Source organism: Levilactobacillus cerevisiae (assembly GCF_003946245.1).
In the GTDB taxonomy this organism is placed as follows: Bacteria; Bacillota; Bacilli; order Lactobacillales; family Lactobacillaceae; genus Levilactobacillus; species Levilactobacillus cerevisiae.
Genome location: NZ_RHNN01000011.1, coordinates 1 through 57671 on the forward strand (window position 1 = coordinate 1; position 57671 = coordinate 57671).

The window sequence follows — 57671 nt, forward strand, 5'->3', positions numbered from 1 at the left end:
GAAAGCGTTACCCGAATGTAAATTACATTCGGGTAACGCTTTAAATAGTTTTGGGTATTTTTTCAGCAGTCCCGCCTTTTGTCGCACGTTTCAACAATATAGCATCGGAGATACAGCGTGAGTCTGGGGGGTATCCCAGACTATGTGAATTGGCAAGGTCGCAAATGTTTCATGTGAAACACTGGCAAAAATTCCCCTTGCATTGCGCCTGCGTTTTGCGCTAAACTAGTCACTAACTTAATAAACGATCGGAAGACTTAACAGTTAGATAAGGTGCTCGCGGAGCATCGGAGGGTTGCGGCCAGATAAGATGATTCAGTGATCTTATCTGGCCTTTTTTGTCTTTCGGGAAGGAAGTGCACATGCAAAAAACGTATTGGACACGTAACTTTATTCTGATTTTACTGGGGAACGCGCTGTTATTCATGGTGTACAACATGCAGGTGCCCGTGCTACCGCTATATGGCAAGCATTTGGGCCTGTCACCGGCGCAAATCGGCATCTTTGTGGGCGCCATCATGTTTGCCTCACTGGTGACCCGGCTGTTTATTCCCTGGTTCTCTGCCAAATTCAGTAAGCGTGGCCTGTTAATCGGCGGTATTCTCCTGTATCTGGTGGCGTCGGTCGGCTACCCGCTGCTGAGTGGCTTCGGGTTGTTGGTCCTGTTGCGGCTGTTTAACGGTCTGGGGCACGGCTTGACGACGACCTACTTCGCCACCTCGGCCGCCGCGGAACTCCCGATGGGTAAAATTGGCGAGGGGATGGGCTACTTCGGTATCGGGACGATGGTGACGGCTTCCTTGGCGCCACTGCTGGCCCTGGGTGTGGTTCACCGTTATGGATTTACGGCCTTTTTCCTGACCTGCGTCCTGACGCTCTTTGCGGCCATGTTGACGATTGTAGGGACGCGCCGGGTGACCGCGCCCACGCCCAAATCGCCAACGAGCGCGCCGGTCTTTGACGCCCAATTCTTACCACAGTGTGGATTGGTCTTTGTCCTCGGCATCCTGATGAGTGGCGTCATGACCTTCACGCCAATCTACGCGCAGCTCCGGCACCTGACCGGCATCTCCGGTTTCTTCTTCGTGGCGGCGATTGCTGGCGTGGTGATTCGACCCATCGTTGGCCGGACGTTTGACCGCCGGGGTCCTCGGCTACTCCTGCTGGTGAGCACGGTGCTCCTGACGATTGGGATGGTGCTGATTGCTCTGGTCGACCGCAACTGGGTCCTACTGACGGCGGGCGTCTTCTATGGGGTGGCCGATGGGGCCATTTACCCGACGCTAGAGGCTTGGATCTTCAAGGTAACGACGCTGGCCAACCGCGATACGGCGACGGGGATGTTTCTAAACGCCTATGACCTGGGCATGGGGCTCGGCGCCGTCATCCTCGGCTGGGTCGTGGAAGCCGTGGCCTACCAGGGGATGTTCTGGGTGTTAACGGCAGTTTCCATCGTATACATTGGCGTGGCACTGGCGTTGAGCCGGGGCACGCGGTCGTTAGGCGTTGATTAAGAATAAGAAATGACAGACAGTCGACCCACTATTTGGGGGGTCGGCTGTTTTTTGATTCAAGCGATAAGGGTTCGTTTGAAAAGTTTCCGAATAAAATGGTATTTCGCTAAAATAAAAAGTATAATGAAACCAGACAGAGGCCCAAATTAGTAACACTAGGAATTACTAATGCGGGCTCAGCACATTGTCAGTGCGGTTACCCGGGCGACTAGGCGTAGGGACGCGGCGTGTGCGTAGTTTTTGATTGGACGAAAGCAACGACCAACGGGCCCAAAATAGGTTACGCTGTTAACGGGATTCTAAGTAAAGAACCCGTAAATTTCGCCAGGTCGGGGAACCAGCCAGCAAGTGGTCGATACCTAACAGACTTTCAGTCAAGCACAGTTAAATGGACCAGAATCCAGTTACCCAGAGCCATATTTTTGTGCTGGGGCAACCGGTAAATCAAGGGAGACGATGGGATGACGCGTCAAAAATTTAGTCGACTACTCGTTATGGTTTTGATGTTGTTCGTCACGGTGGAGATTTATATTGGAAATCAGCGGTCAACGGTGGTTGCGCAGGCCGCAACGCCCAGCGCGGATATCGTCAATGTTTTTGGCATCAATCTGAGTACTGGCTTTACCCTGCAGCCACAGGATGAGTACACGTACGTGGGCAACACGAAGACGCTGACGGCTAGCGTTGGGCATGATGTGTTGACTGCATATAATATCCTCTATCAGGATTCCTATCAGTGGTATCAATCCAGTGACGGGGGGACCACCTGGAAATCCGTGAGCAACGCAACTGCGTCCGCGACCACGACTGGTATCACGGGAGCCACGACAGCCGCGTTAAAGATTACGCCGGCTACTGCGGGTACCGTTTATTACCAGTTGTGTGACCAGTATGGACTGAGTCTCCTCCTTAGCCCACAATACTACACCCGTGTTGCCGCCGTCACGACTGTCGCCTCGGCCATCAATGCCACTAGCCTAAAGGTTTCGACGGACGATAACTACTTATATAGTAATCAAACGAACGCGACCACTACGTTTGTTCACGGCACGCCGGCGCCGGCTGACGCAACGGGTGATGTGACTTGGACCAGCAGCGACACTAGCCTGGCCACGGTCGATAAGACCACCGGGCAAGTCACAGCCAACACCGCTAGCAAATCGGGGACCGTGACCATTACCGGGACGCTGACCAACGCTGACGGCTCGACCGAGGTTGGGACCGTCGACATTAAAGTCGGTGGCGGACTGGATGATCAAACGGTAAATAGCGGCAAGACGGCAACATTTACCGTGCAAGGAACTGCCGATCAGACGCCGACGTCGGTGGTCTGGCACAAGGTGACGACCAGCGGCACGGATAGCGTGGTGAATTCCGGCACCAGCCTGAACTACACCACGGCGGACACGACCGCGGCTGACGACGGCTCGAAATACTATGCGGTCGTCACGATGACGGTGGACGGGCAAACGGAAATGCTGACCACGAATAAGGCGACCCTCAACGTCAACGTTGACCACACCCCCGCCGTCAGTATCACCAGCAAAATCGTTGACCTTACCGACAACACGGGCAACACCGACACCTCGCTGAATAACGTGGTGAACGGCGACAACGCTGAGATCACGGGAACAATCACGGACGCCAATCCGGATTCGAGTCTGAAGTCCGGGACGTTCCTGATTAAACTGCCCAGCAATGCCCAGAACACGTCCGTGACGATTGACGGTGCAAGTGCTAATTACATGCCAACGACCGTTGGTAGTGACATCTACCTAGTTGTTCAGTCGCGCATCAGTTTTAGCAGTTTGCAAACGCACTCGTTTAAGGTCGATTTTCAATCAACTGAAACGACTAACCTGTCCCTGACGACGAACGCCGAGCTCCGGGGCTACGATGCCGCGACCAGTGATAACTTGATTGACACCTATGCGGGGCCAGACCTCACCATCAACGCGACGGACGGTGGCGTGAGCGCGAAGGCTGGGGATGTCACGTTTGGCTCGCTTTCCTACGCCAACGTCGACGAAGAAATCGCTGGTCAAGTCAGTGGTGGCGGTGATTTGTTGGCAGTGACCGACAATCGGCGGACCAAGACGGGCACGACCGTTTCGCTGCGGCAGGCCACGCCATTTACCGACGGCACCCACACGTTGGACGCCACGCTGAGCTACAATAATGGCAGTACGTTGACCGCTTTAACCAGCACCAACCAAGCGGTCTTGTACGCGGGTCCGGGAATGACGCTCGCATCATTGAACGCCAACCAGGGTCAGCAGTTAGAGCTGAAACTAGCCACCCAGGCCATTTATCCGGGCAGCTACACGTCCACGCTGGACTGGACGATCACCACGGCACCGTCATAAGGATGGGCACCGAGCGAAACTGATAAATAGGATAGTTAAACAGGGCGCAGACAATTTCTTTTCCAAATTGTCTGCGCCTTTTCTGAACCGTTTGGCACCGCCAAACGAGCTGACAGATTGTCACGCCAGCTCAAGCCGCCGGCGTCCGACCCACTGCGCTCCAACTTAAAGCGACCGCACAGCCAGCCAAGCACCACGACTCCCGATTGACCGGTAGACTTGTCAACCAGGCCGTATCCCAGTCAGGTTACTGGCCAAACGGCGTACGATGGCCCCGAACATGGTGCAACCTTGGGAGGCAATGACATGGGAAAATTTGAAGACGATATTGTTAACACACAGTTTCCGGATACGATTGGGAAATGGTTCACGGCTTACCTGGCGAGTGACGCCTGGCAGAAGCGCGCCAGAGACGTTGCGGCGCCGCAGTTAAGGGAGGCCTTGAGCTGGCTGGCCTTTTACGGCGACAGCGAGTTCGGTCAAGCGCCAACGGACTGGACGGCGGAAGCGCTCGAGACGCTGTTGACGGACACCTTGGTGGCACGCGCGAATTTTACCGCCATGGACTACTGGCATATCGTGCCGGCACTGTATGATTTCTTCACGTTCGTGGGGGAACAAAAGTGGTTGCCGGTCGAGCGGGTCAAGCTTTACCAACAGACGATTATCGCTGCGGCACCAACGATGGTCACGCGGGCCGACGATCCTGATAACTTCGCGGCGGATAAATTTCTGACGGCGCACTTGATTGCGGCAGACGTGGATCCCGACAATGAAGGTGCCGTCGCCATGTTTGTGGTGAAATCAGAACTGGCGATTTTAAATAAGATCTTTCCAGACGATGCCCCAGCCGATGACGCGGTAACCCCCAAGGCAGAGGGCGTGAAACAGACCGCGGCGATTCTTGATGATCCCGCCATGGCGCCCGAACTCCTGATGCTGTTTGATCCGGACCGGGATGAAGCCTTCTTGCGGGCGAACCACCGGCAAACGCTAGGCGCACAGACTTGGCAACGCCAGACAGCTCGGCTGGTGCACCACCGCGCCGTGATTACCGGTGTACGGCTCTGGCTCACGCGCGACGCGTACCCGGTGGCGTCGTGGGCCTCATCACAAGAGGTCTACGAGGCCGTCATCTTGGTGATGGACTCACTGTACCAGCAACGGTTAGAAACGCCAGAGATGTGGACGGCCGCGTCCTGGCGGCTGTGGGGCAGTTTCTGTCGCCAAACGGAACTGATAGACGGCCAGGCCGCGTTAGTGACGGACGTCAGCCTGCTGGACATGCTGGCGGATCAAGGTGTCGTGACGCCAGAGCAGGCGGCGACGTTTGCTGCGGCGTTCCGGGAAGGTTAAATGACTAGCAACATAAAACGGGCAGTGACCCACGACTGCCCGTTTTGTGTTGTCACGAGTTGCTCAGGGCTGTACAGCCAGCGTCTGATGTTTAAGTACCAATAACTAATAACTAAGAATCAACTATTGAGCGCAGCTATTATTAATAACAGCTTGTTCAATTACAATTATTAATATCAGTTAAAGCTTAATTTTAAAAACAGCCACCAACGTTTTCCCAAACGACCGTTACCACCGCACTTAATTTCAGCAACCAGCGTTACCAGGTGCATTCTCCCGGCGGTTACGGTAAGATTGGCTTAAAGACTTTTGACAAGAGTGGGACAAGCGACGGTAAAGCCTCACCGACAGTTAAAAAAGGAGTAATCACTTATGAAACACATCGTAGCGGGAATTGTTGCCCACGTTGATGCCGGCAAGACCACGCTATCGGAAGCGTTGTTGTACCAGTCCGGCGCGATGCGGCAACTGGGCAGAGTCGACAACGGAGACGCCTTCTTGGACCCCGACGACCTCGAAAAACAACGCGGCATCACCATTTTCTCTCACCAGGCCAGCCTGACACACGACGACCTGCACCTCACCCTGCTGGACACCCCGGGGCACGTGGACTTCGCCTCACAAACGGAACAGGTACTCAGCGTTCTGGACTACGCCATCCTGGTGGTCTCGGCGACTGACGGCATTCAGGGCTACACGCGCACCCTGTGGCGGCTACTCGACCACTACCACGTGCCGACGTTTATCTTCATTAATAAAATGGATGCCGTGACCGCCGACCGGGAGCGGGTGTTGACCCAATTGCAGGAGACCTTATCCGCGGGTTGCGTGGCGTTTGCGGGTACCAGTTTGCCAGCGGCCGCGACCGAAGACGTGGCCATGCAAGACGACGCGGTCTTAGCGGACTATCTCGACAGCGGCACGCTCAGCGATGACGCAGTCCGGACCATGATTCAGCGGCGGCAGGTCTTCCCATGTTTCTTCGGGGCGGCTTTAAAATTAGACGGGGTGGCCGACTTCTTGGCGGGCCTGGCCTATTGGACGCAGGCCACCACCTATCCCGCTGATTTCGGCGCGCAGGTCTTCAAGATTTCTCATGACCAGGACGAACGCCTGACTTGGGTCCGGGTGACCGGGGGCGTGCTGGCGAACAAGGCTGTCATTTTAGATGAGCAGAAGGTCAATCAGTTGCGGGTCTACAACGGCGCCAAGTTTAAAATTGTGCCGTCCGTGGCCGCCGGTGAGGTCTGTGCCATTCCCAACCTGACGGGGACGCACCCCGGGCAGGGCTTGGGTCAACAGGTGGCCGGGCGCGCACCGGAAATCCAGCCGGTGTTGACGTACACGGTCGATCCGCGGGACAACGACGTCCATCACTGTCTGACGGTGCTCCAAGAACTCGAGGACGAGGACCCGCAACTCCACGTGACGTGGTCCAGCCACCTGCAGGAGATTCGCGTGCAGATCATGGGTAACGTCCAGCTGGAAATCTTGCAGCAGATGTTGCACGACCGCTTCCAGTTGGATTTGGGATTTGGTGAGGGCAGCATCCTCTATAAGGAAACGATTCAACAGCCAGTCGAGGGTGTTGGCCATTTCGAGCCGCTCCGGCACTACGCGGAGGTCCACTTGCTCTTGGAACCGGCACCGCGGGGGAGCGGCCTGACGTTTGCGGCCGATTGCGCCCTGGAGATCCTGGGGAAAAATTGGCAACACCAAGTCCTGACGAACCTGCAGGCCAAGGAACAGTTGGGCGTGCTCACCGGTTCACCACTAACGGATGTCAAAATCACGTTGGTGATCGGCCGCGCTAGCATCGTCCACTCGGTCGGCGGCGATTTCCGGGAAGCAACCGGGCGCGCCGTCCGCCAAGGCCTGATGATGTTGCGCGAACAGGACGCCTGCCAGTTACTGGAGCCCTGGTACCAGTTCCGGTTAGAAATTGGCCAGGACCAGGTCGGCCGCGCCATGAACGATATCCAGCGCATGCACGGCAGTTTTGAAACGCCTGACGGGACCACGAGTGCCAGTGGGATGGTCGTTTTGACCGGGACCGCGCCCGTGGCCGAGATGCAGGACTATTCGCAGGAGGTTCAGGCCTACACCCACGGTCAGGGTCAGCTGGAATGTCTGGTCGATGGCTACCGGCCGTGTCACAACGCAGCGGAAGTCGTGGCGGCGCAGGATTACGCGCCGGTCGCGGATTTACCCAACACGCCGGATTCCGTGTTCTGTGCCCATGGTGCCGGCTATCCCGTCCCGTGGGATGCGGTGCCGGGGATGGCGCACGTGGATTACGCCTACTCGGCCGCGGATTTAGCCACGCTGGAAAGCTCACTTAACCAGTGATTGACGGTTAGTGGCCGCCGGTGGTAAGCTGAGCACAACTAAAAATATCGGAGGAATTGCCAGATGTCAGTCGTTCAATAGGCGTTACGCAGGTTGCTAAAAAAGTGGTTAAATACCGCTGTCTTTAGTGTGCCCGTAACGGTTTGAACGGCAAAACTGACATCTGCGCCTCCTCATGAATGAACCAGGGGTGCAGTGGAGACTGCGCCTTTTTTGGTCGCCAAGAGTCGTGTCAGTTCGTTCAAGCCTTGGGGGTGCCGTCACCAACGAAAGGAATTGGCAGAATTGAAAATTGATTTAAAAACGTACGGCCTGACTGACCAAATTGACCAGCTCGCCGCAACCCAGCCGGAACTGACACTGGCCCGGGTCACCGGTAAATTGCGGCACGACCTCAGCGTGGAAACGGACTTCCCGGCGGTAGGCGACTGGGTCTTAACGACGCTGGCTCCCGACCACCAACTGGCACTGATCCAAACGGTGCTTCCCCGCCAAAGTGTGCTGGAACGTGCGGCCGTGGGCAAGACGGGCGCTGGCCAGATTATCGCGGCTAACGTGGATACCATCTTCATTTGCATGTCGCTCAACGCCAATTTTAACCCGCACCGCATCGAGCGTTACCTAACCATGGCCTGGGACAGTGGCGCCGTGCCGGTCGTGGTCCTGACTAAAGCGGACCTGTGTGCCGACGTCCCCGCCAAGCTGGCAGCATTGGCGGACGTCACGCTGGGCGTGGACGTGTTGACGTGCTCCGCGCAAACGGGGGACGGCCTTGCCGCCCTGAAGGATTACGTGACGGGGAACCAGACCGTTTCGTTCATTGGGTCATCTGGCGTGGGTAAGTCCACGCTGATCAATGGCTTGTTGGGACACGCTGCCCTGGTCACCAAGGAAATCAGAGCGGACGACGATAAGGGCCGCCACACCACGACGAGCCGTGAACTCTTGCGTTTGCCGGCAGGCGGCGTGGTGATTGACACCCCGGGGATGCGCGAGCTCCAGGTTCAGGGTGGCGACCTCACCAAGGCCTTCGCCGATGTGACGGCGCTGGCCGTGCATTGTAAATTTCGCAACTGTACCCACCACACGGAACCGGGTTGTGCGGTCCAGGCGGCGATTGTGGCGGGAACCTTGGCGGCGGAACGTCTGACCAGCTACCGAAAACTCCAGGTCGAACTGAGTTACAGCGACATGAATGCCCGGGAGCGCGAGGACGCCAAGATTCAACGCTTCTTCGGCAGTAAGAAGAAAATGAAGCAGGCCAGAAGTCACATGCAACAGATTCGCCGGCGTTAATGTTCCACGTGGAACAGTGGGTGATGCGTGATTGTGATCGAATTTTAGAGATACAAAAACCGCTCTACAATAGGATGTAGAACGGTTTTTTGTGTTGGTTAAGCGGGAGGTTGGTTGAGACAGGTCAATGGGGATACTGCCAGTTGCAATGGTACTTTTAATAAAGATGTGGAAGGCCTCATCTGGGGTTAACCCGATGCGGGTAAGGACAGCCTCGAAGGCCTTCTTCTCTTTGGTGGCTATTCTGAAATGGACTTCGCTAGTCATAGCAATCACCTCAGCCATTACGGGACCACGTGGGACCATAATGGACAAGCGTTTAGCAAAGGTTGGCATTGGTCTAATGGCTCTCTCGCACTGGTATCCGCCAATTGCCTATTTTAAGCGATTGACGAGGGATTGTAGGGACTCTTACGGTATCCGTGACTTATTTGCGGAATCAGCTGTATCAAATCGAATGAGGAATGAAAAATCAGCAAGGATGTAGACTAGATTTTTGTGTCGGATAGTTCGTCCCAGCCCAACGATCACCCCTCAGCGCGCCGGATCACATCGCGGCAAGCCCGCACCAACGCCTCGCCGTCTGGCATTGGCTGATGGAACAGCAAGTCCTTGCCCGGGTCGCGGGGCTTCACCTGGTTGACGCCGTATGCCACGCTATTGGCGGGAACGTCCTTGGTGATGATTGCGCCGGCTCCGATGACGGTGTTCTCGCCGATAATGATGGGACCCAGCACCTTGGCACCGTCCGCAATCTTCACGTTGGCGCCAATCACGGGATTGCCCAGGTGCTCCCAGGCCTGCGTCCGGCGGTTAAAGGCCATGTTCGAGCCAATCGTCACGTTTTGAAAGATAATCACGTTGGCGCCGAGCTTGGATGCAATCACCGTACAGCCGCGGGCGTGGTGGGCGAAGCGGACACTGGGGTCGATTTCAACACAATTGATTTCGCAGTTGTAGCGGGCCTCCAATTCTGTCGCGGCGGTTTGGCGTTCGGCGGCAGTGGGGGCAAAACAATTTTGGTGGTACAGGGTTTCGAATGCTGACATGGCAGTCAGTCCTTTCTTAGTCAAATGTGACCAGCACGCGGCCGCGACTGTGGTGGTCGCACGCGTAGTGTTGGGCGGCGATGGTGTCACGAACGGCAAAGGTCCGGTCAATGGGGGCATGGAGGTCGCCGGTAGCCAGGTCGCCGATAAATTGGCGGTAGTCCGCGGGGGTAAAGCTTTCGTGAACAAATTTGAGCGGCAACGTGGCCTGGGTCAGGGCAATTGAGACGATTTCATAATCAGTCAGGTGAGCGGTCAGCGTGTTCAGGAGGGGCTCGCTCCCGGCAATGTCGATGACTAACGTGTCAGTCGTGAGTGGCGGGAGGTCGGCCGCCGTGACGGCCGGGTAGTCGGGGCACTGGGCCTGAAAATACGCCTGACTCGCCGGGGAGACAATGGGCCAAATGTGCTTGTCCTGGGGCTGTAACAGTTGCAGCAGGTAGAGGCCGATGACCGAATTGGCACCGGTCACGACCACGTTGGTGGCGGTGCTGGCAGTAATTTCTCGTTGGAGAACGTGGGCCGTTCCGGGTCCTGCGGTCAGGGCGGCGGCACTGGTGTCAGTAACGGCCGCGGGCAGTGGGAAGATGAAGTCGGGGTTCTCGGATAGCAGGTAGGCGCTGTAGGAGCCGCTGGGCTGCATGACCAGTACGCGCTGGTGTAGTAACGCGGGATTCCGGTTAGCGCCAACCGCAACGACCTGGCCGGTACCACCGACGCCGATGATGCGGGGGAGCTGGGCGGCTTGTTCAGCCGTGGCGTGCGGATTGGCTTCCCGTTTCCAATCGGTTGGGACGACGGGTAGCACGTGCATTTTGATGAGCACCCCGTTGGGCGTCAGGGCGGGAACGGGGATGTCGGCAGTGGTGAGCGCGTCGATCCCGTTGAAACTAGTTTGCATGATTGCGAGCATTGAAAATCTCCTTTTGTGGTTGTTATGTTTCTATGGAAACAATCATAGCACGTTTTGTTTCCTTGTCAACAAAAAAGACGGATTACGTCGTTATGGGCGCATCTGTCTAAAGATTTGTTATTTGGTTAAGCCCAAGAACGACTAAGGCGGACAGCCAGGTTACCAGTACTTGGCACGTGTGAACACTACGATTCGATGGTCTTATCCCGCGAAATTTGCTGATCCAAAAACTGATTGTACGCGTTCAGAAAGGCCAACGTCTGTTGGAGCTGTTCGGGGTCTGCCTGCTCAAAGACGGGGGCGTCACGCTGGTTGAACTGCTGGTGGAGACGAGCGTGGGTGGCGCGAACGGCCTCGCCCTTTGACGTTAAGCGGAAGTAAACTTCCTTTTGATTGTCCGGATTTTGGTAGCGGCTAATCAGGTCGCGAGTGATGAGGCGCCGGGTCATCTTGCTAACAGCGCCCCGAGTCACGTACAGGCCGTTCGCAATCGCCGTGACGTTGGCGTCTTGGTGGCCGCCAATAAAGGCAATCGTGTGGACCTCTGCGGGTTTGAAATCGGCCAATTGTTCGGCTAAGACCGCATGATCCAGCCAGTTGATTTTGTCCAAGAGGGTGCTGAGACTGTCGAGAAATGCTTGTTGCTGTTCCATAGGGACCTCCACGTGTTTTTTCTTAGCTTAGCAGATAATTGTTTCTGCTTCAACAATCTGTCACGATTTCAAATAAGGTAGGAGGTTGGCCAACACGATTTGGAAACCGGCCGGCAACAGGTGGGCGCCATCAAAGGTCAATTCCGCCCGTAAGTCGCCGTGGTCGTCTGTCAGGCCGGCGTTCGCGTTAATGTAAGCTTCACCGTGTTTGGCGGCGAGGGCTTGAACCTGGGTATCGGCCGCAACCAGGGCAGCGTTGGACCGGTAGCGGTAGAGCTGGGTGTGCTCGCCTTTTTCCTCGCCAAAGTCAGCGGTCGTGTTCAGGGGATAGTACGCCATCAGGTAGACGGTGGTGGCGGGCAGTTGCGCGTGAATCTGCGTTAAAATTTGATCGTAGTTAGCCAGAAAGGTTGCGGTCGGCACGTTGAAGCCGATGTCGTTGGAGCCAATGTTGATGAAAATCTTGCTGGGCTGCAGGTCGAAAACGAGTGGGTCCATGTGGGCCAGCAGGTCGGCCGTGGTGGTGGCTCGCACGCCGCGGTTGTAAATGTGCTTGCTGAGGCCGAGGTCCTGTTCGGCCTGGAACTTTTCGATGGGGAAGATTTCCATCAGAGAGGAGCCGACAAAGAGAATTTGGCCGGGCGTGACGGTGCGATTCTGCTGGTCGTAGCTGGCCCGTAACTGGTCTTGAAAGTCGCGAATCCGGGGGTCTAAGTTGGTGAGTTGTTTTGTTTGGTCAGTCATGGTGAACGTCTCCTTTTACCGTATAGTTAGATTATCTAACAGTTAGGGAGTCTACACCTGAGGTAAAAAATTGTCAATCAGTTAGGTAAACTAACTGTATTTTCACCTAACACTTTGGTAAACTAAGACCGAGGTGATTCAAATGACAACGACTAACGGTAGCGCCATCAGTACCCTGATTCGCGAAATTTTTGTGGCGGAACAGGCCCAGATTGCGGCGGGCCTGCACCGGCAGGAACCCGTCACTCCCCAGCAAGCGGTTGTGTTGCAGCTGATTGATCAGCGGCCAGGGTTGATTCAAAAGGATATCGTCGCGCTCATGCAGCGGCGGGCGGCCACGGTGTCGACCTTTTTGAAAAAGTTAGAGACGGCCGGTTACATTACCCGGCAGATTCCCGAGGACAATACGCGCAACAAGCAATTATTCTTAACGAACCGGGGACAGGCGGTGGTGGCCGCGTTTCAGACGACCCGCACTGACGTGTACCAGCGACTCGCGGCGAATTTGAGTGCGACCCAACAGGCGGAATTGGTGACGCTATTGACGACGGCGAAGGCCGGATTGGAGGACTAGCATGACTGTTCAAGAAGGCTTTATGCCATTTGGCAAGTATCAAACGTACTACCGGGTCGTGGGCGACCTAACTTCCGGGCAAACGCCGCTGCTCCTGCTGCACGGCGGGCCGGGTTCCACGCACAACTACTTTGAAGCTTTTGACGAGTTGACGGCACGGACCGGACGTCCCGTGGTGATGTACGACCAATTGGGCTGTGGCCGGTCATCCATGCCGACCGATCCCAGTTTGTGGCGGGCGGAAACGTGGGTGGCGGAGCTCAAGGCTCTGCGTAACTATTTGGGATTGACGCGCGTACACTTGCTGGGGCAATCCTGGGGTGGCATGCTGGCCATCATTTACCTGTGTGACCACCAACCGGCAGGAATCCAGAGTGTCATTTTGGCCAGCACACTGTCGTCCGCGAAACTTTGGCAACAGGAACAGGCGCGCATGATTCGCTTCATGGCACCCGCAGATCAGGCGGCGATTGCTCAGGCGGAGGCAAGTGGTGACTTCACGGCGCCGGCCTATTTGGCAGCCAATGACCGCTACATGTTGGCGCACGCGGCGGGGCCCGTGACAGCGGACTCCCCGAAGTTCTTGCGACGTGCCAAACGGCAGGGAACGGCGGCCTACAACGTGGCCTGGGGGCCGAACGAATATTTTCCCACGGGAACCCTCCAGGATTACGATTACACGGAAAAATTGGCGCGAATCACGGCACCGACGTTAGTGACTAGCGGGACCAATGATTTGAGCACGCCGCTGGTGGCGAAGACGATGGTCGACCACTTGCCCCATGCAGCGTGGACGCTGTTCGCCCACAGCCGACACATGGCGTTTATTGAGGAACCGGAAGCCTATTTGGACCGGTTGACGCAGTGGCTGGCGGCGCAGGATTAGGGAACACTAGGTACTTTAGGCGCCGAAGCTCTTGACTTCCCCAGTAAGCAAACCGCTTGGGCAATGAGCTGAAGCTGAACTTTTCGCAAACCCTAACGGATGCGATTGCTGCGAAGAAATTACCCAAAAATGCACGCTGAACAAGGCATAATAAAGGCCCAGAAACGATGTGAAATCACCGTTTCTGGGCTTATCTGTGTCATTATTTTTAATTAGTTTTCGTTTACTTGACCCATCTTGCGCAGGCTTGGAATCGTCAACATGACCGTGAAACTGATAATGTAGAGCACGGACAGGAAGCCCATGACCACGGTCAACGTGTAGTGGTCCATCAAGAAGCCAATTACGACGGAGGAGAAGCCCCCGACAGCGCGACCGACGTTCACAATCACGTTGTTGGCTGTCGAGCGAATTTCAGTGGGGTAGAGGCGACTGATCACGGCGCCGTAGCCCCCAAACATCCCATTGGAGAAGAACCCAATGATGGCACCGGCGAGAATCAACGTGACCTGGTTGAACGCGAGCGTGATACTGAAAACGGCCAGGGCGGAGGCTAAGAGGAAGATACCAAATGCCCGCCGGGGACCGAAGTAGTCGAGGATGGAGCCAAACGTCATCATCCCAATACTCATGCCGACGATGGTCGCAATCATCCAAACGGAAGAGCCGGAAACCGTCAAGCCAAGCTTTTGTTGCATGATGGCTGGCAGCCAGTTCATTAAACCAAAGTAGCCGGCGATTTGTACGATGACCATGACCATTAAGGCAACGGTTTGGTAAGCCAAGCGGGGTGTCTTGAAGAGGGCCCGAATTTGGACCGGCTTCTGTTGATCCTTTGGTTCTTGCTTGGCGGCTAAGAATTCATCACTCTCACGTAAATGCCGCCGAATGAAGTAGGTTAATGCCACGGGAACGAGGCCCAGGACGAAGAGTGCTTTCCAGCCCAGCGTGGGGATAATGAAGGCCGCTGCGACTGCGGCAAGGATGGCGCCCATTTGACCGCCAATTGCCGCAATCGAGGTCATTTTGCCAATTTTGTTACGGTTGAAGCTCTCGGCAATCAGCGTGATGCCGACGCCATACTCCCCGCCGGCCCCAATCCCAGCGAGAAAGCGGAAGAAATAAATCCAGTAAATGTTACTGGCGAAACCCATGGCAGCGGTCGCGAAGGCGAAGATGAAGATGGTGTGGGAGAAGACCCGCACCCGGCCGAAGCGGTCCGCTAAAATGCCAAATAAAATCCCACCCGCGAGCATCCCGAGATTGGTGATCGATGAAATCAAGCCAGCTTGTGCACCGCTGATATGTAGATCGGCAATGATTGATGAAAGCGCAAAGGATAAAAACATAACATCCATGTTCTCCAAGGCGAATCCGGCTGAAGTTGAAGCAATCGTCCACTTCTGGTTGTTACTGAGCGCGTGGTTCTGCGTCGTGGTTTCCATATATTCAGTTCCTCCAAAATGAATGTTCACTGACATTCGTTATTTTTTCCGGTTACCCGGACGTTGGCAATAGTATGACATGTTCAAAAGGAAAAAGCAACCGTTAATCCGGATATTAAATTAATTATACGGATTCTACAATTATCGTCATATATGGAAGAAGAATGAGACGGTCGCGAAACTTGGTCAAAATTTATTTTGCCAGGTAAACCGTCTAACCTAAAATTTAGGGTTGACGGTCGGCTAGTTATCCGCTAAACTCATTACAAATAAGCTTTAACTTAGCCCTGTGAGACTAAAAAGGTGAACGGTTCGTCCCCCTAGCAAACGCTGGCAGTGGACGCAAATCCGGCTAGCCCAACACAGGTGCTAGCCGGATTTTTTTCTGGAGAAAGGAACACCCCATGCGACCAGTTATTGTGGCGTTAGACTTTGAAAATCAAACGGTAGTCGAACATTTTTTGGACCAATTTCCGGCAACGGACCAGCTGACGGTGAAGGTCGGTATGGAATTGTTTTACGCAACCGGACCCAGCATTTTACGAACATTGCGAGATCGAGGCCTGCGGATTTTTCTTGACTTGAAGCTGTACGATATTCCCCACACGGTCGAACAGGCCATGCGCCAACTGGGACGCCAGGGCGTGGCCATGGTTACGGTGCACGCGGCCGGTGGTGCCGCCATGTTAGCGGCGGCGCGACGTGGCTTGGACCAGGGTAGTCGTGAGGCGGGAGTTGCCCCGGCTAAGTTGCTGGCCATCACGCAACTGACCTCGACAACGGAAGCGCAAATGCAGGCCGAACAGCTAGTATCAGCCGATTTACCGGCAACCGTGGCCCATTTGGCCCAACTGGCTCAGGCAAACGGGGCGGACGGCGTGATTTCCTCGGCGTTAGAAGATCCGGCAATTCACGCGGCGACGTCTGCGGATTTTCTCTGTATCAATCCGGGCATTCGCTTGGCCACTGATGCGGTGGATGACCAGAAGCGGGTGGTGACCCCAGCTCGGGCCGCGGCCCTCGGTAGTAACGGCTTAGTTGTCGGCCGGTCAATTACCCGAGCGACGGATCCAGTAGCGGCGTATCAGACAGTCTTAACGGAATGGGAGCGCGGAAAATGATGACAATCACGGATAAAATAGCGGCGGACCTTTTACATATTGGGGCAGTTACCCTAGCACCCAACGACCCCTTTCTCTGGGCGAGCGGCATGCAGGCCCCCATTTACACGGATAATCGGCAGACGATTGCTTATCCAGAGGTCCGGGCGTCGATTGCGGATGGTTTAGCGGCGCTGATTCAGGACAAATACCCCACGGCGACCGTGATTGGCGGCGTGGCAACGGCGGGAATTCCGCATGCGGCGTTGGTGGCTGACCGGCTGGCATTACCCATGAACTATGTGCGCGCCAAGCCCAAGGACCACGGTCGGGGCAAGCAAATTGAGGGGCAGATCTCGCCGGACGACCAAGTTGTGTTGATTGATGATTTAATCTCAACCGGTGGAAGCGTACTGGCCGCAGCTAAAGCGGTCCAGGCGACTGGCGCCACAGTTCTAGGCGTCGTGGCCATTTTCTCCTATGAGTTGCCAGACAGTATGGTCAACTTCCGTGAAGCTGGATTGACACTGACGCCACTGACGACTTACAGTGCCTTGATTGCGGTGGCCCGTGAAGAGGGCGACATGACAGCCGCCGAGTTCGCGTCCTTGCAGCAATGGCGTGAGGATCCGTGGGCGTGGCCGGAAGCGTAATGTTTCATGTGAAACAAGTAAAATGAGTGTAAGCGAAAAGCGATTTGCCAGTTAACCGGCAAATCGCTTTTTTCGTACCTACTTAGTCAGCGGCTTTAATCAACTTCAACGGATCCTGCCACGAATGGGCGCTGGGGTTCTGCCAATCATTTTGCGCGGTGACCCAGCTCTTCTGGTTGGTAACGCCCAGGTGCAGATGACCGCTGGCCTGAGTCGCAATGACCTGCCCAACTTTAACGGTTTCACCGACTTTGACGGTATGGGTCTGTTTGCCCATCGCAAATTCTTGGTAAACAATCTGGTCGCCATCCGCGGTCTCGGTGACCACGACGTCTTTGCCCAGTCCCAGTGGATAGGCATCGGTCACGCCACGTTTCATCGGGTTGCCGACAAAGATGACCTTCCCCGCGTGAACGGCGTGAATTTTACTACCCACGCCCGCGTTGAAGTCGACCCCGTCGTGCCAAGGAGAGTCGGCGAGGTCGCGCTTACCAAATGTTGACGTGACGTACTGGCCACCGGTGTACGGCCAGCCCCATTCGGCTGGTTCGTCGGCCTTAGCTGAAGCATTGGCCGTCGTTGGCTTGAGTGCTGTCTTGGCGGCCTTCACCGCGGTACTTGCCGATTCAACGTGAAAGTATTGATACACGCGCTTGGGCTGGCTGGTTGCCTGTTCCGTCGGAGTATTGGCAATGGTGAGCGTTTCCGCTTCGGCCGTCTTGCCGATAAACAAAGGAAAACTAGAGATGACGCCCAGCAGTAAGAGGACGGGTAGTGTTCCGAGGAGTAGTTGGCGTTTTAGCCGGTTATTTAAATGACTTAATTGGTTGAAAGTGTGTTTCAGAGGCAACATCGTTTTGGGGTCCACCTTTTCACAGTAATAGAAAGATTGTACCAGTGTTTTGCGGGTAATGACATTAAAATTGTGTGACGATTTTGGGTTGGGCGGGATTTTGTAGATTTTAGGTCCGTCAGTTTGGCTGCGGATTTCGGCTAAATTGGGTGGCGGTGTGCCACTAGTAAACCGAGCTGTCGACGAACGCTAATTCTAATTAAAGACGATTTAATGTGATTTATGTTAACCAATCAATTCAATACAACAGTAAATACGATTTTAATCACGTTTTTTTGTGTTCTTCTATTAGATTTGCTAAAATGGCATTAACCGGGAAAGGTGGTTATGACAATGCTAATTGACTTCTCAATGACGAACTTTAAGTCCTTTAAAGATGAAACGACACTTTCAGCAGAAACGGGCGAACGATTGAGTCGGCTCAAGCAGACCAATACCCTGAATGAAAATGGCTATGGTCTTCTTAAGAATCTGCTTATCTTTGGGCCCAACGGTTCGGGGAAATCTAACTTACTGCTGGGTTTAAGAACAATGAAGCAAATGGTCTTGACGAACCCCACGAAGGTGACCACACAATTACCCGCACAGCCATTCGTATTAGATGAAGTGAGCGTGCATCAGCCGCTTTACTTTGCGGTGACCTTTAATTATCAGCGGACAACCTATCATTATGAATTCTCATATACCAAGTCTGCCATCGTCTCTGAGAAATTAAGTATCAAAGAGACCCGCGGAATGCGCACCTACTTTGAACGTCACCAACAAGAATTTTTGGTTTTGCCGGCCAATTTGGTGTCATTGCAAACGACGACCAAACCCAATACACTCCTCCTCTTTAACGCACAACAAGCGAATGATCACCATGCAGCAGGCGTCATGGCCTGGTTTCAGTCCGATTTATTATTTGTGGATGATGCACATTTGTCGGAGCAACTAGTGGCCATGCTTGACCAACCAATTGTGAAGGAAGAGTTCTTACAATTCTTGCACTTTGCCGACTTCAATATTGTTGATATTCAAACGCGGCAGGTTGCGACACCCCGGATACCAGATCAGTTGTTGCAACTACTCCAAGGAGGCGACGGAGAAGTCCAATTGCCTGAAACGATGCCGCAGATATTTGCGATTCATCAGAAATACAATGCGGCTGGCGAGGTTGTTGGTCAAGAGGAATTGCCATTAGCGAGCGAGTCGCAGGGGACGCAAAAGATATTTGTTATTGGCCTGTCGATTATCAATGCTCAGTTAAATGGTAACGGCAAGACACTCTTATTCGATGAATTTGATGACTCGCTACACTTTGAACTCACGAAGGCGTTGATTAAGATTTTTAATTCTAAGGCCAATAAGAATCAATTTATCCTGACCACTCAGGAACTGCAACTGTTGGATTCTGACTTGAGAACTGACCAGATTTACTTGGTGGAAAAGAATTTTCAAGGGGTAAGTGAACTAAACGCTATTTTTGATTTTAGTGATACCCGGATGACCGCTCGCCGTGACGTGAGCTTTTTGAAACGGTATATTGAAGGTCGCTTCGGTGCCATGCCAACGGTCAACGCGGATGAGATGTTACTAGCGTTAGAGGAGCTTAGTGCTGACGGTGATCGTGAATGAGCCGAAAATCACGGCAACTTAACCAGAAGAAAGTAACGGTTATTTATTGTGAAGGTGAGTCTGAAAAGGCTTATTTTGAAATGTTGTCAGCAAAATATCGTAGTGGCGCGAATGTTCATACTGAAAAGGTGCAAATCGAAACCATTGCGCAATCGCGGGGCGCGGACTTGATTGAAAAGGCAGCTCGTAAAATGGCACGGCTACCACGAAACAAACAGGTAGACCAAGCGTACGTTGTGTTTGACCGAGATAACTTAACACAATCTGATCTTGAACATTGTGGTAGGGTCGCCCGTGAGCACCAAATCAAGATTATTTTTTCCAGTATCAATTTCGAAGTTTGGATTCTCATGCACTTTGAGACAGTGTCCAAAGCATATACGGGGTCACAACTTAATCAAAGGCTATCAGGTTCTCAATATTTCAATCAAGATTATTCGAAATTTAAAGGAAGACGCTACGATCACTTTTTGTTTGATCGGGTTAACTTTGCAGTTGTTCATGGTCAAATCCTCACGAATCGCCAGGATAATTTCTGGTTAAAAAGTGATCCTTACACAAATGTGCACGAGGTATTAACAGATATCTACGGCGTCACCCAATTCTAGCCAAGAGGTCCAGCAACCGCGCCACAGTTGATGGGCCTTTTTTGAGCCGTTGAGCCCCTCAAAATCACCTCCCCACCAAACCTTACAGTTCCGGAAAGTTTGTTAAGCTTCCCTCAAGCCCTAACGTATTTTAAGTTTCAGGCGGTATAACCAAGGTAAGCAACTTTTGTTGATTAAGTAAGGGAGGACTTTCTAATGACAAATACCAAACGAAACATCACCATCGCTTTAGCAGGAACCGCCGTTGTGGGTGGCCTGATTGCGGCCCCACAGCTGTTAAACGCCAGTCAGCCAACGCCGCCGACTCAGGCCATGGCGAAGACGAAACCGAGTGGCACCAAGCCAAGTGGAACTAGTGCGCCGGGACAAACCAGCAGTAGCAGCGCGAAACTTTCTGGACAGAAGACGATTTCCAGTAGTAAAACGCTGAGCAAACAGACGATTAAATCCAGCACCGCCAACCGTTCTGCCGTCTACGTCAAGAGTGGCGGCAAGCTGACCCTCACCAACAGCAAATTGACCAAGACCGGCAGTACGACCAGCACCGACAGCAGTAATTTCTTCGGCCAAAATGCCGGCCTGTTAGTCACCAAGGGTGGTCAAGCCACCGTTTCCGGTCTGACGGAAAATACGGCCGCTACCGGGGCCAACGGGATCTTTGCGACCGGTAAAAACGCCAAAGTGACGGTCAAAAACAGTCAAATCAACACGACCAAGAGCTCGTCACGGGGCCTTGACGCCACCTATAAAGGAAAGATCACGGCAACCAACACCAACATCACGACGACCGGCAGTCACTCTGCCGCGTTGGCAACCGACCGGGGTGGCGGTACCGTCAGCCTGACTAAGGGGACACTGAAGACTGCCGGTGACGGCTCGCCCGTCATTTACTCCACGGGGAACATTTCCGCGCAGAACGTGACTGGGACCGCCACGGGTGCTGAAGCGGCCGATATTGAAGGGTCGAACAGTATTACCGTTAAAAATAGTCAGTTGACCGGTAAAAAGAATAACGGGGTGATGCTCTACCAGAGTATGTCCGGTGATTCCGAGGTCGGCACGTCCGTCTTCTCCATGACGAACGGCAGTCTGACGTCGACGGTGAAGAGCGGTTCTAAAGGGACCACCAACCACACCGGGGCGCTCTTCTACGTCACCAACACAACGGCCAAGATTAATCTGACCAACGTAAAATTGAGCAACGCCTCGAACACCCTGATCCGTTTGGCCAGCGACCGCTGGGGAACCAGTGGCAGCAATGGTGGCAAGCTGACGTTTACCGCTAAGAACCAAACGCTGAAGGGCAACATTCTGGTGGCCAAGGGCAGTACGCTGAAACTGAATCTGACCTCCGGGAGTACGTTTACCGGGGCCATCAACAGCGCCAACACCACCGGCAAGACGACGGTCACACTGAAGGGCAACAACACCTGGAACGTGACCAAGAATTCGTACGTCACGTCACTGGTCAGCACCAAGAGCGGCATTAAGCACATCAAATCAAACGGCCACAACGTATATTACGATAAGAGTAGTAGCGCTAACAAATGGCTTAACGGCAAGACGTACAGCCTGAGTGGCGGCGGAAAGTTGATTGCCAAATAGACTGATTGATTGGCGTGAGTGGCTTCAGTCAGGTTTAAAATGATTGTTGTGTGACGACGCCACCGCCAGCTTTCTTTATCGAATTGAATACCAGTGAGCTTAAGCTTTTCAACCAATGACACAAAAACACTGACCATACACCTCAGCAACGAGGGGAATGGTCAGTGTTTTTGTACGGGAAAATTATAAGCTGAGAGGACGTTTACCAAAATCAATGTAAACCGGAATCTCGGCCAGTCACAGGGCGACCAGAGAACAATGCCAAAGTGCTACCGTAACACCGAAGGCATTGGTCTGGTCGCTGTAGGCGTGAGTGAACCAAATTTAGGCTCAGCCGTGGGATTTTCCAAGTGGGGTGCTTGGAAAATGGCGACTTTGAAACGCGGGCTTGGCGGTTCAAAGCGAGGTCAAAGACCGCTCTTTGGCTTTGGCCGTCCTGCCCACAGCGTTCCAGCCTAAATTTGGCGAACGGTAAGCCGGCAGGCAAGCACCAGACCAGTACCTAAACCTCTGGGATGTCCATGGCGTTGATGCGGCCGTGCCGGCGAGCGTAGAACAGCATCGCCATCGCCGAGAATGCCAAAGCAATCCCGAAGAGCACGCCCATTTCAGGCAAGGCCGAGTTGCCAATCATCAAGGTCTCGCGGAAGCCATCGACGGCGTAACTCATGGGTAACCAGGGATGAATGGCCTTGAAGAACCCATTTGTCAGTTGCAGCGGGTAGGTCCCCGCGGAGCCGCCAAGTTGGAGCACCAGCAGGACCATTCCGAAGAAGGCCCCCGGCTTGCCCAGCACCAGGTTCAGCCAGTAGACAATGCTCATGAAGGCGCCCCCAGTTAAGAGGAGCATCATGAACGTCGCCCACGGATGAATCGGTGCGAGCCCGTCGATGCTGGCGAGCAGGCCGGTCATAAATGTGGCTTCGCCGAGGACAAAGGCACTCATGATGGACGCCTTGCCCAGCCACCAGCTCCAACCAGTCCGGGGGTATTTCCGCGGCGTGTACATGTCAAACATCAGGTTGAAGACCAGTGCCCCCACGAAGAGGGAGACGGACATCATGTACGGCGCCATCCCGGTCCCATTGTCCGGCGCATCATCGTGGTCGGTGTGGGTCGTGGTTGTCGGTTGGGCAAATTGGCGGTAGGTCAGCTGTGACGGGTGACCTACCGCCGCTTTCTTGCTGGCGGCGTTCAATGAAGTGGCCAGCTTGGCGTTGCCGGTCTGAACCGTTGCGGCGCCCGTCGTTGCTTGCCTGGCACCGGTTGCCAGTTGCTTTGCGCCACTCGTGACTTGCGTCGTGCCGTTCGTGGCCGTCTGCATGGCGGCGGTCAGCTGCGGCCCACTGGTGGCCAGGGTGGTGAGGCCGCTGGTCAGGGTCGTGGCCCCGTCAGCCAGCTTGGTAATGCCACTCTTGAGCTGGGGCGTCTTGCCGTTAAGCGTGGTCAAACCACTAGCCAGCGTGGTTGCGCCGCTGTTGAGGCTGGCATTTTTCGCGGTCAACTGTTGGGTCCCACTTGCTAGTTGCGATGTGCCACTGACGAGTTGTTGCGTCCCGGTGGTCAGTTGGGTGCCCTTAGTGCTGAGCTGCTGCGTGCCGGCGGCCAATTGCGTGGCGCCGGTCGTGAGTTGACTGACGCCGCTGGTGAGGCTGGGCGTCTTGGACGACAGCGTCTGCAGGCCCGTGTTCAGGGTGCCCAGCGCGGTATTGGCCGTTTGCAGGCTACTGGTCAAGGTCTGCGCGTTCGTGGTCAACGTGTCGACACCACTGGCCAGCTGATCTTGGGCGCTGGCCGCCGCGGTCAGGCCACTTTGGAGATCGGTCAAGGCGCTGGCACTGCTGTCGAGATCACTCAGGTCACTGCTGAGTTGCTTGGCGGCGCTCTGAACCGTGGTGAGGGCGCTACTGTCATCGGTGTCACTGACGGCTTTGAGCATGGCGGCCTTTTGGGTGGCCGTCAAATTTTGGGTGTCGGCCGCCGCGGCCACCTTGGTCTTGAGGGCCGCACTGTCGTCAGCGCTCGCCAGTGCTGTGAGCGCCGTTTGTAAAGCCGCGGCGTCACTCTTAACGGCACTGGTACTCTGCGCGCTGGTGGCCAGCTTGGCCGCGGCAGTTTTCAAAGCGGTCTGTTGCGTTTTAGACGAACTGAGGCCGGATTGAAGTTGCTTGAGGCCACTGGTCAAGGCTGCGCTCCCGGTGGCGAGTTTGGTGTAGTTGGTGGTCAGTTCCTGGCTGCCACTCGCCAGTTTGGTAACGCTGCTACCGAGTTGTTGGGTGCTGGCACCGAGCGTGCTGAGATTACTGCTGAGCTTTTGCGCACCGGTATTGGCGCTGGCCACACCGCTCACGTATTGCTGGGTGCCGGACTGGACGGTCCGACTCCCCGTGGCGACTTTGCCGGCGGCCGTATTGAGTTTGCTGGTGCCGGCGGTGTAGGCGGAAACGCCGCTGCGGAGTTGTTGGCTCCCGGTTGCGAGCTGCTGGATGCCACTGATGAGTTGATTGGATTGACTGAGTAGCTGATCAAGGCCGGTGGTGAGCTGTTGACTGCCGGCCTGGGCTTGCTTGACGCCGGTGACGTACTGGCTGAGCTTGCTGGTAATCGTGCGTTCGCCGTTGGTCAGCTTGACCGAACTGCTAGCCAGCGTGTTCAGGCCGGTCGCAATTTTTTTGTCGGCGGCGGTTAATTTTTGGCTCCCAGTGGCGAGCTTCTGACTGCCCTTGCCGGCGGTGCCGAGGCCGCTCCCCAGCTGTTTGATGCTGGTAAACATGGTCTTGGCGTAGGTCTGGGTCACTTGCGCACCAACGGATTGGGCGGCGGACTTCGCGGCCGTGGCCGTCATCTTGGACGCCGTAAAGTTATGGCCGGCGCTGGTCTGGTAGTGGAGCACCATTTTCTGCGGGTGGGTGGCCATCAGGGTCGTCGCGTCGTGGGAAAAATTGTGCGGAATTGTGATGACCATGTAGTATTTGCCGTTGGTCAAGCCTTGTTCAGCCTGGGCTTTGGTCGTGACCGGTATAAATTTCATCGCCGTGGATTTTTTTAAATTGGTGGTGAGACTCTTGCCGGCGGTCAGGCGTTTACCCTGGTAGGACACGGGTTGATCCTGATTGACGACGGCCACGGGGAGGTCGGCGAGCCTGCCGTAGGGGTCCCACATGGACTTGAGAAACGTGACGGCGTAGATTGATGGAATAAACATGATGACCACCAAGACTGCCAAAAGTAATTTATGTTTGATTAAATATCGCCATTCTGCGCGAATCATCGGCGAATCCCCCCTGTTCTGTGGTATCCTGTGAGTAAAATATGCCTCACATGTGGCTAAATAATACGCAGAAGTGTTAATCACGTCCACCACACAATGAGTTACTATGTGGATTAAGCCACACTTTCGCCACATCTGGGGTCTAACGGGAGGGATTCGATGACGGATAGACGAGTCGTCCGAACGAATCAGGCGCTGCGAGCGGCCTTTAGAAAACTGGCCCAGCAGTATCGGTTTCGCGAAATCACCGTGGCACAGTTAACCGCGGAGGCCAATATCAATCGGAAGACATTTTACTTACATTTTGACTCGATTGATGATTTGGCGGATAGTTTCACCGCGGAGATTGCGGATCAATTATTAGAATTGTTATTGCGGGAGCCGGCCAACCACGCGCCGCTGAATCATCCGGGCGTCTGGTTTGACCGGTTGAGTGCCTTCTTCGAGGAGGCGCCAACGTTCTATACGTTTATCCTGACGTCAGACGACTACAGCTTTCTCTCACGTCGGGTGAAATACCGCGTGGCAGCGGGGTTAGCGGCGGATTTTCAAAAGGACTATCAGCTGAGCGCCCTGGACGCCGAGATTGGCGTGAACTTCCTGATCGACAGCACGTTGACGCTGTTTCGGCTCTACATTACCAAGCAGCTGGGCGACCTGTCGTCAGCAGAATTTCGCCAGCGCATGGTGACGCTGAATTTGGCGGGGATGCGCGGGTTTTTGAAGTTGGCTGGAGGGAAGTAAGAGTAGGACAACAGCCAGCTGCCTGTTGTCGCACGTTTCGGCAGTAGAAATGTGGGGACACCAAAAGAGCCTGAGAAATGATTTCCGCCCAGACTTATTTTTAAAACTGGCTAAATGATTTTACGCGCTTAATGGAAAAATGCTTAAACTTTCAGTGAATTAAATGAAATAATGTGATTCTGATAAATATCATTAACGTTAGGCGGGTGAACGCGTCGGCCAGACGAGCAGCCCAAAGGCACCGTCGCTTTAAGCCCTCTTCAGCCGTACGCGCTGTTTAGCACCAAACGCCCAAAAATCTAAAAATCATCAACCACCTTATCACAGGGAAGTTGATGATTTTTGCGTCTACTTTTGATAAATAAAAACCAACTGCGTCGCCGTCGATCGGTCCGCTGCAAATGCCCAGTCGGGGTGGTCAAAGGCGGTCGCGTCGGCTGCCGTCAGTGCTTGGTGTTCGGCCAAAAAGCGGACCATTTCGCCACGGGCCATTTTGGCGAGAGTGGCCTTGGTGACCAGTTTGCCGTTGACCAGGCTGGCGAACACGATGGTGATTAGTTGGTCCGGGTTCTGCAGGTAGGGCGTGATGGCCTTTGCGTACTCCTGTGAGGCCAGATTAATGATCGGTTCCGCGCCGTCAACCAAAGCCTGGTAGAGGCGGTCGCCCCAGAAATCATACAGATTGCGAGCACCGGCGACCGGCAACTTCGCCTGCATTTCCAAGCGGTAGGGGACGATGCCGTCAAATGGCCGCAGGATCCCGTAGAAGCCCGAGAGAATCCGCAGATTGTTACGGACGTAATCCAGGGCCGGGGCGGTAAACAGGTCCGGCGCCATGTACTGGTACTGAATCCCAGAGTAGGCCAGGAGTGCGGGCGTCAACTGGCGCTGCAGGTCGAGTTGCTGGAGCCAATTGTAATTGGGTCGCGCAAGCTTGTCGCTGCAGTGCCACAACGTCTTCGCCGCGGCATAGTCCAGTTGTCGGAGCCGGGCCAGGATGGCTTGCGTCTGGTCAAGGTATTGGGGTAGGCCATCAACGCCAAAGGTATCGGTATCGACGACCATTTTCTTGGCCGGTGCGATGATGATTTTCATGGGGAACCTTCTTTCGAGTTAAGGGGTGCTTGGCGCCAAAGTGCTAGTTCCATTGTACCGACAATCGCCGGCATTACGACAGTTATTTTACCCAATTTCCCTAAAAATCGGTACAAAAAAAGCAGCCTCGCGTTCTACTCGAGACTGCATGTGGTGAGGTGCGGCGACCTTCTGAATGCTTGCGCACCGATCGCGTACCCCCACCGTGGTTTGGCACCACGAGTAGTATCGCACGTGGCTGGTGGTGAGTCAAGGAAAAATTGCTGTGGCAGATTCACGTGGTCGTTGTCCAGGCGGTAACTGACCACGTGAGCCCGCTAAATGTTTCATGTGGAACATTTGGTCAGCTTAGGCCTTGCCAATGACCTTCAGACCTGAACTCGTACCCAAGCGGGAAGCCCCGGCATCAATCATGGCTTCGGCCTCATCCTTGGAGTGCACACCGCCAGACGCCTTGACTTTGATGCGGTCGCCAACGGCCTTCTTCATCAGGACCACGTCTTTAATGCTAGCGCCACGGGTCGAGAAGCCAGTGGAGGTCTTAACGAATTCGGCGCCAGCGTCGGCCACAAGCTTGGACGCCTGCATGATTTCTTCGTCGCTCAACAGGGCCGTTTCGATGATGACCTTGGCCAACTTGTGGTTGTCGTGGGCCGCATTGATGACGGCGGTCAGGTCGGCGGTCACGGTTGCCAAATGGCCACTCTTGAATTCGCCAATGTTCATGACCACGTCAATTTCATCCACGCCGTCTTTCACGGCCTGCAAGACTTCGGCGACCTTGATGGCCGTGGTGTTCGCGCCCAGAGGAAAGCCAATCACGGTGTCGGTATTGACATCGGTATCTGCCAATTGTTGGTGCGCGTAGGCCACCCAGTACGGGTTGATCATCACGGAGCGGAAGTGGTTTTCCTTAGCCTCGGCAACGATACGGTCAATGTCGGCTTGCGTGGCCTCCGGAGCGAGTAGGGTATGGTCGATGGTACGGTTTAAATCAGTCATGTTCATGTCCTCTTTTCTGTTAGGTTCAAATCTACCCTCTTAATCTACCACGCTTTCTTACAAATGTAAAATAGAAAATATATCAAATGTAAAGTGTGGTAAAATAGGGCTATCAGTAAATTTGAGATGGAGGAAATCGCATGGCACTGTCTAAAAAACAAATTGAACGGATTTTGGCGATCAGTCGTTACTACTATCAAGACGACCTCAGCCAGCAGGAAATCGCCCAGAAGATGAACCTGTCCCGGCCGACGGTGTCCAAGTCGCTCCAACTGGCGCGGGAAAATAATATCGTCACCATCACCATTCAGGACCCCTTTGAAAATACGGCGGTCATTCGCCAGCAGCTACAGGAGAAGTATCACCTCAAGGACGTGGTGATTGCAGAGCAGGCGAACTACGATGAGCAGGGCATTTTGGAACAGTTGGGGGCCGTCACAGCAAATTACCTGGATCAAATTGTGACGGACGGCGTGACCATCGGCATCAACTGGGGCCGGACCATGGCGGCCGTGGCCAACCACCTGCATCCCAGTCACAGCCAAAACGTGCGGCTGGTGCAGCTCAAGGGGAGCGTGACCAACTCGGGCGAGGACAATTTCTCAGCAGCGATTACCCAGAAATTTAACCAGGCCTTTCACACGCAGGCGAGCCTCTTACCCTTGCCGATTATTTTCGGGGATGCCAAGGTCAAGCAGCTGGCCATGCGCGACCAGTTCATTCACCAGGTCGTTTCCCAGGGCAATGCGGCCGATATCGCGCTGTACACGGTCGGAACGACGCGACCAACCGCCATGCTCTTTCAGTCGGGCTACCTCGACGATGCGCAAATTCACCAGCTCCAGACGACGGCGGTGGGCGACGTGCTCTCCCACTACATCACGGCCGCCGGGGAGTTAGCCGTGCCGGAATTGGACCAACGAACGGTCGCCATCCCTCTGCCCCAGCTGGCGAAGAAACGCTATGCCATTTTGATTGCCGGGGGTCAGGCCAAACTCCAGCCGATTCACGCGGCATTGGTCGGCGGGCACGCCAACGTGTTGATCGTGGACCAGGCCGTCGCCAAGGCGTTGGTTGCGCTGTAGCGGCGGGCATTTGACGACCAGAAACTCTGACAATTGACGGGAGGTAGCCACATGGATCTGGCAACGACGATTTGGACGGCAGAGACGTATCAGACATTTCTAACGGAACTCGAACAGGCCGGGGGCGCCACGCTGCGGGAGCACATGGCGCGGCTGGTGCCGACCGACTATCCCATCTGGGGCCTGAAAATGCCGCAGTTGCGCGCGTTGGGGACCACGATTAGTCGCGGGGATCCGGTCGGCTTCTTGCAGGTCGCGGGCGCGGAATCCTACGAGGCGGTCATCGTGCAGGGCTTTGTGCTGAGTCGCATGAAAATCGGCTGCGCGGCCTTCACCCGGTATTGTGACGCCTATTTGACGCGGGTGGATTGCTGGGCGATGTGTGACCTGGTCGTCCACTGCCAGCAGGTGCCCAAGTTCAAGCCGGCCTTTCTCCCCACGATTCAGCGCTACCTGCAGGCGACCAACCCGTGGATCCAGCGCACGGGACTCGTTTTCCTGCTGAAATTTTATCTCACCCCAACGGACACGGCGCAGACGCTACGGTTGGCCGCGAGTGTGGACAGTGACGACTATTACGTGCAAATGGGCCAGGCGTGGCTGTTGAAGGCGGCCTTCCCTAAGAATCAAGCGGCCGTTTACCAGCTGTTGCGGGCAGTTTTACCCCTGCCAGTGGTCCAGAAAACGGTGGCGAAGATTAAAGGTTTGCGGCACACGAGCCTAACTGAGCAGGCTGAGTTGCAGGCGATTCTGGCGGAACGGCGGTTGGCTCAAAAGCGGGGATGATTGCCAGAAATGACTGACAAATTTCGTGAATCAGCTTGGAGAAAACTCTTTAACAGATCAAGTCAATTCGGTATACTAAAGAAAAAATAGTGGGGTGAGTTGCATGGCATTTCCGATTGCAATGGAAATTAAGGTTGAGTTGCAAGATCGCAAACCCAGTACGTGGCGTAAACTAGTGGTCCCAATCGGTCTGCGGTATGACCAATTGCACGTGCTGATTCAATTGTCGTTTGGTTGGCAAAATATGCATTTATATCAATTTTATACAGAAAAAGATCAGGATAGCCTGATTGTTCAGGAATTTGATCCCGAGCTGGCCGACAATCCGTTTCATCAGGTCTCGCAAAGAATTGCGGCGGAGAGCTACGTTTATCCGGACCTGGATGCGGGCCCCGTGGTCTACGAGTATGATTTTGGGGAGGACTGGCTCCACAAAATCAGTTTGGAAAAAGTGTTGACGGCCGAGGAATTGGTCCATGATGAAGTTGCGCTGCCCAGCTGTGTGCGGGGGGCGGGCCCGATTCGGCGGGAAGATTCCGGCAGTGAAAACGAAGGCAATGGTGAACGCAGGGCTGGCTACTCCAAGAAAACCATCAACGCGCAGTTAGACCGCTGGTCCGGTGCTGGCGAGCAAATGATTCTGGCGGATGACTTGGGACTTAGACCGGAGTTTTAGGAGCGGCCGCGGACTTGGCCATTGCTAAATTTATTTCCGAAAAAAACGTCCGGTCAGGAGACCAGGCGAATTGAAAAAGCAGACGTGGCGTGAGATGGCCAGGTCTGCTTTTGGTGTCTATTAAATCAGTTCATTAGGTGTTAAGAATTGCTCAGGCTACTTCACCTGGAAGCGGATCATGTTCCAAGACAGCGGCGCCAGCGTCACACTGGCCTGATGGCCCTGCGCGTTGACGGGCAACGGCCGCAGCTGCATTTTACCGTCACGGTTGTCGGCCTTCACGTCTTAGCCGGCGAACTGGGTGGCCTCGATGACGTGGTCGACCGTGAAGTCGGTCAGGTCGAGGTCAAAGTCGAGCGTGTCCGTTTGATGCTTGTTCTCGGCGAAGACCGTCATGGTGTGGCTGGCCGCGTCGTAGGTCGTGACCGTGTCGAGGTACGGAATGTCCTTGAACTCACGGGAGTTGTAGGTGGCGGACTGGCTGTGATCGACCAGCACCTCGCCTTGGCCGTGGTTGGCGACCTGCATGAACGGGTAGAAAATGGACTGCTTCCACACGCCGCCGTCCGTGTCCGTCATGATGGGCGCAATCACGTTGACCAGCTGCGCCAGGCAGGCAATCTTGACCCGGTCGGCGTTGCGCAACAGCGTCATCAATAGGCTACCCACCAAGAGGGCGTCTTCAAAGTTGTAGACGTCTTCCAGCAAATGTGGCCCCACCTGCCATGGCGTTACTTTGGTATCGGCATCGTTGGAGTGGTACCAGACGTTCCATTCGTCAAAGGACAGATTGATGGTCTTGGTCGACCGCTTGCGGGCCTTGACCGCGTCACACATGGCAACGACCCCCTTGATAAACGCATCCAGGTCGAGGTTCTTGCCCAAGAAATTGTCGAGTTCGGTCGGGTCATCGTCGTTGTAGTAGCCGTAGTAGCGGTGCAGCGACAGGTAGTCAACGTTGTCGTAACACTCATCCAGAACGGTTTCTTCCCACTCGCCAAAGGTCGGATTGTCCATGGACGAACTCCCACAGGCGACCAGCTCCAGCGAATCGTCCACGCGACGCATGGCCTTAGCCGTTTCGTTGGCCAGGTGCGCGTACTCGGTCGCGGTCTTCGCGCCAATTTCCCACGGGCCGTCCATTTCGTTGCCCAGGCACCAGGTCTTGATGGCAAATGGCTGTTCCGCGCCGTTCTGCCGGCGGAGATCACTCAAGTACGTGCCCTGAGGGAAGTTGCAGTACTCCACCAGGTCGGCGGCTTCCTGAATCCCGCGGGTGCCCAGGTTAACGGCCATGTTCGGCACGGCGTTGACCTTGTCCGCCCACTTCATGAATTCGTGGAGGCCAAACTGGTTCGTTTCCAATTCACGCCAGGCCAAATCCAAACGGACGGGCCGTTGTGACTTGGGACCGATGCCGTCTTCCCAGCGGTACTGGGACAGGAAATTGCCGCCGGGGTAGCGAATCAGGGGCACGTTGAGTTCCTTCACGGCGTCGATCACGTCGGTCCGGAACCCATCTTCGTCGGCAGTGGGGTGGCCGGGTTGGTAAACGCCGGTGTAGACGGCGCGGCCCAGCTGTTCAATGAATGAGCCGTACAGTCGCCGGTCGATTGGCGCAATCACGTCTTGGGGCTTGATTTTCGTGGAACCTTTCATAGGAATGACCTCCAAAATTAAAGTAGTGGTGAACGTTTGTGAGAACGGTTACATTTAAACGTTCATGAAATAATTAACTTAACTATAACCGACGCTAACCCGGGTGACCATTGAGAATCTCACCGAGAGTTTATAATTTTTGTCATAGCTAAAGATGAAAAACTTCGGAAGGGTGGTTAACGATGATTGTCGCTGTTAAATTAGGTGGAGGTGCCACCTGCGGCTGCCAGAGATTCCGGTTACTATGGGGACCGCCTGCGGCCTGAGGGACGGTCCTCCGGCTCGGTTTGAAGCCTGGAGGAATCGCCAGTCTCCAAACACGTCCCACGCTGTAAGCTGATTCTCAGCTAACACCGTTGTCACAGCTACCTCCGTCTCTGGCCTCCTCCGGTTGAAACGGTGTTTTACCAGTTATGTTAGTACAAAACACTATTGCGCTAGCTTTTGACGATTGGTTGTTGCCACGTTTAGTGTAGGTGTCACTAAACGTGGTAAGCTATTTTAGGCAATGCTGTCACAATGGTTTAGTGGCCGTCTGATTCTGATTAGACTTATCTATTTAGGCCATAGAAAAAGCGCCCGCGAGAATTTCGGGGCGCTTTGTTAAGCTAGCGTTTGAAAATCATCGCCCCGTACGATTCGTTCCCGGTGTAGTTGCCGGCGAGGTTCGGGGTGTGCTTGGGGATGATGTCGAAGTGGGTCTTATTGAAAATCTTAATTTTGACGGGCGCTGAAGTCTTGGCGCTGTAGTGGAGCCGACCGTAGTAGGTGGATTTCGCGTGCTTCTTCAGGCCGGTGAAGCGCCAGTGGTAGCGGAGGCTGGTCCCTTTGACGTGAATCGTGGCGTGGTTGCCTTTAAAGGTGGTCCGGTCGTGAAAGCCACCCTGGGAGCCGTCGGTCAGTCGGTACCAGGTGTGACTGCGAATCGATTTGGGCAGCGTGGTGCTGGCGTTAGCCGTGAGCGGCAGGCCAAGTGGCGCAACGGCGACGAGGGTGAGGGCGGTGATTGTGATTTTTTTGAAATTCATGCGACTTGAGCTCCTTTAGAAATTGGGATGATTTTTGACAGTATGGTACCAGCCGGTGCCCGTCAGATAAGTGGTGTAGGTCCAGACGGTATACGGTGAAGTCCCGTAACCACCGGCGTCGTTGGACGAATCGAACTCGCCGAGGGTCCAGTGCTTGTGATTGTTGAGGTATCGCCAGCTGGGTTTCACGTGGTAGACGTTGTCGCTATTGCGGGTGCCAAAGCTATACCACCCGTTGTGGTGGCGCAGGTAGTAGCGGCTGGCCGCGATGTGAGACTGGTGCCACTTCCCGTTACGGGTCGTTTTCGTCGCGATGTAGACGCTGTGTTTCGCGAAATGTAACCGCTGATACCGCCATTTGCCGCTATAGGCGTTCTGATAGGAATACCAATATTTATGGTGGCGGAGGGTCTTACTGTTGGTGTAAAGCTTGGTCTTGGCGCTAGCCGGGGTACTAGGCGCAACGGCAATCAAGCCGGTGAGGAGCGCACTCAGGGTTAGGGTCGCGTAGAACAGTTTTTTCATGATGATGAATCCCCTTTCACATGACCCCAGTATACGAGTTTGTGAAGGCGATTCAAGGGGAATTATGCACGCGTCCAGGTCATGCATTGGTCCAACTGCTGCGTCTCTGGGTCGACGACTGCCGGTTGCGCTTGGAAACCGTGCTGGCGGTAAAAGCGACTGGCGCGGGCATTGGCCGTGTAGACGTTCAGACTGAGATGGGGGTAGTCGGCCTGTAAACGGGTCATCAGGGCGTGGCCCACCCCCTGGTCACGGGAGTCGCGGGCGACGAAGATTCCGGCAATGTCTGTTCCCTGCAGACCGGCAAAGCCCAGGATGCCGCTGTCATTGCGGGCGACGTACAGCGTGGCCTGGGGGAGTTGGGTCGTAACCGTGGGCGCCATGCCTTGCCAGTAGCTGGCGGGGATGAATGGGTGGGCGTCGAGGTTGCCCTGTAGCCAAATGGCCAGCAAGCGGTCCAGTTCGGCGGGGGTGGGGGTTAAGATTTGAATTTTCATGAGAGCCTCCTAATGACCTTTAGTATACCGGGCTGGCGGGTGTTTGACCAGCAGATGTTTCACATGAAACATTGGGTGTTGGTAAGGTGACCCACCCAGGTGGGGACTATGGAGACGAGCTGGTGGCGCTTTGCTGGCGGTCGTGGTTGACTAGCCGTGAGGAGCGTGAGGATCATGGATGATAACGAAAAATTAGCGCGGATTTACGCGGCGGCGAGTGAACTATTCATTCAACCGGGGTATCACGATACCCAAATGCAGATGATTGCGCAACGGGCGCAGCTGGCGGTGGGCACGCTGTACCGGCTGTTTAGTAGCAAGGAAGCACTGTTGGATCACGTTTTCTTGACGACGTTACCCGCTGGAGATAATGCGGGGGCTATCTATCCCTTGCAGCCAGTCGACCCGCGGGAGTTGGTCCGCCGAACGGAAGCAACCTACACCGCGTGGAACCGCCAGTTGGCCACGGAGACGGCACTGTCCTTTGACGAGCGACTGACGGCGTTGTTTACCGCGTTCAAGCGCTACGGCCGCTACTTTTTGATTTTAGAGCATAATCCAACCGTTAATCCGGCCCTAACCGCGTTGTACCGGCAACAGCGGCAGGCGTTGTACCAGCAGGTGGGCGAGCTGTTGCGGCAGACCGTACCGGACCTCAAAGACCCGCAACGGCACGGGATGGTCGTCGTTGACCTCGTCTTCTGGTGGTGCGCCCACAAGCGCTACGACAGCTTTGAAACGGAAATGGCGCATGCGGATGACGAGGAGATGCTGGCGGTGGTCCGCGAGGTGCTGCACCGGTGTTATCAATGAGGCCCCTTTGTTATCTCACCGCGTAAAGCCCGCCAGATTCGGCCGAAAAAGATGCAATTTTAGCCGGCGTGATTAAACTGGGCAGTAATCGAATGAATGATCCGTTCATTCAATCCTAAGGGGGATGTCGATTATGAAATCACGCGAATGGTCGTATTTGAAGAAGCACCCAGCACTGTGGCGTATTTTATTGGGAATTCTAGTAGTGCCGTTGGTCTACGCGGCAACGTTTCTGGCCTCCGTTTGGAATCCGTACGGGGAACTCCACAACCTGCCGATGGCGGTGGTCAACCAGGACCGGTCAACCCAAACGTTGGCGTGGGGGCGCCAGGTGACGCACGAATTGACCCGCAGCAAGTCGCTGCAATTCCATGAAATGGGCGCGGCTCGTGCGCAGCGGGAATTGCGGTCGGGCAAGCTCTTCTTAGTATTAAAAATTCCAGCGAACACCTCACGCCGGTTGAGTCGGTTGGCCACGGATCCGCAACAGTTACGGGTGACTTACCAGACCAACGCCGGGCAGAGCGCCATTGCCGCTAAGATGGGCAATTCCGCGATGACCAAGCTGCAGGCAACGCTGAATCAAGCGGCCGTTCAGGGGGAGCTCCAGGCAATCCAACGGCAGACGGCGCAGGCAGGCAAGCGGGTGACCGCCACGGCGGGGCAAGTGACGCAGGTAACCCGGGCGTTGGCAGCGGGCTTGCCGGCAAGTCAGGTTGTCGTGGCCAATACGGCCATCGCTAACGGCTTGGCTCAGGGCGGCCAACAATTACGGGCGACGCAGAGTGCGCAACAGCTCAAGAACCTAGCGGCGCCCATCAAGTTGGTTCAACATGACGTGGCACCCGTACCCAACAACGGGACGGGGATGGCGCCGTACTTTATGACGATTTCGTTATTCGTTGGCTGTATCACCTTGAACATCATTTACGATGCCGGCAAACGCCACGGCAACTATCGGCGGTTCGTCAATGCCTGGTTGGATAAGATGGGCTTCCTCTGGGGGTTCGTGATGTTGGCCGCATCGGGGATGTGGCTGGGAACTTACTACATCAATGGGTTGCGGCCGTTGGAACCGGTGAAAACGTACTTGTTGAGCTTGCTGATAATCCTGGCGTTCTTCAGTCTGGTCACGTGTTTCCGCTTGTGGCTGGGACTAACGGGCGCTTGGCTGATGCTGATTTTCATGCTCTTTCAAATTGGCTGCTCGGGCGGCACGTATCCGATTCAGCTGACCAATCCGCTGTACCGCGCCGTGCACCCGTACTTGCCGATGACCATCGCCATGAATGGGCTGCACCACACCATTTCGCTGGGCGGGTCGATTAGCGGCGTTGTCGGGATCCTGGTAGGCATGATTGTCGTCTTTAGTTTGGGAACGTTGGGCTTCTTCTACTGGCACCGGCGGGATGCAGCGGTCCTGTAGCGGGGGTTGGCATCTAGAAATCAAAAACAGGTAATCATGGCAATTACTTGCGATGATTACCTGTTTTTGTGATGACAGCAAGGATTATTGTAAAATTACTGACTAACGGGCTTCCGTCATACCACCGTCGACGCCAATTGTTTGGCCGGTAATGTAATTTCCGCCGGGGGAAGCCAAGAACATGACAACTGGTGCAATATCTTTTTCTGGATCACCAAAACGGCGAAGGGGAATCTGTAATTTGGCGTCTTTAAAAGTATCAGGATTAGCTGCGAAGAAGTCCTTAGCTAATTCGGTCATGGCGTCCGGGCAAATCACGTTACAGGTAATATTGTATTCACCGTATTCATTGGCTATTTGGCGCGTGTAACCACGAATAGCTTCCTTATTTGAGCCATAAGCGGAGTTGCCGGGGTCGCCGACAACGCCACTCATGCTGGCGACATTGATAATTCTGCCGAACTTTTTAGCCTTCATATGGGGTAGGCAGGCATGCGTAAATAAATAGGTTCCGAAAGCCCCGGTGGACCAAGCCATCTTCATGTCCTCAGGCGTCGTCTCCTCGGCTGGTCGAATATCAGGTACGCGTTGTGCGTTGTTTACGAGAACGTCAACTTTACCGAACTCTTTGATGACAGCTGAAACGGTTTGATTAACATCCGTTTCCGATGAAACGTCGCACTTGATGGCGATTGCTTTTTTTCCTAAGGCCTTAATTTTTTCACTAGCCTGGGCTGCCGTTTGCTCATCGTATTCCGCAATAACCACTTGGGCGCCTGCGAGTGCGAATGATTTGGCATAGGCAAAACCGATGCCACGACCGGCACCCGTGACGATGACAACTTTATCTGTAAAATCCATCTCAAAGACCTCCTTGTATGTAATTAATTGTATTTCATTTCACAAAAGAGTAGAAGTGACCATTGGGGGTAAAAGTCTCGTTTGAAACTTTAGGGTATAATTGTCTCATGCAAAGGTGGTTGGTGAAGATGGATGAATACCAGAATAAGGCTAATTAATGCGATGCAGATGTTGCTAACAAAACACGCCATTAAAGACGTGACGGTAGAGATGATTCTCAAGCAGAGCGATATTTCAAAGGCAACATTCTATCGTTATTTTGCGGATAAATATGAATTAGCAACGGCTTATTACACGCATACGCTCTATGATGTTTTGCTGTATACGGAACCAGATTATCGATCATCAATGAACAAACTGTTGGATTTTATGAAGGATAATCAAGAATATTTTAAGCAATTGATGGTCTTGGATGCGCCGGACGACTTGGCCACGCTGCTCTTTCAAAGTAGCATGCAAACGTCTCAAAAAGTGATGGAAGAATATAAGCAGCAGCCATTATCTAAACATGAAGTCCAGGGGCTGGCTTTCTTCACGGCAGGGGCCACGCATACCATTTTACAATGGATAGACTCTGATACAGCTTTGCCAGTGGTTGAGGTGTCTGAGCTGATCTATCAATGTATCCCATCGTTTTTAAAACCCTACATCCCCTGAAAATAGCGGCTCATGAATACCGGGACTAGTTGTAAGCGGTTTCAGAGAAAATGACTAATTTCCTTGATAATCCAGTCGATAATTTTACCACCAGCACTGGGATTGTCAGGTGTGATGTATAATGAATAGGTGAGATTTTTTAGATGAGGTGAGTTTTTGAAAAAGTTAGCACCCCTGTTTGTGGGGTTAGGCGCGGTCAGCTTTGGGATTCCGGCGTCGTTATTTAAAATTGCGGCCAGTGAAGGCGTGGTCAATGGGCCGCTGCTGTTCTGGTCGTTTCTGAGCGCCGTGATCATTCTCGGTGTCATTCACTTTGCGCGGCGACAGTGGCTACGCTATCAGCACACCAACTGGAAACAGATTGGGCTGGTGATTGCGGCCGGGACGGCTTCCGGGTTCACGAATACCTTCTACATTCAGTCGTTGAAATTAATTCCGGTTGCCGCAGCCGCAGTGATGTTGATGCAGGCGGTCTGGCTGTCGGTGTTGCTGGGATCCGTTATTCACCGGCAGTGGCCGTCGCGGGTCCAGGTTCTGAGCATTGTGCTGGTCTTGATTGGCACGATCTTGGCGGCGGGACTTTTTCCGATTACGCAGGCGTTGTCGCCGTTGGGATTATTCTTCAGTTTCTTAGCAGCCTGCGCGTACGCCTGTACCATGCAGTTCACGGCCAGTCTGGGCAATAACCTGGACGCGTTGAGTAAGACGTGGCTGCTGTGTATCGGCGCGTTCCTGTTGATCTCGATTGTCTGGGGACCACAGATTGTGACGGCCAAGGTGACCGGCAATACCATCCTGTGGGGCGTGCTGATTGCCCTGTTCTCAATGGTCTTCCCGTTGGTGGCCTACTCAATTTTTATGCCGTATTTGGAACTGGGCATCGGCCCGATTCTGTCGTCACTGGAGCTACCGTCGTCGATTCTCGTGGCCTTCATTTTGCTGGGAGAAACCGTGAGCTGGCCGCAAATCATTGGGGTACTGGTGATTATCGGTGCCGTGATTTTGCCAAATGTGTGGAGCATGCAGCGGCGGGGTCAGATTGATTAAATGTTTCATGTGAAACAATGGCATACGTTTCAGTAATAGGGACTAAAAAGGGAGCCGGCGACGTTTGTCACCGGCTCCCTTTCACATGGCATTTAACACGGCTTAACGACTAACCAGACTGCTGGGAACGGCCACCAGCGTGGTGCTCCGGTGAGTGAGCACGACACTGGCGGTGGCGCCCAGAATCAGAATGGCGAGAATGATTTTCAGAATGCGTTTCATGGCGGCAGACCTTCTTTGACAGTGAGTATACCACGGAAATGGGGCGTAGGGGTCAACTAGGGTTGCCGGGTGTATGGTGCTGGGAACGTGCCGGTCGTTGAACCAATCGCGGTCGATTTAATCTGGATGGTGCCAGTTAGCGGTGATGAACTATCCGCTGACCGGGTCATTTGGTGGCACATTCTGTCTGGAAAACGACCACTGCCACCGCAATCATTTTACGGGTGTTTTTGGCCAGAAAGTTGTTGACGGCGAGAGGGTTAATCGATATAGTGAACACTACGCATAATTAATATAGACCATTAAATAATTTTCTTAATATTGGCTGGTTCGTCAGCCCGCTTCCCAGTATACTTGAGAGTGAATTTAAAGGGGGTAACACACATCGCGGTCACATTGGAACCAAAATTAAAGCAATTATTGCTGGCCAACAACCTGGGGCTCAGCCAGAGTCACCGGTTGGCGGGCTGGCATGTGCTCACGATCCTTTACCATGACGGCGCAGCTAGTGGTGCCGTCACGGATCTCAACTACCTTTTACAAAAATACAACAACGAATACTTAGAGCCAGACGAAAAGCCCATCACGGACACCGTTTTGAAACGCATTTTAGGCGTACTGGGCAACGATGCCAGCCTAGTTGAAGTCTCGCCACGCAAGGTGCGGAGCCGGATGGTGAATGGTGGTTATCACACGCATCAATCCTACGTTTATAAAATTACGAGTAGCGGAATTGAATACTTAACCATGATGCAAAAGGTGATTGACGCCGACAATACCGTGACGGCCAACATTACCCGGATTCGGGAGTACTGTGAGCTCGTCGCCAAGTTGGCCGATCCCCAGCTCTCCGCGGTCGACACGCAACTTTACAACGACTTTCAAAACATGTTGTCGGCCTACGCGGACGTCATGAAGGGGATGCACAAGCTGGACGAGGACCTGAGTGAATTGGCCAATAATTTAGCCTTCAATCACGGGGGTTCGGCGGCCAGCCAGCTGCAGAATAAGGCGATTCCGGCGTTCAAACAACTCCTGAATCAGGGACCGCGGACCCAAGCGCTGGCCAACTCGCAAAGCTTCAGTAAGCGGGTCGCCCGGAGCCAACAGGGGAGCGATGACCTGGATGCCGCCCACGCGACGGGAGACCAGGCCAAAATGCTCCTGCGGTTCCAAAATGTCCAAGACTACGCGCAGCGGCAATTAGATCGCTTGGCAGCCAGTTTCGACCCCAGTGCGACGGCGATTGACAACAGTCTGGACACCGTTTATTTACTCTTTCAAACGATTCTGAGCGCAATCCGGTTACTCAGTCAGGAATACGATCACATTCAGAGCCAAACGGTGGACGTGCAGGCACTGACCGGCCAAGTCGACAAGCTACTGACGCGGTATCAATCGTTAATTGTTCGTCAACCGATTGCTCGGCATTTGCCATACGACCGCAACGACCTGGATGACGAAACCGACCTGTTAAATGCCACCACGATGGGCCCCGTGGCCTACGCGGCGGAGACTCGCACCAGTACGGTGGCGACCGCGGCTGATAATCCACAACTCGCCACGGATGATGAAGACCTACCGGATTTACAAGACGGTCTGGCTGAATTCCAACAATTAGTCATGCAGGACGCTGATCACGGGGTGGTGGACCATGATTTAACCTTCACCTCGCAACACGCCCGCGACGAAGTCATTCGGCTGTACAGTGCCACGGGTTACGACCACTACGATAGCTTCGCGCCGTTTGGTCGTCCGGTGGCCAAGGTGACGACGCTACAGGCAACGCCCGTGCAGATTCACTGTGTGGGCGAGGCCTACACGGTGACCTTGCCCGGTACGTTTGCGGTCTGGTTTGTTAAGGAGGACGCATGAGTAATTTACGCGCCACGGAGCGCTTGATTATCAATCAATTAATGGATCACGGCATCTTCACCAGTACCATTACGCCGCAGACCACGGGAACCACCGCCGACGCTATCAACGCCTTGAAACGGACGGTCACGCAACAACGATTGAACAGCTATTTTAAAAATCTCCTGGGAGTCGTTCCCGATAACTACCAGGAAAATTTACTCTTTCTCTTCGGGGACAAACGGTTGGAACCGGAGTCCGTGCACGTCTTGTTGGCGACCATCAAGGCCGTGATTAATTTACCAGAATTGCAAAACGCCCAGAGCGACCGGGTGGTACCGACGCAAACGATTATTCGTCAGGTGCACAGCGAGGTGGTGGAGCTGGATGAAAAGGAAATTCGCCGCCGAATCACGCATTTATTTGTGGACCGCTTCGCACTGTTCGTTCCCGACATGCCCGAGCTAGGTCCCAGTGACCAAACGCAAGAGGTGGAGGACTATTGGGATATCAGTCCGGACTTTAATTACGTTGCGCAATGCCTGGTAAACCACCTGCAGGCAGGCGAGAGCGCGCAACCGACCACACCTATGCAGCGGGTCAACCGGGCGCTGTTGAACAAACGGTACTTGAGCCGCGACTCAAAGCTCTGGCCGGAACTCCTGGTGCATAAGGCAGAAATCGCGGAGCAGTGGGCCCAACTGGAGCGGTTTGAATTGGAATGTGGCGACGACTATGCGTTGCTACTGGACCGGACCCATCAGCCTAGCAAGGCCAAACCGTTTGTGGTAGCGATTGCCGTTGCCCGGTCGTTAGGGGTTGGGTTGCCGGTCGACAAATTAGTTCCCAGAATTCATTTAATTATTCGGCAGATTTTTCCGGAGGAGCAAGTGGGCATTAGCCTGGTTAAACAGGCCCTCACGGATAATGCGCTGATCACAGAGGAAAATGGGTATGTCAGTCCCACGCCGATTGCCAAACGTTTCGTGATGCGAACGGTGCTGGAACAAGACGAGCAACCAACTGAGGAGGAGAGCTAATTTGACGAAGGTACGAGAACAATTAACGCCCGCCAGCTATCATCTACGCAACTTTAACAAGTACGTGAAATTAGACATGCAGGCCGCAGAAAACGGAAACCTGACGCTGATCGGTGAAAACGCAGCGGGGAAGACCACACTAGCCAACTGTTTCTTTCCGATGCTGATTGATGGCTCAATCTCTACGCCTTCATTTAACGCGGCGAAGGGGACGGATAAGCTGGACCATACGGGAAATCCGCGGAACAGTGCCCGGGATACCCGGAACTTTGAGGGGATGTTACTCGGCTGGGGCAGTGGTGCCATGAAGGTGCGGACTGGCTACAGTTATCTGGTCCTGCGTTCGGCCAAACGCCAAGTGATTCTGGGCCTGGGCGCACATCGTGCCGTTGGGGAGAGCCGCAAGCCGACTTGGTGGTTCGTGGCAATCAGTGATCAGGTGACGGAACCCCTGACGGTAGTGACCACGGCCGCTGACGGGGCGAGCCTGACGGAAGAGGACTTCCGTCAGGCTAACGCTGGTTTGGGCAAGCAGTTACGGCTCTTCAATCAGGCGGCCAATTACCGCGAGTACGTGGCCACGCAAGTCTACGGTTTCGCGGGCGGCGAATCGCTGGGGAAACTGGCGGCCGTTTACCGGTTGCTGGCATCGCCCATTTTAACGGCCGGTAATGCCCGGTTTACGCCGATTCGTGAGGCACTGAAGAATGCGCAAGAGGGAATTGACCCGCAAATCATCCAACAGGTGGCCGATAGCCAACGCGAGGTCAACCAGACCAAGGGTGTCTTGGACCGGCTGAAACAGGCCCAGAAACGCCTACAGAAGATGAAAAAGGAGATCTTCTGGCGCAATCTGAACCACATTCGTGAAACCACGCTGGATCCCTATAGTCAGGTGCGTCACGACTACGAAAAGAAGCAGGAAGTCATCGATCAAGCGCGGCAAACGATTGTGACCGTGGACGAGCAACTTAAAATTTTGACGGAAAACCTCACGCAGAGTGCGGAAAAGTTACGCCAGTTGCGGCAAGACAAGGCCAATCAAAAGAGTATCGAGGTCTTGCGCGACCAATACCAAGCGCAGATCAAAAGCCTGACCCAACGGCTGGCAACCTATCGCGCGCAACAAAAGCAGTTGGAAAAACTCCGGACGCAACTAACCGACGTGACGGACCAACAGGCGGCGTTGCGTGCTCAGCAGCAAACGACCAATGAGCAGGAACTGCGGCCGCTGTTGACCCAGTTAGCCACGCAAGCGACGGGCCTGTCCGAATTGATGGACGTGGTCACCGAGGTGGATCCGGCTAAACTCAGCGACCAACTGATGGGCTACATTCGTCAGATGAAGAAGGTCCTGACACGCTACCAAGACGATGAACGGGCCAAGGAACGGGTCAGTCAAGATGTCCAAATCGTGGGCGAGATGCGGGGCGAACTGGATACCCGCATCGACCAACACGCCCAAGGGCCATTGCAGGGCCGGGTACGGAAGGACTTGCACCAAGATAACGCGGAGGTTCACGAGGCCGGGGCAGCTAAAATGAATACCCAGTTCCAAGAGATTTTGGCCAAGCAACAGGCCGCGTTGACCGCCCATCCCGATTTAAAAACGATTCTTGCCCAGGCAGACTTTTTAACGCGCCTGACTCAGCAGCAAAAATCTCTGGCCGATATGGTTCGCCATTTAGCCGACATGGCGCGTGAGTTAAGCCAGTTGGCCGGTCAACAGACCTTTTTCGAGCAACAGATTGCTGATGTGGTGGCGCAGGTGGAAACTGGGTTTGACGCCCAACAGGTCGAAACCGAGATCAGCGATACGCAGACGCGGCGGGATGCCCTGGTGATTGATACTCAGATCGATCAGAAAATTGGTCAAGCAGAACGTGACCAGCAACAATTCGCCGTCGAGCAACAAACCTTGAATAACCAACGGGCAAACGCGGAAGGCCGCATCAGTTCGGCACAAGATGACCGGGCCAGCCTCGAAAAACGCCTACAGCAGTTGCAGGATCAGGGACAGTTAGGCTTGCAGACGTTGGCCCCCTACGTGCCGGCTGACGCTACGTTAACCACGATTATTGAGGCGCTGGCCTTTGTGCAACAGCACAACAGTGAGGTGCGGACGAGTAGTTACGGCGATATCAGTGATTGGATTGGTCGCCTGATTCATAAGAATAATAGTGACGGCATTGACCGTAACGCTTTGGATACCATTTTTGAGGAGCGCGGTTACGCGGATTTTGCCAGCGCCATGCGGCAACAGCGGTCCGTGAATCAAAATGGCCTGAGCGTCGTGGCCTTTGATATTAATCGGGCACTCCTCTTGATGGCCACGGACGAAAGCCACGTGGAAAAAAAGTTGGCGGAGTTAACCACGGGCAATAACGTTGCCCAGGATACCTACATGGCGGCCGCCGTTCAGCGGATCACCGCGCAGTACCTCTTGATTGCCGACTACAACCGGATGTTAACGGAGGGCGTTAGTCGCGAACAGAGTATCAAGTTGAAGATTGAATTGACGCCGGCCGACGTGGAACCTAAAATCATCGAAGAAGCCTGTGACCCGCAGCTCCAGGAACGGCCCGCACTTCTAGCCGAGGTTCAGAATCGTTTGGAGAAGCTGGCCAATGACTTAACGGTGGCCGATGACGATGAACGCTTTATGGTGGCAGCGCAACAGCTCTTGGACACCCGGCAGTGGTCGGCCTTTAAGGTGCTGATCAAGCGGCGCCAGAGTGATGAGAATCACTACGAAGAGGTCGATGACAAGTTCGTTCAGTCCGGCGGCTCCGGGGCGGAAAAAGCGCAGGCAATGGTCTTACCACTGTTACTGGTACCTAAGATGGTGCTTCAGCGCGCCACCTTGAAGGACGCACCGTACCTGGTGATGTTTGATGAATTTGCTGATAAATTGGACCCGGAAACGGCAAAATCCTTTGCCAAAACCATTGCGCGCTTTGGCTTTAACTTTATCGCGACCATGCCGAGTGGTGCCCAGAACAAAATTTTGGCGGATCGCGTCGACAACGTGGCTTATGACGTGATTGCACCCAAGAACCCCAACGATGGCCGCTTCCACGTGAACGTTGTCCGGGAGGCGCTGAGTTGGGGGGATGGGCATGAGTGAGTATCAACAGCAATATGAACAGGCAACGGGCAAACGGGTGTCGGCAGCTGCCGCCAAATTGGACGGGTTGTTTGATCGGATTGCCAATGGTGAAGTTCTGCCGCCACGGGGGCAACAGGCCGTAGACCTAGGCTTAACGGCCCACAGTCTAAACGACGCCCGAGAAAATCCGGCGGTGTATGACTACTATCACTGGGTGCTGACCAATTACTTTGCGCCCCAGCAGATTCAAGAGGTGACGGCAAAGTTGATTGGCATGGCATTTACCTGTGCCAATATCTTTCAAACCGACCTACCCCAGCCAATCACGTTAAACCCCTGGCAGATCCCAGCGATGCGAACGTTTCCGCTACGCACGACGCGGGCAATCGTTGTGGAAAATAATGGCGTATTTGCCTGGCTTCTCCAGCTACACCCGGAGTGGCCGCTAATCAATCAGTCGGGAAACGACTTTAACGCGGCATACGTTGACCTCATCCAGGCCCTAGAACGACAGCACGTCCAGTTCACGTACCTCGGTGACTTAGACAGTCGGGGCATCCAGATGGCCGATCACCTCTTCAACGTCTTACGACAAACGTCAATTGAGACCTTCACCGCGCTACAGTCACCGGCCAATGTGGTGAAGTGGTTGACGCTGAACGGGAGAGTCGATGGGCAACGTACCCGCCAGCTAACGGTCCAGAATCCCGTGTTCCAAAAGGAAATGAACTCGATTAACCTACTGGGTAAATTTGTGGAACAGGAACAGTTGATTGGCGCGTACGAAACGCTGATCACAGCGTGGTTAGCGCAAAAATAAAGAGAGACCCGTTAACGATGCGTTTGCGTCGTTGACGGGTCTCTTTGGCGGACACTATTTTTTCTCAGCAGAACGGGCTGGCGCTTTGACCGTTTGACAACTTCCCAGCGTGACCAAGGCCACGGTCACAAACAAAGCGGTAAATGACGTGATGAGTTTAACCAACATAAGCGGTTCCTCCTCCGAATGGACTAGAACACTTGCTGTGAGTGTACCACGTAATTTCGGTGAGCAGGAAAGTTTCGTTTTACCCGCCAATCTAGGCCTATCCGAAACTAAATTGCCTAGAATTGGTTCACAAACTGAACGCAAGCAAAGTTAAGTTAGAACCGGTAGAATGGAAAGTAAGAAATTTATCGAGGAGGAACTACAACCATGCCAACCCTTAAGCGCGTTGATTCACTGACCTTAGACCTCTACCTGAAAGGCATCTTCACCCAGCAATTTGACCAGCATCACTTCGATTACGACGGTCAGGTGGGCGAGGTCCTGGCCATCGGCGCGTATGACGACGAACGCCTGATTGGCGGCATCCTGATGCGACGGCGCTACGACCATTTGGATATTGCCAAGCTGGCAATCGACAGGGCCTATCGGGGCAAACGGTTGGGAACGCAACTGATCCGGGCCGCCGAAAAACTAGCGCGGGACCGGCACGTCATCAACATCACGCTCTCAACTCGCAGCTATCAGGCGGTCGGCTTCTACGAAAAATGTGGGTACCAAATCTACGGGACGGTGGTCGATCTCCCGTTTGCGGGCGTCACCACCACCTACTTCGTGAAGCGCCTGACGGCAAAATAAAAAGCCCTCCACCGAGAGCTTAATCACTGACACCATCGTAGCCAATGAACGTGTAATAGGTTTGCCCGCCAATGCGGTACAGACTATCAAACGTCCCCGCTGTCCCCGTTTCCGGATTGCCGGTCGTGTGTTGGGGCTGGTGCAGATTTTTTAAAGTTAGTTTGTATTGGGCGTTGCCAGTGTGGCTAACGCGGGTGGTCTTAATTCCCGCAACGGCATGGCTAAAGTACAGCGTCCGGTTAGGGTCGTGGAAGGCCGTTTTCGTAATTTTGGCCATGCCGATGGGTTTCTGATAAAAGCCCAGACCGGCGTTGGCCTTAGCGTCATATTGTAGAACTTCTAAATAGCCATCCGGTGTGACGCGGATACTCTTACTATCGGGTTCAATTGGGCTCAGAGCCGCATCGGCGCCACCCACGTAGAGGTCGCCGTGACTGTAGCCGGGCATGTAGTCCGGAGCCTTGACCCGCTTGAACGCAGAGAGCTTGGTGGTATCCGTGATGGTTGCCTGCGGATCATACGCGCTGGCGCCGGGGTCAATCGTATAACCCGGACGGGCACTGTTAGCCAGTACCGGGTAACTTAACCGCGCCAAGAATAATTGGAGGCTGGGGACCAAGTAACTGCCCGCTTTAGTCGTAGTTAGGTTACCGGCCACCGTGATGCCAGCGGGGAGTGTGAGTTTTTGACTGATTTCGTGACCCGTTTTATAAGTTGGGTAATAAGCGACTTTGACCGTCACGGGACGGGTGGTCTGGTAGTAGGCACTCAGGTTTAAAAAGTCCGTGCTGGCCGTATAATCGCCAACCTTGACCAGGGCGCTGGGCTTCTCCGTTTGGGCGTGAGCAGCCAGTAAGCCACTACAGATGACCAGCCCAAGAGCCAACAACCCGAGGGTGTTTTTAACAAATTTTTGATAAATGGGAACCGGCTCCTTTCGAAAAATGTCTAAGGTTAAGTATACCTGAAACCGAGCTGAATTGCACCGAACTTATGTTCTTTTGGCAAACCCAGTGGGGATTCATTTAGAAAACGGGTCGCGTTAGTTCTCAGCAGTCATTACCGCGAGCCAGGGTGATGGCTTTTTTTGGCAGGCAAAACGCAGCCTTAACGTCAAGCACGCCCAACCGCTAAGCACCTGAAATAAGACATTTCCCCGCAGTTAACCCGGGTTATATTTGCCGGCAACGCCGCTAAAACCCGCGTTGACAACCAAATAGTCCGGGAAATTTTCCGTGGTGTTTGCTATGATTAAGGTGTTCATTCGGGGAGGAATGGTCATGGAAATTAGGGAACAACTTAAGCAACAGCGGGCACAACGGCACTGGTCGCAATAGGACCTGGCCGAGCGCCTACAGATCTCGCGGCAGTCCGTTTCAAAGTGGGAGCGGGGGACCGCGTTACCCAGTTTCGCCAACGTGGTCGCCATCAGTGACCTATTTGGCTTGTCAATTGATGAGCTGATTCGTGGGGACACCGAGCTCATGGACCAACTCACGGTGGCCGACGAGGAAGACGTTGGTCCGGTGGGGCGGGTCATTTACGGCGGCCTGTTTTGGGGTGTGATTGGCTTCTTGGCCACTTGGGCTTTGGGCCTGGATTACCAGGATACGGCGGCCTTGTTGCAACTACCAATTGTTTTGGTCTTTATTGCCTTACTGCTGACAATCTACGCCAACCAGTAACACCACCGGGCGCCGTTATCGCGGGCCGTGATCTGGTTGAGCATCGGCCTCATTGCGCTCATGGTCTTGCCACTGATTAGTGCGAATGTGGCAGCCATCGTTAAAGTTGTGCCGGGTGCCGCTCGGGCAGGCTGGCATGCCGGTGCTGGAAATTAACCCGGGTTATAAATTTCCCGTTCTGGTTATTTTGGCGTACACTTGATGGAAAGTCGAAAATAATTGCTTTCTATCGAAAGGAGCAGGTACTCATGGCCCACGAACGGCGGGAACAAATCATTCAAATCGTCAATCAGCAACGGAAGGTTGCGGTCACCGAACTAGCTCGGGCAACGGGGGTGTCACTGGTTACCATCCGCAAGGACCTGACTGAGTTGGAGGCGGAGGGCCTACTCATCCGGCAACATGGGGTTGCCATGATCAACAATCCCAACGACTTGAACTACCGGCTGGCTCAACACCACGCCCAGAAAACCCGCATCGCCCGGGCCGCCGCGGAGTTGGTCGCAGACAAGTCGACTATCATGATCGAGTCTGGCTCCGCGTGTGCCCTGTTAGCTGAAACGCTGGGCCAACAAGAAAAGCACGTGACCATCGTCACCAACTCGACCTACATTGCCAATTTGGCCGCCAGCTATCCGAACCTGACGCTCTTCGTTCTCGGCGGTCAGTACCAGCCCGAGTCACAGGTGACCGTGGGGGCGCTGACCAAGCAACTGCTGCAGTCCTTTCACGTGGAACAGCTCTTTGTCGGGACGGACGGCTTTGATCCCGCGGCAGGCTTCACCGGCGCCGACATCCAACGGACGGAAGTGGTTCAGGAGATGGCTCACCGTGCCGAGCAACTGATTGTCTTGACGGATGCCAGTAAGTTTAAACGGCCCAGTCTGATTCACCAGTTTTCACTGCCCGATGTCTCTACAGTTATCACGGATGATAGCGTGACGGCTGGGGTGATGATGGTGTTGCGTCATTTCAAAATAAATTTATTAATGGTCTAAGTCACTGATACCAAGTCCGCCAACGCCGACTTGGTATTTTTTTCACAATCAGGTCTTGAAAACGTTTGCAAAAGAAACTATACTTAGTTTCGTTAGAAACGTTACATAATCTTTTGCCTAATTTGAAAGGGGTTCGTGTCATGGAAAGTATTTTTGGGAGTCCCGCAACTTACGTTCAAGGAATTGGTGTCTTGTTTGATAGTGCCAAGTACATTCAGCGGTTAGGGTCGAAAGCCGTTCTGCTGGCGGATAGCGTGGTTTACGGTATCGTCGGGAACGATTACCTGGCTTACCTGAAGCAAAACGACATTGACGTGAAACAGGTGACCTTTAACGGGGAAGCCTCCGACAACGAAATCAAGCGAGTTGACGCCATCGGCAAGGAATTTGATACCGACATGATCATCGCCCTCGGTGGTGGGAAAACGCTCGACAGTGCCAAGGCGATTGCTGACGACCTGCACGTTCACGTGGCCGTTTTGCCAACGCTGGCCTCGACCGACGCGCCATGTTCACGGCTCTCCGTCCTCTACACGGATGACGGCGCCTTTGAAAAATACCGTTTCTATGACAAGAACCCTGACCTGGTACTGATCGATACCAAAGTGGTTGCCGGCGCGCCAGTTCGTTTGCTGGCTTCCGGGATCGCTGACGCCTTAGCGACCAACGTTGAAGCCAAAGCGGTGGCTAAGGGTGACAAGCAGACCATGTTGAATGGTCACCAGACCTTGGTCGGGAACGCCATCGGTTCCAAGTGTGAGGAAACCCTGTTCAAATACGGGATGGCGGCCATTGCTTCCGTGAAGGATCACGCCGTTACCAAGGCGCTCGACCACATTGTTGAGGCCAACACGTTGATGAGTGGTCTCGGCTTTGAAAGTGGTGGCCTGGCCGCTGCTCACGCCATTCACGACGGCTTGACCGCGCTGGATGGCCCCATTCACAGTCTGACGCACGGGGAAAAGGTGGCCTTCGGGACGCTGACCCAGCTGTTCCTGGAAGGTGCCGACCAAGAACGTTTTGAAAAATTCCTGAAGTTTGAGCTCGCCATTGGCATGCCAACCACCTTTAAAGATTTGAAGATTGAAGGGATCAGTGACGATGATCTCTTGAAGGTTGGGAAACAAGCCACGGCACCAGCTGACACCATGGGCCGGATGCCGTTTGAGGTGACGCCTTACGATGTGGCCCAAGCCATGAAGGGTGTCGACGCCTACAGTCGCCATTTCCAAGAAAAATAAACAGTGATTTGTGAAGGGTTCGATTAAAAGTCGAATCCTTTTTACTTGCCAACTATCGCGATAGTTAATAGCGGAAATTTTCAGCCGCACAGGGTATACTGTGGGCAGGAATCAGGTAATGTTAGCCACAACTGGTGAACAGACTATTTTTGGAGGACGAGCGCGATGCAAAAATGGGGACAAATCATGATCGTTGCCCTAACTACGGTGACGGTCGGCGGGGCAGCGGCAACAACGGCCCACGCGGCGACTTGGCACAAAGGCACGCCCAAGGCTTTACGGGGCAACTGGCAACGCAGCTACCGGGATCAAGGCACCAAGATTGTCATGCATTTCAAGGTTCAGGCGCAGACGATTCACCTGTCGCGGGTGAAATCAGCGGCGACGACCTGGACGAACCTGAGTTACCAAAAAGTTGGGAAGCACACCTACAAGTTGAAGGGTATTTACCAGAACGGCGAGTTGGTCGACAAGGACGCCCGCCTGCAAATCGTTCAGAAAAATCACAAAATTGAATTCAAAAACGCCTGGTCAAGCAAGTATGATTACCTAGGCTGGTATCACCAATCGTAGGTCGTCCATTTCAGAAATAGAGGTTGGGGGATCCGAAAAGAGCCTGGGGGAGTGTCATCCCAGACTCTTTTTCACAAGCTGCGTGCGCGGCGAGAAAAATTAAAAAGACAAACTTGTTGCTTTTAAAGTCACAACCAGTTATGATAATCTGCAACTTAGAAAATAAGAGAAGGAGATAATCAATTATGAAATACGCAATTTCTGCTGCGACCGGGCGCTTCGGTCAGCTTGTCATTCAGGACCTCCGTAAAATTGTGGATATCAGCGATATCGTTGCCATTGTCCGCGATGTCGAGAAGGCTCAACGTGTCTTGCCTGAGGACATCACCATTCGCCAAGCCGACTACACCGACGAAGCCGCCCTGCAACACGCCTTGCGTGGGATTGACCGGTTACTCTTCATCTCGTCGGTTCCCGGTGGGGAGGTCCCGCGCCAGCAGCAACACGCTAACGTGGTCCAAGCCGCGCAAAAGGCGGGCGTGGGCTTCGTTGCCTACACCAGTTTTGCCCACGCCGATACCGCTCAGTCGCCGCTGTCCAAGGACCACGTCGCCACGGAACAATTATTACGCGACAGTGGGCTCAAGGTCAGCTTCCTGCGCAACGCGTGGTATTTGGAAAATGAATTAAGCTATCTGCAGGCTGCCGCACAGGGCCAAGACGCCGTTTACGCGGCGGGCCGGGGTAAAATTAGCTTCGCCCTCGAACGTGAATACGCCGAGGCCGCTGCCCGGGTCATGACACTGGTTGCACCTAAGGCCGTGTACGAATTTGGCGGCGAACCCCGGACCTACGCGGATCTAGCCGAAACATTGAGCGCGCTGACGGGAAAGTCCTTCACCTTTAAGAGCGTGGATGACGCGACCTACCGTGCCGCCATGCAGGCAGCCGGCTTGGGGCCAGAGCTGATTGGCGTGCTAACGGCCATGCAGGATATGATGCGGGCCGGCGAGCTGGACGTCACGTCGACTGACTTGCCCGACGTGCTGGGCCGGCCGTTGTCGACGCTCCCCGATGCGCTGCATGAGGTTCTCCAGGCCCACGCTGGCGCTTAACGCGCTGGTGAAAATGAGATCGGATCGGCGCTGGCCGCCTTCTTGCCAAATTGGCTGGGGCTGGTCACCTGCGGCTTCCAGGGAGCTCCGCCTGCTATGGGGCCGGTTCCAGCCAAAGAACGGGCTTCCACCTCGACTTGAAGCCACGAAGTACGCGTGTCTCCAAGGTCGTCCCACGGAGTAGGCCGGGCAAATACCCCGACCAACACCGTCGACACAGCTGGCTCCGTCCCTGGCTTCCTCCGGTTAACGTTGCTGGGCGAATTTGACCGAGCGGAGTCACTGACACATTGCATTCAAAACGGCGCAGTCACCATCTACAGCAGATGGTTGGCTGCGCTTTTACTTGTGTGGCGTCAATTGAGGCCATTTAGTGACTCATGATTATTGGCCAAGAGCTAGTGACTACAACTAGACTGCCACGTGAAGGTGAGTCATCCAATCTAAACGGGCTAACGCCATGTAAGCCGCAGGGCTGGCGCAAATGAGCCAAGCCGTGGGAATTGCCTTAGCGGCGCACTTGGCCGGTTAGGCAATTGGTATCTTTGAGCCGCAGGCGGCTCAAAGTAAGTCTGGAGACCGCCTTTTGGCTCCAGACGGCCGCCCACAGCGGTCCGGTCTCATTTGCGCCAGCCCGGAGGCACTGCTAGCAAGCAACATTACCCGCCTTCTTCACTGGCATCTGGCCGTATCTGTTGTATAATAACCAATGTAAGCGTTTTAAAAAAGGAGGAAGACTTTTGAAAGCAGAAATTTCATGGCTGGATGATCCCCAGACCTTTCGGGTCAACCAGTTACCCGCTCACAGCGACCACCGCGGTTACGCCACGATTGCTGAAGCCGCTGCACAACAGAGTAGTCTGGTCCAAAGCCTCGATGGCACCTGGGAATTTGCCTTTGCGCAGGATCCCCAGCACCGTCCCGTGGGCTTCTATGAACCCGATTACGACCGTTCTGACTTCGATCGGTTAGCCGTTCCGGGCCACATTGAACTCGCCGGTTACGGCCAGATTCAGTACATCAACACGGCCTATCCTTGGGAGGGCAAGCATTACCGCCGGCCCGCCTACAGTATGGGCGCCGACCATCCCGAAAAAGGTATGTTCAGTACCGACCCCGAGAATACGGTCGGGGCTTACGTCAAACACTTTACGCTGAACTCCGAGTTGGAAAATCAGCGCATCAGCGTTGAATTTGATGGGGTCGAACAGGCGATGTTCCTCTGGCTAAATGGCCATTTCGTCGGTTACGCCGAAGACAGTTTCAGCCGTGCCGAGTTTGACCTGACGCCTGACCTGCAAGCTGGCGACAACGTGCTAGCCGTTGAGGTCTTTAAGCACAGCACGGCCGCCTTCCTCGAGGATCAGGACATGTTCCGCTTCTCCGGGATTTTCCGCAGCGTGCGCCTGGTTGCCAAGCCAGCGCTCCACGTCGAGGACCTGACGATTCGTGCCGGGGTCGACGATGCGTTTACCACGGGTGAGCTGAAATTAGCGCTCCAACTGTCCGCCGCCGACCAACTTACGGGTTCCGTGAACGTCAACTTGCTTGACGCCAGCGGTCAATCCGTCTGGACGACGGCCGTCACCGCCGCAGTCGACCTCAACCTCGCCACGACCGTGAACCACGTCCACCTCTGGAACCACCACGACCCGTACCTCTACCAGCTCCAAATCGAACTGCGCGACGCTGCGGGCAAACTGGTTGAAGTCGTCCCTTACCAGGTTGGTTTCCGCCGGATTGAACTGAAAAATAAAATTATGCAACTCAACGGTCAACGTCTGGTCATCAACGGCGTCAACCGCCACGAGTGGGATGCCCACCGCGGCCGGGCCGTGACCGCCGCCGACATGGCCCACGACATGCAAGTCTTTCACGACAATCACATCAACGCCGTGCGGACCTGCCACTACCCGGACCAGGACGCGTGGTACCACCTTTGCGACCATAACGGCATTTATATGATGGCCGAAAATAATTTGGAAACCCACGGCACTTGGCAAAAAATGGGGGCCGTTGAGCCCTCCTACAACGTGCCGGGCAGCCTGCCACAGTGGCAATTAGCCGTCCTCGACCGCGCCAAGAGCAACTACGAAATGTTCAAGAATCACCCCGCCGTTTTATTCTGGTCACTGGGCAACGAATCCTACGCCGGCGATGACATTGCGGCGATGGACAAGTTCTACCACGACGTTGACCCCACGCGGCTGACCCACTACGAAGGCGTTTGCCGGAACCGGGTCTATGCGGACCGCATTTCCGATATGGAAAGCATGATGTACGATCCACCGCGCGCCATCGCCGATTACCTGGAAAATGATCCCGACAAGCCGTTCGTCAACTGTGAATACATGCACGACATGGGCAACTCCATCGGGGGCATGAACAGTTACATCGACTTGATTGATAAGTACCCAATGTATCAGGGCGGCTTCATTTGGGATTACATTGACCAGGCGCTCTGGACCAAGGATGACGTGACCGGACAAGCCGTTCTCCGCTACGGTGGGGACTTTGACGACCGGCACTCCGACTACGAATTCTCCGGTGACGGCCTGCTCTTTGCCGACCGGACACCGAAGCCAGCATTACAGGAGGTGGACTACTACTATGGCCAACACGACTAAATTAAACGTGATTTACGGCGACGTGACCCTGGGGCTCAGCGGTCCCGGGTTTCACTACATTTTTGCTTACGACCGGGGCGGCCTTGAGTCGCTGGTGCGCTTTGGCAAGGAGTGGCTGTACCGGACGCCGAAACCGGCTTTCTGGCGCGCGACCACCGATAACGACCGCGGTAACGGCTTTTCGACCACTTCCGCGGCGTGGTTAGGGGCCGACATGTTTAGCACCTGCACCCAAATCGACGTGGCGGTTGATGGCCAAGCGATTCCACTGCCGATTGCGCCGGAAAATAATAAATATTCTGATCACGAAACGGCAACGACCGTGGCGATTACCTTTACCTACACCACGACGACCGTGCCTGCCACGACGGTCACGGTGCAATACGTGGTGAGCGCGGATGGCCAAATGACCGTTAACACCCACTACAACGGGGTCGCCAGCTTACCAGAGTTGCCCGTCTTGGGGTTGCGGTTCGTGATGCCAACCACGGCGACCGGCTTTGACTACCAGGGCCTTTCGGGCGAAACGTATCCCGACCGGATGGCTGGCGGCAAGCCCGGCACTTACCACGTGGCCGGCCTGCCCGTGACGCCGTACATGGTGCCCCAGGAATGCGGCATGCACATGGCCAACGACTGGGTCAAAGTGACCCGGGCGACGACGCAAAATAACGCCGACCCCGACCACCAACCGTTCAGTCTGACGGTTCGGGAAAATGGCCAACCGTTCGCCTTTAGCTGCCTGCCCTATACTCCCGAGGAATTGGAAAATGCCACGCACCTGGAAGAATTACCAGCTGCCCGTCGCACCGTCTTGACAGTTTACGGGGCAACCCGTGGTGTCGGCGGCATCGACAGTTGGGGCGCCGACGTCGAACCGCAGTACCACGTTGCGGGGGATGTCGACCACGACTTCAGCTTTGTGATTGCTGGCGTGGACTGATGGGTCACAGCTTTAGCATCTTCTATAGGTAATATTAGTTAATTAATAATACAAGACTCAAATGACTATCAATTATGATAATTGTTTGAGCCTTGTTTGTGTTCCACGGATAGATTGTAATGATGATGATTGCTAATTAAAAAAAGCACAGTTGTTTTTGATAATTAAAACACTATTTTAATAATAAACGGCAGACTGATAATTAATCTGTGCTTCAAATACGCTGGATAGCCCCAAAAGGAGAAGATAACATGAGGTGAAGCGGAAAAGACCGTCTCGACGGTCAACGTAGCTACTGAGACCAAGCTGAGAGCGGATGAAGTGGTCGGTCAGTTACCCGGGAAGTGCGTAATACCGGGCTTTTTCGTTCCCATTAAAAGGGCCGGGCAACTGTGAAAATAATCACTAACAAAAAGTAAGTAAAGATACTGGCTTTTCCCCCACACCTGGACTATGCTGTAACCTGTTAAGAGAATTTGAGGCATTTCGACCAGCATTGTTAGCCGCAATGACCATTAAGGAGCGCGAGTAATTATGACCAAAATGATTGCAGGACAAGCGTTAGTTAAGGTTTTGGAAGCCTGGGACGTGAACCACATTTATGGAATTCCCGGGGGTTCAATTAATCATACCGTAGAAGGTCTGTATTTAGAAAAGGATCAGATCGCCTATATCCAGGTCCGTCACGAAGAGGTTGGCGCACTCGCCGCCGCGGCTGACGCGAAGTTCACGGGCAAGATTGGTGTCGCCTTTGGGTCCGCGGGCCCTGGCGCCACGCACCTCTTCAACGGGCTATACGATGCCAAAATGGACCACGTGCCCATGCTGGCGCTGGTCGGCCAAGTGCCCCAGTCCGCGATGAACACGAACTATTTCCAGGAAATGGACGAGACGCCAATGTTCAGTGACGTTGCGGTCTACAACCGGACGGCCACCACGGCGGAACAGCTGCCATACGTGGTCAACCAAGCCATTCGTGAAGCTTACCGCCAAAAGGGGCCAGCCGTCGTCATCATTCCGGAAGACTTAGCGGCCACCGAAATTGATTACGAACCCGTGAAGACGCCCAACGTGGTGGCGAACACGTTTACCGAAACCATCGATTCCACTGCCGTGAGTGCCACCCTGGACTTACTGAAGGCGGCCAAGCACCCGTTGATCTATGCGGGCCGCGGCTTGCTGGGGGCACGTGACGAGCTGGTTAAATTCAGTGAGCAGTTCAACGTGCCCGTCATCAACACGGTTCCGGCGACCGGTGTGATTCCGACCGATCATCCTAACGCCATTGGCACGTTTGGTCGGCTCGGGTCCAAGTCGGGCTTTGAAGCCCTGCAACACACCGATTTGATTCTCTTCCTGGGCTCCGAATTTCCATTCGCCCAGTTCTGGCCAAAGAATATTAAAATCATTCAAGTCAACGATAATTCATTTGATATTGGTAAAATGGTGCCGGTCGACTACGCCGTGATCGGGGATGCCAAGAGTTACCTTCAGGCCATGATTGCCACGGGTGAAACGCTGCCCGCAACCGACTGGCTCAAGGCCAACCAGCAAAATAAAGCCAACTGGAATCAGTGGCTCGACCAACTTGCTGGCGACGACAGTCACGGGTTGGCGCCCGAGGCTGTGACCAAAAAGATTGCGTCAATGGTTGGTCCCAAGGATACGTACGGGGTCGATACCGGCAACGTTTCCGAATGGGCGGTCCGGGGCCTGCCGATGAATCAGCAGCAGCGCTTCGCCTTGTCCGGGTTATTTGCGACGATGGGCTATGGCCTGCCAGCCGGGTTAGCCGGGGCGTTGAGCGTGCCCGACGCCCAGTCCTGGTCGCTGTCCGGTGACGGTGGCTTCGCGATGGTCGCACCCGACATCATCACGGAAGCCCGTTACCAGTTGCCCGTCATCAACGTGGTCTTTAGTAACCGGCGTTTCGGCTTCATTTACCGC

Annotated in this window: 47 protein-coding genes and 4 pseudogenes (1 of these 51 running past the window's edge); 35 read left to right on the forward strand and 16 right to left on the reverse strand. The window is 54.4% G+C overall.

What is annotated here, in order from left to right; genetic code table 11:
• Positions 1-362: 362 nt before the first annotated feature.
• From EKM99_RS06715 to rsgA, 5 genes are all read left to right on the forward strand, one after another.
• The gene (locus EKM99_RS06715) at positions 363-1514 is read left to right on the forward strand and encodes an MFS transporter (protein WP_125582147.1); all 1152 of its coding nucleotides are present in this window, start codon (positions 363-365) and stop codon (positions 1512-1514) included.
• Positions 1515-1975: 461 nt separating this feature from the next.
• The gene (locus EKM99_RS06720) at positions 1976-3880 is read left to right on the forward strand and encodes an Ig-like domain-containing protein (RefSeq protein ID WP_125582149.1); all 1905 of its coding nucleotides are present in this window, start codon (positions 1976-1978) and stop codon (positions 3878-3880) included.
• Between the two features lie 306 nt (positions 3881-4186).
• Positions 4187-5236: a hypothetical protein gene (locus EKM99_RS06725; RefSeq protein ID WP_125582150.1), complete on the forward strand. Its 1050-nt coding sequence runs from the start codon at positions 4187-4189 to the stop codon at positions 5234-5236.
• 372 nt (positions 5237-5608) lie between these two features.
• Positions 5609-7585 carry an elongation factor G gene (locus EKM99_RS06730; RefSeq protein WP_125582152.1) on the forward strand — a complete coding sequence of 659 codons (1977 nt, stop codon included), beginning with the start codon at positions 5609-5611 and terminating at the stop codon, positions 7583-7585.
• 285 nt (positions 7586-7870) lie between these two features.
• The gene (gene rsgA, locus EKM99_RS06735) at positions 7871-8881 is read left to right on the forward strand and encodes a ribosome small subunit-dependent GTPase A (RefSeq protein WP_125582154.1); all 1011 of its coding nucleotides are present in this window, start codon (positions 7871-7873) and stop codon (positions 8879-8881) included.
• Between the two features lie 120 nt (positions 8882-9001).
• Here the strand turns inward: rsgA and EKM99_RS06740 are convergent.
• The 5 genes and pseudogenes from EKM99_RS06740 to EKM99_RS06760 form a co-directional block, all read right to left on the reverse strand.
• Positions 9002-9217: pseudogene (locus tag EKM99_RS06740) on the reverse strand (type II toxin-antitoxin system RelB/DinJ family antitoxin); the annotation flags it as partial.
• A gap of 191 nt (positions 9218-9408) precedes the next feature.
• A complete protein-coding gene (locus EKM99_RS06745) occupies positions 9409-9930 on the reverse strand; it encodes an LbetaH domain-containing protein (RefSeq protein ID WP_125582156.1) in 522 nt (173 codons plus the stop codon).
• Positions 9931-9946: 16 nt separating this feature from the next.
• Positions 9947-10843 carry an MDR/zinc-dependent alcohol dehydrogenase-like family protein gene (locus tag EKM99_RS06750; RefSeq protein WP_125582158.1) on the reverse strand — a complete coding sequence of 299 codons (897 nt, stop codon included), beginning with the start codon at positions 10841-10843 and terminating at the stop codon, positions 9947-9949.
• Between the two features lie 185 nt (positions 10844-11028).
• Positions 11029-11496, reverse strand: coding sequence for a MarR family winged helix-turn-helix transcriptional regulator (locus EKM99_RS06755; RefSeq protein WP_125582160.1), 468 nt, complete (start codon positions 11494-11496; stop codon positions 11029-11031).
• Positions 11497-11556: 60 nt separating this feature from the next.
• The gene (locus EKM99_RS06760) at positions 11557-12240 is read right to left on the reverse strand and encodes a GDSL-type esterase/lipase family protein (RefSeq protein WP_125582162.1); all 684 of its coding nucleotides are present in this window, start codon (positions 12238-12240) and stop codon (positions 11557-11559) included.
• A 142-nt stretch (positions 12241-12382) separates the two neighbouring features.
• Between EKM99_RS06760 and EKM99_RS06765 the strand changes: the two genes are divergently transcribed.
• The 3 genes and pseudogenes from EKM99_RS06765 to EKM99_RS16150 form a co-directional block, all read left to right on the forward strand.
• On the forward strand, positions 12383-12814 hold the full coding sequence (locus EKM99_RS06765) for a MarR family winged helix-turn-helix transcriptional regulator (protein WP_125582165.1): 432 nt from the start codon (positions 12383-12385) through the stop codon (positions 12812-12814).
• 1 nt (position 12815) lies between these two features.
• Complete coding sequence (gene pepI / locus EKM99_RS06770) at positions 12816-13700, forward strand: proline iminopeptidase (RefSeq protein ID WP_125582167.1); 885 nt, start codon at positions 12816-12818, stop codon at positions 13698-13700.
• A 47-nt stretch (positions 13701-13747) separates the two neighbouring features.
• A pseudogene (locus EKM99_RS16150) lies at positions 13748-13840 on the forward strand (type II toxin-antitoxin system HicB family antitoxin); the annotation flags it as partial.
• Between the two features lie 72 nt (positions 13841-13912).
• Here the strand turns inward: EKM99_RS16150 and EKM99_RS06775 are convergent.
• Positions 13913-15145, reverse strand: a complete 1233-nt coding sequence (locus EKM99_RS06775) for an MFS transporter (RefSeq protein ID WP_125582169.1) — start codon at positions 15143-15145, stop codon at positions 13913-13915.
• Positions 15146-15549: 404 nt separating this feature from the next.
• On the opposite strand from EKM99_RS06775, the gene pyrF reads away from it, so the two are divergent.
• A complete protein-coding gene (pyrF, locus tag EKM99_RS06780; protein ID WP_125582171.1) occupies positions 15550-16266 on the forward strand; it encodes an orotidine-5'-phosphate decarboxylase in 717 nt (238 codons plus the stop codon).
• A complete protein-coding gene (gene pyrE / locus EKM99_RS06785; RefSeq protein WP_164511547.1) occupies positions 16263-16898 on the forward strand; it encodes an orotate phosphoribosyltransferase in 636 nt (211 codons plus the stop codon). Before pyrF ends, pyrE begins: the two co-directional genes overlap by 4 nt.
• A gap of 82 nt (positions 16899-16980) precedes the next feature.
• Here pyrE and EKM99_RS06790 read toward each other — a convergent pair whose 3' ends face one another.
• Positions 16981-17766, reverse strand: coding sequence for a M23 family metallopeptidase (locus EKM99_RS06790; RefSeq protein WP_125582173.1), 786 nt, complete (start codon positions 17764-17766; stop codon positions 16981-16983).
• A 312-nt stretch (positions 17767-18078) separates the two neighbouring features.
• Here EKM99_RS06790 and EKM99_RS06795 point away from each other — a divergent pair, with 312 nt between their 5' ends.
• The 3 genes from EKM99_RS06795 (at position 18079) to EKM99_RS06805 (ending at position 21581) form a co-directional block, all read left to right on the forward strand.
• The gene (locus EKM99_RS06795; protein WP_225419808.1) at positions 18079-19368 is read left to right on the forward strand and encodes an AAA family ATPase; all 1290 of its coding nucleotides are present in this window, start codon (positions 18079-18081) and stop codon (positions 19366-19368) included.
• Complete coding sequence (locus EKM99_RS06800; RefSeq protein ID WP_125582175.1) at positions 19365-19976, forward strand: RloB family protein; 612 nt, start codon at positions 19365-19367, stop codon at positions 19974-19976. Before EKM99_RS06795 ends, EKM99_RS06800 begins: the two co-directional genes overlap by 4 nt.
• Before the next feature lie 195 nt (positions 19977-20171).
• Positions 20172-21581: a hypothetical protein gene (locus tag EKM99_RS06805; protein WP_125582177.1), complete on the forward strand. Its 1410-nt coding sequence runs from the start codon at positions 20172-20174 to the stop codon at positions 21579-21581.
• A gap of 502 nt (positions 21582-22083) precedes the next feature.
• On the opposite strand, the gene EKM99_RS06810 is transcribed toward EKM99_RS06805, so the two are convergent.
• Positions 22084-24852: a YhgE/Pip domain-containing protein gene (locus tag EKM99_RS06810; protein WP_125582179.1), complete on the reverse strand. Its 2769-nt coding sequence runs from the start codon at positions 24850-24852 to the stop codon at positions 22084-22086.
• 159 nt (positions 24853-25011) lie between these two features.
• On the opposite strand from EKM99_RS06810, the gene EKM99_RS06815 reads away from it, so the two are divergent.
• Positions 25012-25596 carry a TetR/AcrR family transcriptional regulator gene (locus tag EKM99_RS06815; protein ID WP_125582181.1) on the forward strand — a complete coding sequence of 195 codons (585 nt, stop codon included), beginning with the start codon at positions 25012-25014 and terminating at the stop codon, positions 25594-25596.
• 348 nt (positions 25597-25944) lie between these two features.
• On the opposite strand, the gene yaaA is transcribed toward EKM99_RS06815, so the two are convergent.
• Both yaaA and deoC read right to left on the reverse strand, forming a co-directional pair.
• Complete coding sequence (yaaA, locus tag EKM99_RS06820; RefSeq protein WP_125582183.1) at positions 25945-26691, reverse strand: peroxide stress protein YaaA; 747 nt, start codon at positions 26689-26691, stop codon at positions 25945-25947.
• Between the two features lie 348 nt (positions 26692-27039).
• On the reverse strand, positions 27040-27693 hold the full coding sequence (deoC, locus tag EKM99_RS06825) for a deoxyribose-phosphate aldolase (RefSeq protein WP_125582185.1): 654 nt from the start codon (positions 27691-27693) through the stop codon (positions 27040-27042).
• A gap of 140 nt (positions 27694-27833) precedes the next feature.
• Between deoC and EKM99_RS06830 the strand changes: the two genes are divergently transcribed.
• From EKM99_RS06830 to EKM99_RS06840, 3 genes are all read left to right on the forward strand, one after another.
• Positions 27834-28778: a sugar-binding transcriptional regulator gene (locus EKM99_RS06830; protein ID WP_125582187.1), complete on the forward strand. Its 945-nt coding sequence runs from the start codon at positions 27834-27836 to the stop codon at positions 28776-28778.
• Positions 28779-28829: 51 nt separating this feature from the next.
• Positions 28830-29564 carry a DNA alkylation repair protein gene (locus EKM99_RS06835; RefSeq protein ID WP_125582189.1) on the forward strand — a complete coding sequence of 245 codons (735 nt, stop codon included), beginning with the start codon at positions 28830-28832 and terminating at the stop codon, positions 29562-29564.
• A gap of 103 nt (positions 29565-29667) precedes the next feature.
• Positions 29668-30240 (forward strand): plasmid pRiA4b ORF-3 family protein, encoded by a 573-nt coding sequence (locus tag EKM99_RS06840; RefSeq protein WP_125582191.1) that lies wholly within the window; start codon positions 29668-29670, stop codon positions 30238-30240.
• Between the two features lie 156 nt (positions 30241-30396).
• On the opposite strand, the pseudogene arfA reads toward EKM99_RS06840, so the two are convergent.
• The 4 genes and pseudogenes from arfA to EKM99_RS06860 all read right to left on the reverse strand — a co-directional run bounded on the left by arfA (position 30397) and on the right by EKM99_RS06860 (position 33949).
• Positions 30397-31899 (reverse strand): annotated as a pseudogene (gene arfA / locus EKM99_RS06845) (arabinosylfuranosidase ArfA).
• A 608-nt stretch (positions 31900-32507) separates the two neighbouring features.
• A complete protein-coding gene (locus EKM99_RS06850) occupies positions 32508-32927 on the reverse strand; it encodes a hypothetical protein (RefSeq protein WP_125582193.1) in 420 nt (139 codons plus the stop codon).
• Positions 32928-32942: 15 nt separating this feature from the next.
• Positions 32943-33452 (reverse strand): hypothetical protein, encoded by a 510-nt coding sequence (locus tag EKM99_RS06855; RefSeq protein ID WP_125582195.1) that lies wholly within the window; start codon positions 33450-33452, stop codon positions 32943-32945.
• A 62-nt stretch (positions 33453-33514) separates the two neighbouring features.
• A complete protein-coding gene (locus EKM99_RS06860; protein ID WP_125582197.1) occupies positions 33515-33949 on the reverse strand; it encodes a GNAT family N-acetyltransferase in 435 nt (144 codons plus the stop codon).
• A gap of 174 nt (positions 33950-34123) precedes the next feature.
• On the opposite strand from EKM99_RS06860, the gene EKM99_RS06865 reads away from it, so the two are divergent.
• Both EKM99_RS06865 and EKM99_RS06870 read left to right on the forward strand, forming a co-directional pair.
• Positions 34124-34762 carry a TetR/AcrR family transcriptional regulator gene (locus EKM99_RS06865; protein WP_125582199.1) on the forward strand — a complete coding sequence of 213 codons (639 nt, stop codon included), beginning with the start codon at positions 34124-34126 and terminating at the stop codon, positions 34760-34762.
• A gap of 133 nt (positions 34763-34895) precedes the next feature.
• Positions 34896-36188, forward strand: a complete 1293-nt coding sequence (locus tag EKM99_RS06870; RefSeq protein ID WP_125582201.1) for a YhgE/Pip domain-containing protein — start codon at positions 34896-34898, stop codon at positions 36186-36188.
• Between the two features lie 102 nt (positions 36189-36290).
• On the opposite strand, the gene EKM99_RS06875 is transcribed toward EKM99_RS06870, so the two are convergent.
• A complete protein-coding gene (locus EKM99_RS06875; protein WP_125582204.1) occupies positions 36291-37049 on the reverse strand; it encodes an SDR family NAD(P)-dependent oxidoreductase in 759 nt (252 codons plus the stop codon).
• Positions 37050-37181: 132 nt separating this feature from the next.
• Between EKM99_RS06875 and EKM99_RS06880 the strand changes: the two genes are divergently transcribed.
• The 7 genes from EKM99_RS06880 (at position 37182) to EKM99_RS06910 (ending at position 46602) form a co-directional block, all read left to right on the forward strand.
• Complete coding sequence (locus EKM99_RS06880; RefSeq protein ID WP_125582206.1) at positions 37182-37706, forward strand: TetR/AcrR family transcriptional regulator; 525 nt, start codon at positions 37182-37184, stop codon at positions 37704-37706.
• Between the two features lie 156 nt (positions 37707-37862).
• On the forward strand, positions 37863-38753 hold the full coding sequence (locus tag EKM99_RS06885; RefSeq protein WP_125582208.1) for an EamA family transporter: 891 nt from the start codon (positions 37863-37865) through the stop codon (positions 38751-38753).
• Between the two features lie 606 nt (positions 38754-39359).
• Complete coding sequence (locus EKM99_RS06890) at positions 39360-40850, forward strand: hypothetical protein (protein ID WP_125582325.1); 1491 nt, start codon at positions 39360-39362, stop codon at positions 40848-40850.
• On the forward strand, positions 40847-41869 hold the full coding sequence (locus EKM99_RS06895) for a hypothetical protein (protein WP_125582210.1): 1023 nt from the start codon (positions 40847-40849) through the stop codon (positions 41867-41869). The genes EKM99_RS06890 and EKM99_RS06895 overlap by 4 nt, the downstream gene beginning before the upstream one ends.
• A gap of 1 nt (position 41870) precedes the next feature.
• Entirely contained in the window at positions 41871-44996 is a 3126-nt protein-coding gene (locus EKM99_RS15790) for an SbcC/MukB-like Walker B domain-containing protein (protein WP_225419809.1), read from the forward strand.
• A complete protein-coding gene (locus EKM99_RS06905) occupies positions 44989-45798 on the forward strand; it encodes a DUF2399 domain-containing protein (RefSeq protein WP_125582212.1) in 810 nt (269 codons plus the stop codon). Before EKM99_RS15790 ends, EKM99_RS06905 begins: the two co-directional genes overlap by 8 nt.
• Positions 45799-46173: 375 nt before the next feature.
• Positions 46174-46602 (forward strand): GNAT family N-acetyltransferase, encoded by a 429-nt coding sequence (locus EKM99_RS06910; protein WP_125582214.1) that lies wholly within the window; start codon positions 46174-46176, stop codon positions 46600-46602.
• A gap of 19 nt (positions 46603-46621) precedes the next feature.
• Here EKM99_RS06910 and EKM99_RS06915 read toward each other — a convergent pair whose 3' ends face one another.
• Positions 46622-47491: a hypothetical protein gene (locus EKM99_RS06915; protein WP_225419810.1), complete on the reverse strand. Its 870-nt coding sequence runs from the start codon at positions 47489-47491 to the stop codon at positions 46622-46624.
• Positions 47492-47960: 469 nt separating this feature from the next.
• Here EKM99_RS06915 and EKM99_RS16155 point away from each other — a divergent pair.
• The 9 genes and pseudogenes from EKM99_RS16155 to spxB all read left to right on the forward strand — a co-directional run.
• Positions 47961-48008 (forward strand): annotated as a pseudogene (locus tag EKM99_RS16155) (hypothetical protein); the annotation flags it as partial.
• A 12-nt stretch (positions 48009-48020) separates the two neighbouring features.
• Positions 48021-48287: a hypothetical protein gene (locus tag EKM99_RS06920; RefSeq protein ID WP_404819777.1), complete on the forward strand. Its 267-nt coding sequence runs from the start codon at positions 48021-48023 to the stop codon at positions 48285-48287.
• A gap of 248 nt (positions 48288-48535) precedes the next feature.
• Positions 48536-49285: a DeoR/GlpR family DNA-binding transcription regulator gene (locus tag EKM99_RS06925; protein ID WP_125582218.1), complete on the forward strand. Its 750-nt coding sequence runs from the start codon at positions 48536-48538 to the stop codon at positions 49283-49285.
• Positions 49286-49425: 140 nt separating this feature from the next.
• Positions 49426-50526, forward strand: a complete 1101-nt coding sequence (locus EKM99_RS06930; RefSeq protein ID WP_125582220.1) for a glycerol dehydrogenase — start codon at positions 49426-49428, stop codon at positions 50524-50526.
• Between the two features lie 165 nt (positions 50527-50691).
• The gene (locus tag EKM99_RS06935) at positions 50692-51099 is read left to right on the forward strand and encodes a hypothetical protein (protein ID WP_125582222.1); all 408 of its coding nucleotides are present in this window, start codon (positions 50692-50694) and stop codon (positions 51097-51099) included.
• A 185-nt stretch (positions 51100-51284) separates the two neighbouring features.
• Entirely contained in the window at positions 51285-52154 is an 870-nt protein-coding gene (locus EKM99_RS06940; RefSeq protein WP_125582224.1) for an NAD(P)H-binding protein, read from the forward strand.
• Positions 52155-52894: 740 nt separating this feature from the next.
• A complete protein-coding gene (locus tag EKM99_RS06945) occupies positions 52895-54781 on the forward strand; it encodes a glycoside hydrolase family 2 TIM barrel-domain containing protein (RefSeq protein ID WP_125582226.1) in 1887 nt (628 codons plus the stop codon).
• Positions 54765-55724, forward strand: a complete 960-nt coding sequence (locus EKM99_RS06950) for a beta-galactosidase small subunit (protein WP_125582228.1) — start codon at positions 54765-54767, stop codon at positions 55722-55724. Before EKM99_RS06945 ends, EKM99_RS06950 begins: the two co-directional genes overlap by 17 nt.
• A gap of 534 nt (positions 55725-56258) precedes the next feature.
• Positions 56259-57671 carry the 5' portion of a pyruvate oxidase gene (gene spxB / locus EKM99_RS06955; protein WP_164511549.1) on the forward strand. 348 nt of this gene lie beyond the right edge of the window, so 1413 of the gene's 1761 nt are visible here — the first part of the coding sequence; it begins with the start codon at positions 56259-56261; its stop codon lies off the right edge, out of view.

Bases quoted from the DNA above. Each gene is read 5' to 3' on its own strand.
- EKM99_RS06715 (WP_125582147.1), top strand. From the start codon at position 363: ATGCAAAAAACGTATTGGACACGTAACTTTATTCTGATTTTACTGGGG.
- EKM99_RS06720 (WP_125582149.1), top strand. From the start codon at position 1,976: ATGACGCGTCAAAAATTTAGTCGACTACTCGTTATGGTTTTGATGTTG.
- EKM99_RS06725 (WP_125582150.1), top strand. From the start codon at position 4,187: ATGGGAAAATTTGAAGACGATATTGTTAACACACAGTTTCCGGATACG.
- EKM99_RS06730 (WP_125582152.1), top strand. From the start codon at position 5,609: ATGAAACACATCGTAGCGGGAATTGTTGCCCACGTTGATGCCGGCAAG.
- EKM99_RS06745 (WP_125582156.1), bottom strand. From the start codon at position 9,930: ATGTCAGCATTCGAAACCCTGTACCACCAAAATTGTTTTGCCCCCACT.
- EKM99_RS06750 (WP_125582158.1), bottom strand. From the start codon at position 10,843: ATGCTCGCAATCATGCAAACTAGTTTCAACGGGATCGACGCGCTCACC.
- EKM99_RS06755 (WP_125582160.1), bottom strand. From the start codon at position 11,496: ATGGAACAGCAACAAGCATTTCTCGACAGTCTCAGCACCCTCTTGGAC.
- EKM99_RS06760 (WP_125582162.1), bottom strand. From the start codon at position 12,240: ATGACTGACCAAACAAAACAACTCACCAACTTAGACCCCCGGATTCGC.
- EKM99_RS06765 (WP_125582165.1), top strand. From the start codon at position 12,383: ATGACAACGACTAACGGTAGCGCCATCAGTACCCTGATTCGCGAAATT.
- pepI (WP_125582167.1), top strand. From the start codon at position 12,816: ATGACTGTTCAAGAAGGCTTTATGCCATTTGGCAAGTATCAAACGTAC.
- EKM99_RS06775 (WP_125582169.1), bottom strand. From the start codon at position 15,145: ATGGAAACCACGACGCAGAACCACGCGCTCAGTAACAACCAGAAGTGG.
- pyrF (WP_125582171.1), top strand. From the start codon at position 15,550: ATGCGACCAGTTATTGTGGCGTTAGACTTTGAAAATCAAACGGTAGTC.
- pyrE (WP_164511547.1), top strand. From the start codon at position 16,263: ATGATGACAATCACGGATAAAATAGCGGCGGACCTTTTACATATTGGG.
- EKM99_RS06795 (WP_225419808.1), top strand. From the start codon at position 18,079: ATGACAATGCTAATTGACTTCTCAATGACGAACTTTAAGTCCTTTAAA.
- EKM99_RS06800 (WP_125582175.1), top strand. From the start codon at position 19,365: ATGAGCCGAAAATCACGGCAACTTAACCAGAAGAAAGTAACGGTTATT.
- EKM99_RS06805 (WP_125582177.1), top strand. From the start codon at position 20,172: ATGACAAATACCAAACGAAACATCACCATCGCTTTAGCAGGAACCGCC.
- EKM99_RS06810 (WP_125582179.1), bottom strand. From the start codon at position 24,852: ATGATTCGCGCAGAATGGCGATATTTAATCAAACATAAATTACTTTTG.
- EKM99_RS06815 (WP_125582181.1), top strand. From the start codon at position 25,012: ATGACGGATAGACGAGTCGTCCGAACGAATCAGGCGCTGCGAGCGGCC.
- yaaA (WP_125582183.1), bottom strand. From the start codon at position 26,691: ATGAAAATCATCATCGCACCGGCCAAGAAAATGGTCGTCGATACCGAT.
- deoC (WP_125582185.1), bottom strand. From the start codon at position 27,693: ATGACTGATTTAAACCGTACCATCGACCATACCCTACTCGCTCCGGAG.
- EKM99_RS06830 (WP_125582187.1), top strand. From the start codon at position 27,834: ATGGCACTGTCTAAAAAACAAATTGAACGGATTTTGGCGATCAGTCGT.
- EKM99_RS06835 (WP_125582189.1), top strand. From the start codon at position 28,830: ATGGATCTGGCAACGACGATTTGGACGGCAGAGACGTATCAGACATTT.
- EKM99_RS06840 (WP_125582191.1), top strand. From the start codon at position 29,668: ATGGCATTTCCGATTGCAATGGAAATTAAGGTTGAGTTGCAAGATCGC.
- EKM99_RS06850 (WP_125582193.1), bottom strand. From the start codon at position 32,927: ATGAATTTCAAAAAAATCACAATCACCGCCCTCACCCTCGTCGCCGTT.
- EKM99_RS06855 (WP_125582195.1), bottom strand. From the start codon at position 33,452: ATGAAAAAACTGTTCTACGCGACCCTAACCCTGAGTGCGCTCCTCACC.
- EKM99_RS06860 (WP_125582197.1), bottom strand. From the start codon at position 33,949: ATGAAAATTCAAATCTTAACCCCCACCCCCGCCGAACTGGACCGCTTG.
- EKM99_RS06865 (WP_125582199.1), top strand. From the start codon at position 34,124: ATGGATGATAACGAAAAATTAGCGCGGATTTACGCGGCGGCGAGTGAA.
- EKM99_RS06870 (WP_125582201.1), top strand. From the start codon at position 34,896: ATGAAATCACGCGAATGGTCGTATTTGAAGAAGCACCCAGCACTGTGG.
- EKM99_RS06875 (WP_125582204.1), bottom strand. From the start codon at position 37,049: ATGGATTTTACAGATAAAGTTGTCATCGTCACGGGTGCCGGTCGTGGC.
- EKM99_RS06880 (WP_125582206.1), top strand. From the start codon at position 37,182: ATGAATACCAGAATAAGGCTAATTAATGCGATGCAGATGTTGCTAACA.
- EKM99_RS06895 (WP_125582210.1), top strand. From the start codon at position 40,847: ATGAGTAATTTACGCGCCACGGAGCGCTTGATTATCAATCAATTAATG.
- EKM99_RS06905 (WP_125582212.1), top strand. From the start codon at position 44,989: ATGAGTGAGTATCAACAGCAATATGAACAGGCAACGGGCAAACGGGTG.
- EKM99_RS06910 (WP_125582214.1), top strand. From the start codon at position 46,174: ATGCCAACCCTTAAGCGCGTTGATTCACTGACCTTAGACCTCTACCTG.
- EKM99_RS06925 (WP_125582218.1), top strand. From the start codon at position 48,536: ATGGCCCACGAACGGCGGGAACAAATCATTCAAATCGTCAATCAGCAA.
- EKM99_RS06930 (WP_125582220.1), top strand. From the start codon at position 49,426: ATGGAAAGTATTTTTGGGAGTCCCGCAACTTACGTTCAAGGAATTGGT.
- EKM99_RS06935 (WP_125582222.1), top strand. From the start codon at position 50,692: ATGCAAAAATGGGGACAAATCATGATCGTTGCCCTAACTACGGTGACG.
- EKM99_RS06940 (WP_125582224.1), top strand. From the start codon at position 51,285: ATGAAATACGCAATTTCTGCTGCGACCGGGCGCTTCGGTCAGCTTGTC.
- EKM99_RS06950 (WP_125582228.1), top strand. From the start codon at position 54,765: ATGGCCAACACGACTAAATTAAACGTGATTTACGGCGACGTGACCCTG.